Origin of the sequence: Kitasatospora sp. NPDC090308 (assembly GCF_044769485.1) — a bacterium.
GTDB lineage: Bacteria > Actinomycetota > Actinomycetes > Streptomycetales > Streptomycetaceae > Kitasatospora > Kitasatospora fiedleri.
Genome location: NZ_JBIVXY010000013.1, coordinates 1 through 57,671, shown reverse-complemented (window position 1 = coordinate 57,671; position 57,671 = coordinate 1). Strand labels below are relative to the sequence as shown.

At 74.4% G+C, this 57,671-nt stretch carries 42 protein-coding genes, 1 pseudogene and 1 riboswitch (1 of these 44 running past the window's edge); of the genes and pseudogenes, 20 read left to right on the top strand and 23 right to left on the bottom strand.

Features of this window, described 5'->3' with window-relative positions; translation table 11 throughout:
• The 4 genes from ACIQVD_RS25755 to ACIQVD_RS25740 form a co-directional block, all read left to right on the top strand.
• Nucleotides 1–2,360 carry the 3' portion of an FHA domain-containing protein gene (locus ACIQVD_RS25755; RefSeq protein ID WP_402291847.1) on the top strand. Its footprint begins 25 nt before the window's first position, so only the last 2,360 of its 2,385 coding nucleotides appear in the window; the start codon falls outside the window, past its left edge; its stop codon occupies nucleotides 2,358–2,360.
• Nucleotides 2,361–2,363: 3 nt separating this feature from the next.
• A complete protein-coding gene (locus ACIQVD_RS25750) occupies nucleotides 2,364–2,864 on the top strand; it encodes a hypothetical protein (RefSeq protein ID WP_402291846.1) in 501 nt (166 codons plus the stop codon).
• Nucleotides 2,865–2,868: 4 nt separating this feature from the next.
• The gene (locus tag ACIQVD_RS25745; protein WP_402291845.1) at nucleotides 2,869–3,951 is read left to right on the top strand and encodes a serine/threonine-protein kinase; all 1,083 of its coding nucleotides are present in this window, start codon (nucleotides 2,869–2,871) and stop codon (nucleotides 3,949–3,951) included.
• Nucleotides 3,952–4,073: 122 nt separating this feature from the next.
• On the top strand, nucleotides 4,074–5,927 hold the full coding sequence (locus ACIQVD_RS25740) for a M1 family aminopeptidase (protein ID WP_402291844.1): 1,854 nt from the start codon (nucleotides 4,074–4,076) through the stop codon (nucleotides 5,925–5,927).
• 53 nt (nucleotides 5,928–5,980) lie between these two features.
• Here the strand turns inward: ACIQVD_RS25740 and ACIQVD_RS25735 are convergent, their stop codons facing one another.
• Nucleotides 5,981–7,225: a streptophobe family protein gene (locus ACIQVD_RS25735; RefSeq protein WP_402291843.1), complete on the bottom strand. Its 1,245-nt coding sequence runs from the start codon at nucleotides 7,223–7,225 to the stop codon at nucleotides 5,981–5,983.
• A 964-nt stretch (nucleotides 7,226–8,189) separates the two neighbouring features.
• On the opposite strand from ACIQVD_RS25735, the gene ACIQVD_RS25730 reads away from it, so the two are divergent.
• Nucleotides 8,190–9,239, top strand: a complete 1,050-nt coding sequence (locus ACIQVD_RS25730; RefSeq protein WP_402291842.1) for a DUF6777 domain-containing protein — start codon at nucleotides 8,190–8,192, stop codon at nucleotides 9,237–9,239.
• Nucleotides 9,240–9,328: 89 nt separating this feature from the next.
• Here ACIQVD_RS25730 and ACIQVD_RS25725 read toward each other — a convergent pair whose 3' ends face one another.
• Nucleotides 9,329–9,889 carry a dihydrofolate reductase family protein gene (locus tag ACIQVD_RS25725; RefSeq protein WP_402291841.1) on the bottom strand — a complete coding sequence of 187 codons (561 nt, stop codon included), beginning with the start codon at nucleotides 9,887–9,889 and terminating at the stop codon, nucleotides 9,329–9,331.
• A gap of 292 nt (nucleotides 9,890–10,181) precedes the next feature.
• Between ACIQVD_RS25725 and ACIQVD_RS25720 the strand changes: the two genes are divergently transcribed.
• Nucleotides 10,182–11,354 (top strand): serine hydrolase domain-containing protein, encoded by a 1,173-nt coding sequence (locus ACIQVD_RS25720; protein WP_402291840.1) that lies wholly within the window; start codon nucleotides 10,182–10,184, stop codon nucleotides 11,352–11,354.
• On the opposite strand, the gene ACIQVD_RS25715 is transcribed toward ACIQVD_RS25720, so the two are convergent.
• Both ACIQVD_RS25715 and ACIQVD_RS25710 read right to left on the bottom strand, forming a co-directional pair.
• Nucleotides 11,336–11,668, bottom strand: a complete 333-nt coding sequence (locus ACIQVD_RS25715) for a DUF2087 domain-containing protein (RefSeq protein ID WP_402291839.1) — start codon at nucleotides 11,666–11,668, stop codon at nucleotides 11,336–11,338. The genes ACIQVD_RS25720 and ACIQVD_RS25715 overlap by 19 nt on opposite strands.
• A gap of 370 nt (nucleotides 11,669–12,038) precedes the next feature.
• Complete coding sequence (locus ACIQVD_RS25710) at nucleotides 12,039–12,965, bottom strand: GNAT family N-acetyltransferase (RefSeq protein ID WP_402291838.1); 927 nt, start codon at nucleotides 12,963–12,965, stop codon at nucleotides 12,039–12,041.
• A 290-nt stretch (nucleotides 12,966–13,255) separates the two neighbouring features.
• On the opposite strand from ACIQVD_RS25710, the gene ACIQVD_RS25705 reads away from it, so the two are divergent.
• From ACIQVD_RS25705 to ACIQVD_RS25695, 3 genes are all read left to right on the top strand, one after another.
• Nucleotides 13,256–14,614 carry a glutamine synthetase family protein gene (locus ACIQVD_RS25705; RefSeq protein WP_402291837.1) on the top strand — a complete coding sequence of 453 codons (1,359 nt, stop codon included), beginning with the start codon at nucleotides 13,256–13,258 and terminating at the stop codon, nucleotides 14,612–14,614.
• Nucleotides 14,615–14,675: 61 nt separating this feature from the next.
• On the top strand, nucleotides 14,676–16,052 hold the full coding sequence (locus ACIQVD_RS25700) for an aldehyde dehydrogenase family protein (protein WP_402291836.1): 1,377 nt from the start codon (nucleotides 14,676–14,678) through the stop codon (nucleotides 16,050–16,052).
• Nucleotides 16,049–16,828: a 3-oxoacyl-ACP reductase gene (locus tag ACIQVD_RS25695; RefSeq protein ID WP_402291835.1), complete on the top strand. Its 780-nt coding sequence runs from the start codon at nucleotides 16,049–16,051 to the stop codon at nucleotides 16,826–16,828. Before ACIQVD_RS25700 ends, ACIQVD_RS25695 begins: the two co-directional genes overlap by 4 nt.
• A 77-nt stretch (nucleotides 16,829–16,905) precedes the next feature.
• On the opposite strand, the gene ACIQVD_RS25690 is transcribed toward ACIQVD_RS25695, so the two are convergent.
• Together ACIQVD_RS25690 and ACIQVD_RS25685 are read right to left on the bottom strand one after the other, a co-directional pair.
• Nucleotides 16,906–17,322: a hypothetical protein gene (locus tag ACIQVD_RS25690; protein WP_400680829.1), complete on the bottom strand. Its 417-nt coding sequence runs from the start codon at nucleotides 17,320–17,322 to the stop codon at nucleotides 16,906–16,908.
• Nucleotides 17,323–17,547: 225 nt separating this feature from the next.
• Nucleotides 17,548–20,664, bottom strand: a complete 3,117-nt coding sequence (locus ACIQVD_RS25685) for a SpoIIE family protein phosphatase (RefSeq protein ID WP_402291834.1) — start codon at nucleotides 20,662–20,664, stop codon at nucleotides 17,548–17,550.
• A 136-nt stretch (nucleotides 20,665–20,800) separates the two neighbouring features.
• On the opposite strand from ACIQVD_RS25685, the gene ACIQVD_RS25680 reads away from it, so the two are divergent.
• The 3 genes from ACIQVD_RS25680 to ACIQVD_RS25670 all read left to right on the top strand — a co-directional run bounded on the left by ACIQVD_RS25680 (nucleotide 20,801) and on the right by ACIQVD_RS25670 (nucleotide 24,266).
• Nucleotides 20,801–21,748 (top strand): pseudouridine synthase, encoded by a 948-nt coding sequence (locus ACIQVD_RS25680; protein ID WP_402291833.1) that lies wholly within the window; start codon nucleotides 20,801–20,803, stop codon nucleotides 21,746–21,748.
• 229 nt (nucleotides 21,749–21,977) lie between these two features.
• Nucleotides 21,978–22,892, top strand: a complete 915-nt coding sequence (locus ACIQVD_RS25675; protein ID WP_402291832.1) for a diiron oxygenase — start codon at nucleotides 21,978–21,980, stop codon at nucleotides 22,890–22,892.
• Nucleotides 22,893–23,060: 168 nt separating this feature from the next.
• Nucleotides 23,061–24,266 (top strand): CapA family protein, encoded by a 1,206-nt coding sequence (locus ACIQVD_RS25670; protein ID WP_402291831.1) that lies wholly within the window; start codon nucleotides 23,061–23,063, stop codon nucleotides 24,264–24,266.
• Between the two features lie 22 nt (nucleotides 24,267–24,288).
• Here ACIQVD_RS25670 and ACIQVD_RS25665 read toward each other — a convergent pair whose 3' ends face one another.
• Entirely contained in the window at nucleotides 24,289–25,515 is a 1,227-nt protein-coding gene (locus ACIQVD_RS25665; protein ID WP_402291830.1) for a transglycosylase family protein, read from the bottom strand.
• Nucleotides 25,516–25,518: 3 nt separating this feature from the next.
• Nucleotides 25,519–25,686, bottom strand: a riboswitch (cyclic di-AMP (ydaO/yuaA leader).
• Nucleotides 25,687–26,190: 504 nt separating this feature from the next.
• Between ACIQVD_RS25665 and ACIQVD_RS25660 the strand changes: the two genes are divergently transcribed.
• On the top strand, nucleotides 26,191–27,585 hold the full coding sequence (locus ACIQVD_RS25660) for an MFS transporter (protein ID WP_402291829.1): 1,395 nt from the start codon (nucleotides 26,191–26,193) through the stop codon (nucleotides 27,583–27,585).
• A gap of 120 nt (nucleotides 27,586–27,705) precedes the next feature.
• Here the strand turns inward: ACIQVD_RS25660 and ACIQVD_RS25655 are convergent, their stop codons facing one another.
• Nucleotides 27,706–27,987, bottom strand: a complete 282-nt coding sequence (locus tag ACIQVD_RS25655; RefSeq protein WP_402291828.1) for a pyrimidine/purine nucleoside phosphorylase — start codon at nucleotides 27,985–27,987, stop codon at nucleotides 27,706–27,708.
• 271 nt (nucleotides 27,988–28,258) lie between these two features.
• Complete coding sequence (locus ACIQVD_RS25650) at nucleotides 28,259–29,707, bottom strand: glycine hydroxymethyltransferase (RefSeq protein WP_402291827.1); 1,449 nt, start codon at nucleotides 29,705–29,707, stop codon at nucleotides 28,259–28,261.
• Between the two features lie 367 nt (nucleotides 29,708–30,074).
• Here ACIQVD_RS25650 and ACIQVD_RS25645 point away from each other — a divergent pair, with 367 nt between their 5' ends.
• Together ACIQVD_RS25645 and ACIQVD_RS25640 are read left to right on the top strand one after the other, a co-directional pair.
• Nucleotides 30,075–30,590 (top strand): DinB family protein, encoded by a 516-nt coding sequence (locus tag ACIQVD_RS25645; RefSeq protein WP_402291826.1) that lies wholly within the window; start codon nucleotides 30,075–30,077, stop codon nucleotides 30,588–30,590.
• A 142-nt stretch (nucleotides 30,591–30,732) separates the two neighbouring features.
• The gene (locus ACIQVD_RS25640; protein ID WP_402291825.1) at nucleotides 30,733–31,203 is read left to right on the top strand and encodes a hypothetical protein; all 471 of its coding nucleotides are present in this window, start codon (nucleotides 30,733–30,735) and stop codon (nucleotides 31,201–31,203) included.
• A 119-nt stretch (nucleotides 31,204–31,322) separates the two neighbouring features.
• On the opposite strand, the gene ACIQVD_RS25635 is transcribed toward ACIQVD_RS25640, so the two are convergent.
• Both ACIQVD_RS25635 and ACIQVD_RS25630 read right to left on the bottom strand, forming a co-directional pair.
• The gene (locus ACIQVD_RS25635) at nucleotides 31,323–32,627 is read right to left on the bottom strand and encodes a carbohydrate-binding protein (protein ID WP_111555572.1); all 1,305 of its coding nucleotides are present in this window, start codon (nucleotides 32,625–32,627) and stop codon (nucleotides 31,323–31,325) included.
• 280 nt (nucleotides 32,628–32,907) lie between these two features.
• Nucleotides 32,908–33,741: a TetR family transcriptional regulator gene (locus ACIQVD_RS25630; protein WP_402291824.1), complete on the bottom strand. Its 834-nt coding sequence runs from the start codon at nucleotides 33,739–33,741 to the stop codon at nucleotides 32,908–32,910.
• A gap of 307 nt (nucleotides 33,742–34,048) precedes the next feature.
• Between ACIQVD_RS25630 and ACIQVD_RS25625 the strand changes: the two genes are divergently transcribed.
• Nucleotides 34,049–35,557, top strand: a complete 1,509-nt coding sequence (locus ACIQVD_RS25625; protein WP_400680858.1) for an MFS transporter — start codon at nucleotides 34,049–34,051, stop codon at nucleotides 35,555–35,557.
• A 104-nt stretch (nucleotides 35,558–35,661) separates the two neighbouring features.
• On the opposite strand, the gene ACIQVD_RS25620 is transcribed toward ACIQVD_RS25625, so the two are convergent.
• Both ACIQVD_RS25620 and ACIQVD_RS25615 read right to left on the bottom strand, forming a co-directional pair.
• Nucleotides 35,662–37,281 carry a cellulose binding domain-containing protein gene (locus tag ACIQVD_RS25620; RefSeq protein WP_402291823.1) on the bottom strand — a complete coding sequence of 540 codons (1,620 nt, stop codon included), beginning with the start codon at nucleotides 37,279–37,281 and terminating at the stop codon, nucleotides 35,662–35,664.
• Between the two features lie 252 nt (nucleotides 37,282–37,533).
• Nucleotides 37,534–38,457, bottom strand: a complete 924-nt coding sequence (locus ACIQVD_RS25615) for a lytic polysaccharide monooxygenase (RefSeq protein WP_402291822.1) — start codon at nucleotides 38,455–38,457, stop codon at nucleotides 37,534–37,536.
• Nucleotides 38,458–39,467: 1,010 nt separating this feature from the next.
• Here ACIQVD_RS25615 and ACIQVD_RS25610 point away from each other — a divergent pair.
• Both ACIQVD_RS25610 and ACIQVD_RS25605 read left to right on the top strand, forming a co-directional pair.
• A pseudogene (locus ACIQVD_RS25610) lies at nucleotides 39,468–40,385 on the top strand (hypothetical protein); the annotation flags it as partial.
• A 64-nt stretch (nucleotides 40,386–40,449) separates the two neighbouring features.
• Nucleotides 40,450–41,508: a hypothetical protein gene (locus ACIQVD_RS25605; RefSeq protein WP_402291821.1), complete on the top strand. Its 1,059-nt coding sequence runs from the start codon at nucleotides 40,450–40,452 to the stop codon at nucleotides 41,506–41,508.
• 152 nt (nucleotides 41,509–41,660) lie between these two features.
• Here ACIQVD_RS25605 and gdhA read toward each other — a convergent pair whose 3' ends face one another.
• Together gdhA and ACIQVD_RS25595 are read right to left on the bottom strand one after the other, a co-directional pair.
• The gene (gene gdhA, locus ACIQVD_RS25600) at nucleotides 41,661–43,040 is read right to left on the bottom strand and encodes an NADP-specific glutamate dehydrogenase (RefSeq protein WP_402291820.1); all 1,380 of its coding nucleotides are present in this window, start codon (nucleotides 43,038–43,040) and stop codon (nucleotides 41,661–41,663) included.
• A gap of 394 nt (nucleotides 43,041–43,434) precedes the next feature.
• Complete coding sequence (locus tag ACIQVD_RS25595; RefSeq protein WP_400680872.1) at nucleotides 43,435–45,141, bottom strand: glycoside hydrolase family 13 protein; 1,707 nt, start codon at nucleotides 45,139–45,141, stop codon at nucleotides 43,435–43,437.
• A 306-nt stretch (nucleotides 45,142–45,447) separates the two neighbouring features.
• On the opposite strand from ACIQVD_RS25595, the gene ACIQVD_RS25590 reads away from it, so the two are divergent.
• The gene (locus ACIQVD_RS25590) at nucleotides 45,448–45,951 is read left to right on the top strand and encodes a PadR family transcriptional regulator (protein WP_111555578.1); all 504 of its coding nucleotides are present in this window, start codon (nucleotides 45,448–45,450) and stop codon (nucleotides 45,949–45,951) included.
• 153 nt (nucleotides 45,952–46,104) lie between these two features.
• On the opposite strand, the gene ACIQVD_RS25585 is transcribed toward ACIQVD_RS25590, so the two are convergent.
• Complete coding sequence (locus tag ACIQVD_RS25585) at nucleotides 46,105–47,964, bottom strand: arabinofuranosidase catalytic domain-containing protein (RefSeq protein WP_402291819.1); 1,860 nt, start codon at nucleotides 47,962–47,964, stop codon at nucleotides 46,105–46,107.
• A 195-nt stretch (nucleotides 47,965–48,159) separates the two neighbouring features.
• Between ACIQVD_RS25585 and ACIQVD_RS25580 the strand changes: the two genes are divergently transcribed.
• Complete coding sequence (locus ACIQVD_RS25580) at nucleotides 48,160–49,203, top strand: LacI family DNA-binding transcriptional regulator (protein WP_100834584.1); 1,044 nt, start codon at nucleotides 48,160–48,162, stop codon at nucleotides 49,201–49,203.
• 38 nt (nucleotides 49,204–49,241) lie between these two features.
• Here the strand turns inward: ACIQVD_RS25580 and ACIQVD_RS25575 are convergent, their stop codons facing one another.
• From ACIQVD_RS25575 to ACIQVD_RS25545, 7 genes are all read right to left on the bottom strand, one after another.
• Nucleotides 49,242–50,339: an aldose epimerase family protein gene (locus tag ACIQVD_RS25575; protein ID WP_402291818.1), complete on the bottom strand. Its 1,098-nt coding sequence runs from the start codon at nucleotides 50,337–50,339 to the stop codon at nucleotides 49,242–49,244.
• Between the two features lie 38 nt (nucleotides 50,340–50,377).
• Entirely contained in the window at nucleotides 50,378–51,409 is a 1,032-nt protein-coding gene (locus ACIQVD_RS25570; protein WP_402291817.1) for a LacI family DNA-binding transcriptional regulator, read from the bottom strand.
• 69 nt (nucleotides 51,410–51,478) lie between these two features.
• Nucleotides 51,479–52,492 carry an ABC transporter permease gene (locus ACIQVD_RS25565; protein ID WP_400680885.1) on the bottom strand — a complete coding sequence of 338 codons (1,014 nt, stop codon included), beginning with the start codon at nucleotides 52,490–52,492 and terminating at the stop codon, nucleotides 51,479–51,481.
• Nucleotides 52,489–53,454 (bottom strand): ABC transporter permease, encoded by a 966-nt coding sequence (locus tag ACIQVD_RS25560; RefSeq protein WP_400680889.1) that lies wholly within the window; start codon nucleotides 53,452–53,454, stop codon nucleotides 52,489–52,491. Before ACIQVD_RS25560 ends, ACIQVD_RS25565 begins: the two co-directional genes overlap by 4 nt.
• Nucleotides 53,451–55,115, bottom strand: coding sequence for a sugar ABC transporter ATP-binding protein (locus tag ACIQVD_RS25555; protein WP_402291816.1), 1,665 nt, complete (start codon nucleotides 55,113–55,115; stop codon nucleotides 53,451–53,453). Before ACIQVD_RS25555 ends, ACIQVD_RS25560 begins: the two co-directional genes overlap by 4 nt.
• A gap of 93 nt (nucleotides 55,116–55,208) precedes the next feature.
• Entirely contained in the window at nucleotides 55,209–56,318 is a 1,110-nt protein-coding gene (locus ACIQVD_RS25550) for an ABC transporter substrate-binding protein (protein ID WP_400680894.1), read from the bottom strand.
• Between the two features lie 402 nt (nucleotides 56,319–56,720).
• Nucleotides 56,721–57,671, bottom strand: a 951-nt coding sequence (locus ACIQVD_RS25545; protein ID WP_402291815.1) for an MFS transporter, incomplete at its 5' end; no start/stop codon positions are given.

Sequence of the window (57,671 nt, the reverse complement as noted above, 5' to 3'; positions counted from 1 at the left end):
CCGCGCCGAGACTGATCCTCGAAACCGACGGCGACTCCACGGTCATCACGCCGAGCCGCAGGTACGCACTCGGACGCGACCCCACCGGCGACATCGTGCTGACCGACCCGCGGGTCTCCTGGCACCACGCGCAACTGCACGCCGGTGACGGCCACTGGTTCGTCGACGACACCGGCTCCACCAACGGCACCTACGCCGCCGACGGCCACCGGGTCGTCCACCTGGAGATCGGGCCGGGTACCGTGTTGTGCCTGGGCAGCCCGGGTGACGGGCCGCGCTGCACGTTCAGCGCGCTGCCCGAACCGACCGCCGTGCACCCGCTGCCCGGCAGCCGCCCGTCCGCGCTGACCGCGATCACCGGCTCCCGCCGGCCGCCGTCCAGCGTCATGCCGCTGCCGACCAGGGTGGTGCGGATCGGCCGCGCCCCCGACAACGACCTGGTGGTCGGCGACCTGTCGGTCTCCCGGCACCACGCCGAGCTGCGCGCCGCGCCCGGCGGCGGCTACCGGATCGCCGACCTGGACAGCCACAACGGGACCTACCTGAACGGCCGGCCCGTGCGAGAGGCCCCCGTCGGCCCCGGAGACCTGGTCGGAATCGGCCATTCGGTGTTCTGCCTGGTCGGGGACGAACTGCAGGAGTTCGTCGACACCGGCGACATCGACCTCGACGTGGAGGACCTCACCGTCCAGGTCGCCGACGGCCGCACCCTGCTCGACGGGGTCACCTTCCCGGTCGGCCAGAAGTGCCTGCTCGCGGTGGCCGGGCCCAGCGGCGCCGGCAAGTCCACCCTGCTCAACGCGCTCACCGGTCTGCGCCCCGCCGACCGCGGCACCGTCCGCTACGACGGCCGCGACCTCTACCGCGACTACGCCGAACTGCGCCGCCGGATCGGCCTCGTCCCGCAGGACGACATCCTGCACACCCAGCTCCCGGTCCGGAAGGCCCTGGCGTACGCCGCCGAACTGCGCTTCCCCGACGACACCGCGCCCGAGGAGCGGGCCGCCCGGGTCGAGGAGGTGATCGACGAACTCGGCCTCGGCAGACGCGCCGACCAGGTCATCTCCAGCCTCTCCGGCGGCCAGCGCAAGCGGGTCAGCGTGGCCCTCGAACTGCTCACCAAACCGTCCCTGCTCTTCCTCGACGAGCCCACCAGCGGGCTCGACCCCGGCATGGACCGGTCCGTGATGCAGATGCTGCGCGGCCTCGCCGACGACGGGCGGACCGTCATCGTGGTCACCCACAGCGTGCTCAGCCTCGACCTGTGCGACCGGCTGCTGCTGCTCGCCCCCGGCGGGCGCACCGCCTGGTACGGGCCGCCCGGCGAGACGCTGGAGCACTTCGGGTTCGCGCACTGGCCGGACGCCTTCGAGGCGTTCGAGAACCAGACCGACCGCGACTGGGCCGGCGAGTTCCGCGCCTCCACCCCCTACCGCAGCTACGTCAGCGGCCCGGCCGGCGGCCCCGGCGACTGGCCCGGCGCGCTCGCCCCCGCCGAGCGGGAGCGGCCGGAGGCCGGGATCGTCCCCGCGCCCGCGCCCCGGCCGCGGCGCTGGCGCAAACAGGTCGGCACGCTCTGCCGCCGCTACGCCAGCGCGCTCTCCGCCGACCGGACCTTCCTCGCCGTGATGATCGCGCTGCCGTTCGTCATGGGCGCGATGGCGCGCGCCCTGGCCGGCAGCCGGCTCGACCAGGACACCGCGCTGAACGCGCTGCTGATCCTGTGCGTCGGCGGGGTGCTCACCGGCGCCGCCAACGCGGTGCGCGAACTGGTCAAGGAGCGGACGATCTACCAGCGCGAACGTGCCGTCGGCCTGTCCAGATCCGCGTACCTGTGCTCGAAGACCGTCGTGCTGGGCACCGTCACGGTCGTCCAGTCGGTGGTGCTGACCATGGTCGCGCTGATCGGCGTGAAGCTCAGACCGCAGGGCGGCAGCGGGGTGCTCCTCCCGCCGCTGCTGGAGATCACCCTCGCCGTGGCGCTGCTCTCGCTCACCGCGATGATGCTCGGCCTGCTGATCTCCGCGCTGGTCAAGAAGGAGGAGGTGACCATGCCGCTGCTGGTGCTGGTCGCCATCGTCCAGGTGGTGTTCTGCGGGGCGCTGCTGCAACTCGACCACATCCCGGTGCTCAACCAGCTGTCCTGGCTCGTCCCGTCCCGCTGGGCGCTCGGCGCGATGGCCGCCACCATCGACCTGCACGCCACCGTGCCCGGCGAGCTCACCGACGACCCGCTGTTCGCGCACCGGCCGGGCATCTGGCTGCTCGACCTGGGGATGCTGATCGTGCTGGCCGTCGCGTACGGACTGGTCGTCGCCCGACTGCTGCGCCGGCACGAACCCGCCGTGATGCGGCGGTAGCGCATGGGCCCGCCCGACGGATTCCGGCCCACCCACGTCGTCCCGGCCGACGGCCTGCCGACCTGGACCGCGCCCGACCCGGCCGCCGCCGGAGTGCCGCTCGACCCGCTGCTCCCGGTCGCGCTCGCCGAGGCCCACGGCAACTGGGCCCGGATCGTCTGCTCCAACGGCTGGTCCGCGTGGGTCGACGGACGGCTGCTGGTCGCCCTCCCGCAACGCCCCCCGTCGGCCGGCGGCCCGCTCGCCACCACCGAGGACCCGCGTCCGCTGCTCGCCGCGCTGGAACGCTCACTAGCCACCTACCGGCGGCTGGTCGACGACTGGGCGGCCGGCCGGATCGACCTGGAGACCTTCCGCGACGGCACCCGCGAGCTGCGGCTCGGCGCGGTGCTGGACGGCTCGGACGCCTGGCTGCTCGACCTCGACCGGGGTCGCTGGTACTACTGCGACGCCGCCCAGCTCCAGGGCTACGCGGCGGCCGACCGCGCGTCCGACCGGGGCTGACCCGATGTCAGGGGAACGGTCCTCCGAACCCTCCGGGCGGCCCGCCGCGCAGGCCGATCCGCCGGCCGCCGCCGCGGAGCCCGGCGAGTTGGACGGGCGCACGCTGGCCGGCTACCGGCTGGAGCACGTGCTGGGGCGGGGCGGCATGGCGGTGGTCTACCGCGCCGAGGACCTGCGGCTGGGCCGCACCGTCGCGGTCAAGCTGCTGGCCCCCGAGCTGGCCCGCAACGAGAACTTCCGGCAGCGCTTCGTCCGGGAGTCGCACGTCGCCGCCTCGCTCGACCATCCGAACATCGTCCCGGTGTACGACGCGGGCGAGGCCGAGGGGGTGCTGTACCTGGCCATGCGGTACGTGCGCGGCCGCGACCTGCGCGCGCTGCTCGACCGGCAGGGGCCGCTGACGGCCGCCCAGACCGTGCGGATCGCCGTCCAGGTGGCCAGCGCGCTGGACGCCGCGCACGCCCACGACCTGGTCCACCGGGACGTCAAACCGGGCAACGTGCTGATCGCCGAGGGCACCGATCCCGACCGCCCCGAGCACGCCTACCTGACCGACTTCGGCCTGACCAAGAAGTCGCTCTCGCTGACCGGCCTGACCAGCGTCGGCCAGTTCGTCGGCACCCTCGACTACGTGGCCCCCGAGCAGATCTCCGGCAAGCCCGTGGACGGGCGGTGCGACGTGTACAGCCTGGGCTGCGTGGTGTTCGAGATGCTCACCGGCGGCCCGCCCTACCGGCGCGACGACGACCTGGCACTGCTCTGGGCGCACCTCAACGACCCGCCGCCGGACGTCCGGGAGCGGCGCGCGGACCTGCCCGCCGGGGTGGGCGCGGTGCTGGAGCGGGCGATGGCGAAGCGGCCCGGCGCGCGGTACGGGAGCTGCCTGGAGTTCGTCGCGGCGCTGCGGGCGGCGACGGACCCGCGCAGCGCCCCGCGCCCCGCGTCCCGCGAGGCCCCCCGGGGTGCGCGCCCGGCTGCTCCGCGGGTCGTCCCGGAGGCTGTTCCGCCGGCCGTTCCACCGGTCGTCCCGGGGGCGGACCCGCCGCCGCGGCCGCCGGCCTGGGCGCGGCCGGTGTTCGAACCCTGAAGGTTTCCGCTCGTTTCCGGGGCGTAACGATCAGTGGCATGCACCTTTCAAAGTCGGGTGTTTGCTGGCAGTCTGCCCCTCGGCCAGGGCCCCCACAGACCCTGGCGACCGAGAGGAGCACCATGAGCAACAGACTCCGCGCCCTCGCCACCCGCGCCGTCGCCGTCCTGGGCACCACCGTGCTCGTCGCCGCCGGCACCGTGACCGCCACCGCCACCGTCGCGCAGGCCGCCGCCTGCACGCCGGCCCAGGTGGTCGTGAACGGCGGGTTCGAGTCCGGAAGTTCGCCCTGGACCTCGTCCAGCGGCGTGATCACCAGCGACAGCGGGCAGAGCGCCCACGGCGGGACGTCCTTCGCCTGGCTGAACGGCTACGGCTCGGCGCACACCGAGACGCTCGCGCAGACCGTGACCCTCCCCGCGGGCTGCACCAGCGCCACCCTGAGCTTCTGGCTGCACGTCGACACCGCCGAGACCACCAAGACCACGGCGTACGACAAACTGACCGCGAAGCTCGGCAGCACCACCCTCGCCACCTACTCCAACCTGGACGCCGCCGCCGGCTACGTGAAGAAGACGCTCGACGTCTCCGCGTACGCCGGACAGACCGTCAGCCTCGCCTTCAGCGGCGTCGAGGACGCCAGCCTGCAGACCAGCTTCGTGCTCGACGACTTCGCGCTCGATGTCTCCGGCGGCACCACCACCCCGCCCACCACCGACGCCACCCGCACCCCGGCCCCCACCGGGTACACCGTCAGCCTGAGCAGCGACGCGAGCGGCGCCACCTGGACCGGTCACCAGGGCATCGGCTTCACCAACCCCTCGGCGACCCCGCTGACCGAGGTGTACCTGCGGCTCTGGGACAACGCCCACGGCAGCTGCCCCAGCACGCCCGTCACCGTCAGCAACCTGACCGGCGGCACCGCCGGCGCGCTCAGCGTCAGCTGCACCGCGCTCAAGGTCACCCTGCCCGCGCCGCTCGCCCAGGGCCAGAGCGGCAGCCTCGGCTTCGACCTGTCCATCGCCGTCCCCTCCGGCGCCGACCGGTTCGGCCGCGACGGGGCCTTCGCCTTCATCGGCAACGCGCTGCCCGTCCTCGCGGTGCGCGACGCGGGCGGCTGGCACCTGGACCCCTACACCAACAACGGTGAGTCCTTCTACACCCTGGCCTCCGACTACACCGTCACCCTCGACCACCCCAGCAGCCTGCTCGTCCCCGCCACCGGCAGCTCCGTCGACACCCCCGGCAGCAGCGGACGGACCGTCACCACGGCCACCGCGAAGAACGTCCGCGAGTTCGCCTGGGCCGCCGGACCATTCAGCAAGACATCCGGCAGCTCGGCGGCCGGCACCGCGGTCAACGTCTACTCGGTCAGCGGCATCAGCTCCAGCGACGCGCAGTCCATGCTGAGCACCGCCAAGTCCGCCGTCGACGCGCACGCCGGACGGTTCGGCGCCTACCCCTACGGCGAACTCGACGCGGTGATCGACAACAACTTCTGGTTCGGCGGCATGGAGTACCCCGGCTTCGTCCTCGACCTGGTCTCCACCACCGCGCTCACCCACGAGATCGGCCACCAGTGGTGGTACGGCATCGTCGGCGACGACGAGTACAACAACCCCTGGCTGGACGAGGCGTTCACCGACTACGCCACCGACCTCGCCCAGGGCAAGACCGGCACCAACTGCTGGAACAGCACCTCCTGGGCCTCCTCCGCCGAGAAGATCAGCAACTCGATGGCCTACTGGGACGCCCACTCCTCCCGCTACTCGGCGGTCGTCTACGGCTACGGCAAGTGCGCCCTGCACGACCTGCGCCGCACCATCGGCGACACCGCGATGACCAAACTGCTGCACGACTACGCGGCGGCGCACTGGTACGGGATCTCCACCACCGCCGAGTTCAAGGCCGCCGCGCAGGCCGCGACCACGGTCGACCTGACGTCCTTCTGGACGCAGCACCGCATCGACGGCTGACGCGCCCGACCGGGCCCCGGGTTCCGGGCGCGGGCACAGGGGCGTCCAGGGCGTCAGGGTTCCGTCCGGCCCGCCGGAGCTTTCGCGGCGGTGCCGGGCGGGGCCCCGCCGCGAAAGCGCCGACGGACGACCAGCGCGCCCAGCAGGCCGGACAGGGCGCCCCAGCCGGCGGCGATCGGGACGGCGGTCAGCAGGTCCGGCTCCAGCACCGTCCGCCCCTCGCCGCCCAGGCCCAGCAGCGACAGCCCGTACACCGCCGACACCCGGGTCACCAGGCCCACCGCCAGCACCGCCAGCGCCAGCACCACGGCCGACTGCACCACCGACCGCCACACCGGCAGCGGCGGACGCGCCCGGGCCGCCGCCACCACGCCCGCCGCCAGCACCAGCAGCGCCGCCAGTGGCAGCAGCAGCCAGGCCCAGCCGTTCTGCTCGGCCAGCGCGCCCAGGTCCAGCGTCACGTCCCGCCCGGAGCGCAGCACCGCCGCCAGCGGATGCGGGAACGGCAGGCCCAGGCTGTTCGTGACGTGGCCGTGCCAGGACGCGCCGAGGCCCACCCCGAACCCCAGCCACGCCAGGTTCGGCAGCCCCAGGCAGACCACCGCCAGCGTCTGCCGCGGCTCACTGCCCGTCACCACCGCCACCAGGCCGCCCACCAGCCCCAGCAGCACGTACACCAGCAGCAGCACCAGCACCGCGTGCACCGTCGGCCGCAGCGTGCCGTGCCAGCGCACCCAGCCGGTCGGCAACGGCGCGCGCCGCGAGGCGGCCAGCGCCAGCAGCACCACCACCGCCAGCCACAGCAGGCCGAAGCTCACCGCCGGGCCCGGGTCCACCCGGAACCCCACCGTCGGCGCCGCACCGAACGCCCCGCCCAGCTCGTCGATCAGCGGATCGCCGGTCGACACCGTGAAGGAGTGCCGCGCCGCCGCGGACAGCAGCAGCACCGCCACCGTCCAGCCGGCCGCCAGCGCCAGCACCCGGGCCAGCAGCAGCCGCCCGCCCACCACCGCGTGGCGGCGCATCGGCCGCAGGAACAGGTACGCCGCCACCAGCGCGCCCACCAGCGTCACCGACAGCGGCATCGCGGTGATCCCGCCCTGCGCGGTCGCCACGAAGGCCGCGCCGCCGTCCAACTGCGCCGGTGCGCCCAGCGCCGTCAGCAGCGTCGCGGCCAGCACCGGACCGAAACCGCCGCCCGGCAGGTCGTCCGCGCCCGCCAGCCAGAGGCCGAGCGCGGCCACCGCCGCCATCGCCGCGAGCGCGCCGGCCACCGTGACCAGCGCGGAGAGCGGCACAGACCACCAGGGCGCGGCGAACCGGTCGGACGGCGAGGAAGGCGGTGGGGGTGGGGGAGGTGGGGACGAGGGGGTGCGGGGGTCCGCGGGAGTGGCGGCACCAGTCACACGTCTCACCGGCCCTTCGAGCGAGGTCCTCCGGGCACCGGCCCGGAGCGGCCGGTCCCTCCAGCTTCCGACAGGGCGCGGCGGGCGGCGAGTTGCCGCGTGCGGGGCGGGGCGTGGCGGGGCGCGGCCGGAGCCGGGGGAGCGGGGGCGGGGGAGCGGGCGGACAATGGTGGGTGCCGCAGCTGGACTCGGGGGAGTCCGACCGGGAGGAAGTCCCGTGAGTGAGCAGCCGACACCCCGGCAGCCCGGGGAATCCGGGGAACCCGCAGGGCCGGACCACGAGAACGAAGGTGCCCAGGCTCCGCCGCCGCACCGCCCCACCGAGGTGGCGGGCGGCGAGGTGGTGGGCGGGACGGCCGAGCCGGTCGTGCCTGTCGCGCCGCCAGGTGTCTCCGGAGCCTCCGGGCCGGCGGGGCCTCCCACGGAGGTGGTCCGGCCGGGGGCGGACGCCGGGGGCGCCGGGGGTGCGGAGGGGGTGCCGACCGAACTGGTGGAGCGGGCGGGCGGCGACGGCCCGGCAGTTGCGGAACCGCAGCCCACGGAGGTCGGGCGGCCGTCGGCCGGGGGTGACGGCGGGAGCGCTGCCGGGGACGCGGTGGGGGCTGCGTCGTCCTTCCCATCTGGGAGCGGGAGCGGGAGCGGGAGCAGGGGTGGTCCGGTGGGGCCGCCGTCCGGGCCGCTGTCGGCGGGCGGGGCGCGGCCCTCGGGCGCTGCGTCGGGTGCTTCGGCGGGCGGGGTGCCGCCGAGCGAGGGGAGCGGGGCGTCGGGGGGCGGGAGCGGGCCGCCGAGCGGGGGTCGGTCGACGGCCGGGGGCGGTGCGGGTGGCGGCGGGAAGCCGTGGTGGCGGAAGGGGCCGGTGCTCGCGGGCGCGGTCCTCGTCGTCGGGCTGGGCGTCGCGCTCGGCGTGGTCGCCACCGGCGGCTCGGGCGGGGGCGGCACGGCCCAGGCCGTCGAGATGCAACCGGTGGCCGCGGCCGGGCAGGAACCGTTCACCGACTCGGTCGCCAACGGCGGCACGCCCGACTCGGCCTCGCCCAGCGGCTCCGCCCCGTCTGCGTCCGGCAGCCCGACCGCGTCCGGCGGGTCGAGCGCGTCCGGCAGCCCGGCCGCGTCCGGCGGCGCCGTGGACGGCGGGCAGCCCGGCCTGTACGGCGGGACCAGGGAAGTGGCCAGCTGCGACGTGCCGAAACTCTCCGGGTACCTGGCCGCCAACACCGACAAGGCCCGGGCCTGGGCCGGGGTCGAGGGCATCGACACCTCGCAGATCGACGGCTACCTGAACGGCCTGACCCCCGTGGTGCTGCGCCAGGACACCCGGGTCACCAACCACGGTTACCAGAGCGGGCAAGCCACCCCGTACCAGGCCGTCCTGCAGTCCGGGACGGCCGTGCTGGTCGACAACCAGGGCGTGCCGAGGGTGCGTTGCGCCTGCGGCAACCCGCTGACGCCGCCGAGCGGCAGCGGCGGCACGTACACCGGGACGGCCTGGTCCTCGTTCCACCCGGGCGGGGTGGTGACGGTGCGGCCCGCCGCGGCGCCGGTGAACCGGATCGTGCTGGTGGACCAGGCGACGGGCCGTCAGTTCGACCGTCCCGTGGGCGGGACGGGCGGGACCGACGGGTCGGCCTCGCCTGGCGCCTCCGGTTCCGGGTCCTCCGGCGGGAGCTCCGGGACGGGGACGCCGTCCGGCGGCTCCTCGGCACCCTCGTCCGGCGCGTCGTCCGCACCGTCCGCGCCGTCCTCCGGCGGTTCGGGCTCGCCCGGGCAGCCCGGCTCCTCCGGGCCGTCCGGTGCACCGGGGTCACCGGGCTCGCCGGGTTCGCCGGGCGGTGGCGCGTCCTCCGGACCGGCTTCCGGCGGGGCGTCCGAAGGGGCGTCGAAGCCGGCCGGCTCGGGCACGCCGTAACGGTGGCCTGCTGGTGGGTCGGGGCTCCTCCTTCCGGCTCCCGGCAGGTGGGCGGTGGGCCGTGGCGCTGGGCGGTGGGTGGTCTGCGGTCAGCGGCGCAGGTAGCGGAGCAGCGTGACGCCGCTGCCGAAGGTGTGCGTCTCGGCGAGCACCAGGTCGGTGCGGGTGTCGGAGGGCGGGAACAGCGGGCGGCCCCGGCCCAGCACCACCGGGTGGACGTAGAGGCTGTACTCGTCGATCAGGTCCAACCGGCGGAGTTCGGCGGCGAGGACGGCGCCGCCGACGGCCAGGTCGGAGGCGGCGGAGGACTTCAGGGCGGTGACGGCCTCCGGATCGACGCTGCGGGCGATCGTGGTGTTCCAGCCGGCGTGGTCGAGGGTGCGGGAGAAGACCGTCTTCGGCATCTCCCGCCAGATCCGGGCGAACTCGACCACCGGCGGGGTGCTGGTCGGGTCCTGGTCGGCGGTGGGCCAGTACTCCGCCATCAGCTGGTACGTGACGCGGCCGTCGAGGAAGCCGCTCATCGCCGCCAGCCGGCGGTTGAAGTGCTCGTGCAGCTCGTCGTCGACGAGCTGCCAGCCGAGATCGCCGTCGGGCCCGGAGAAGTAGCCGTCGACGGACACGGACATCATCAGCACGAGGTCGGACACCGGCACCTCCGGCACCTGCGGCGGTCAGGGGTGCGGGCCACGTTACCCGCGTCCGGCACCCGGACGGCGGGTTCCGGCGGCCCGACGCGCCCGTGCGGCGGAAAACCAACCGGCGGTCGACGGCCGGGGCAACCGATCGGCTGATGGGGTGTCAACCGATCGGCGCGCCAAGGCCAGCCGATCGTTCGGTGGATCGGCTCGGGGACCGGGGCACACTTCCTCCAGCAGGAGACAGAAGGTGCGAACGGTACGGACGGTGCGGATCGGGCACCGGCGTCGAAAGGGGAACACGATGCGTGAGACGAACGGGACGAACGGGACGCGCACGACGGACGAGCCGCGCGGTGCGGGCGGCCTGCAGGCGCTGCTGGATCGCCGGGTCGCGGACGGGACGGTGCCGGGAGCGGTCGCCCTGATCGCCCGCGAGGGGCGGGTCGAGACGGCCGCCGCGGGCGAGTTGACCAGGGAGACGCCGGTGCGGATCGCCTCGGTCGGCAAGCCCGTCACGGCCGTGGCGCTGCTCCAGCTGGTCGACGACGGGGTGCTCGCCCTGGACGATCCGGTCGAGCGCTGGCTGCCGGAGCTGGCAGACCCGCGCGTGGTGCGGACGCCACACGCCCCGGTGACGGACACCGTCCCGGCGCACCGGCCCGTCACGGTGCGGGACGTCATGGAGTCGCGGGCCGGCTACGGCTTCGCGGCGGACTTCACCCTCCCCGCGCTGGCCCCGCTGTTCGCGGAGCTGGCGCAGGGTCCGCCACAGCCGCAGCAGGTGGCCCCACCCGAGGAGTGGACGGCCGCCCTGGCGGGCATCCCGATGCTCCACCAGCCGGGCGAGGCATGGTTGTACAACACCTGCTCCGACATCCAGGGCGTCCTGATCGCCCGGGCGGCCCGACAGCCGCTCGACCAGGTTCTGACGGAGCGGCTGTTCGAGCCGCTGGGCATGCCCGACACGGCCTTCCACGCGCCACCCGGCCGGCTGACCCCGCTGTACCGCCCGGGTCCGGACGGCACCCTGGAGGTGGCGGACCCACCGGACGGCCAGTGGAGCACCCCGCCCCCGTTCCCGTCCGGGGCCGGCGGCCTGGTGTCCACGCTCGACGACCTGTTCACGTTCCTGCGGATGCTGCGCGCCGGCGGCCGCGCCGAGGACGGGCGGCGGGTGCTCTCGCTGGGCGCGGTCCGGCTGATGACCACCAACCACCTGACGGAGCGCCAACGGGTCGACAGCGAGCTGTTCCTGGAAGGGCAGGGCTGGGGCTACGGCGGCTCGGTGGACGTGGTCCGCCGCGAGCCGTGGAACACCCCGGGCCGCTACGGCTGGGTCGGCGGCACCGGCACCGCCGCCCACCTGGTGCGGCGGACGGGCCTGGTGACGGTGCTGCTCACCCAGCGGGAGATGACGGGGCCCACCGCGCCGCCGCTGATGCGCGAGTTCTGGAGCTACGCGGCGGGCGGCTGAGCGTCCACCGGCCCGCTCGGTCCGGTCGGGGCGTCGTGGTCGGCGGTGACGGCCCGCCGGTAGCTCGACCCGTCCCGGGTACGGGTCAGCAGCCGGGCCTCGATCAGGTAGCGCCGCAGCATGGCGGTGTCGGGGTGGACGGTGAGCAGCGCCTCGTTGACCTCCTGCTCGCGGTACGGGCGCTCGGGGTCGAAGAGGGCGCGCACCAGGTGTTCGAGCAGGGCGGCGCGGCGGGCCGGTCGGCGCGGGACCGAGACCAGCCGGCCGTCGGTGAAGAACGCGGCGAGGTCGGCCGGTGGTTCATGAACGGACATGACAGGCAGCCTCGCAGCGCGGTTGCCGGGAGACAAACGGATTACCAGGGGGCACCGGCCCGAGGACCGGTACGGCACCCCCGGAAGAGGGAGAGGGAGGGAGCGCATGGGTGCGCGGAACACGGCGACGGGCCGGGCCCGGTGGGCGGCGGTGGTGCGGGCACTGCTGCTCCGCTGCCTCCGCTGGGGTACGCGGCCGGATCGGGCGAGACCGACCGAGGGCGGTCCGTGCCGGCAGGTGCGCCGGCACGGTCGGGTCGACCAGCCCGTGGAGCACCCGGACACCGATCGGCACTCGGATGACGCGGCGCGGCCGGGCGGTGGAGCACGGGTCTCGAGAGGAGGCGTCCAGACGGCGGCCGGTGCCGGATCACAGCGGGAGGCGGAACTCGATGGAGCGGTGGGTGCTGCGGTAGCCCAGGGCGCGGTTGACCGCCAGCATGCCGGTGTTGTGGTCGGCGGTGTCGGTGCGCAGGCCGGTGATCCCGGGGTGTTCGGCCCGCGTCCAGCGGATCGCCTCCGCCTTCATCGCCCGGGCCAGGCCGCGCCTGCGGTGGGCGGGCTGGACGGCGGTGCCGTAGTGCTGGCCGTCGCCGGACCGGTCGGCGGGCAGCACCAGCTCGCTGAACCCGACCAGGTCGCCGGTGGCGGTCTCCAGCACGGCGGCGGTGTGCAGCAGTTCGCCCCGGTCGGCGACGGCCCGCGCCGCGGCCAGCACCCGGGCCTCGTCCCACGCGACCACACCGAAGTCGGTGTCGCCCATCGGCATGTCGTCCATGGCGGTGCGGGCCCGGGTGAAAGCGGGCAGCCACTCCTCGGGGCAGCTGCCGAGCCAGGACACCAGCCGGTACCCGGGCGGGAGTTCGGGCCTCGCCACTCCACCGGCCTCGGTGGCGTCGGTTGCGGTGCCGGTGTCGGCTGCGGTGCCGGTGCCGGTGTCGGCCGGGGTCAGGTCCAGCCGGGCGTACTCGAGGACGAGCGCCCGTTCGAAGCCCCGGGCGGAGAGGAACGCGTCGCCCGGGGAGCCCTCGACGGCCTGGGCGAGCAGGGTGCGGCGGCCGTCCTCCCGGGCCGTGGTCGCCGCGGCTTCGAGCAGTGCCGAGCCGGCACCGCGCCGCCGCTCGGCGGGGTGGACGTCCAGGGCGAGTTCGCAGAGGTGGGCCTGTCCGGGGGAGTCGAACAGCCGTAGGAAGGCGCTGCCGAGCGGGGTGCCGTCCGGGGCGGAGGCCAGCCAGGCGAGGCGGCGCGAGGACGGGCCGGTGGCGGGATCGGCGAGGGCGGTCAGGCGGAAGGTCACGGGTCGTGGGCTCCAAGGAGGGCGGGACGGGCGGGCAGGCGTCACCGAAGCAGGTCCGGCCGTCGGGGGCAATCGCATTTCGGTCCGAGCGCGCCGGGCGGTGGAGCGGAGACAGGGGAGGGAAAGGCTGATGATCAATCAGTTCATGTGTGCAGATGATTTTCTGACGGTTCATCAGGCTTCGGTGGCACCCGCGCGGCCCCTGGTGCGCTCGGGTCCGGAGCGGGATCATCGTCGTCGTGGCGGACCGGTTCGCGTGCGGCGGGCCGGGTGGCGGAGGTGGTGGGCGGATGGTCGAGGGACGGCTCACGGTGGAGCGGCTGCGGGAGCTGGTGGCCGCGGGCGAGGTGGAGACGGTCGTGCTGGCCGTCACCGACATGCAGGGCCGGCTACAGGGAAAACGCCTGGACGCCGGGTACTTCCTCGCCGAGGTGCTGGCCGGTGGCGCCGAGGGCTGCGGCTACCTGCTGGCGGTGGACGTGGAGATGAACACCGTCGACGGCTACACCGTCTCCTCCTGGGAGAGCGGCTACGGAGACCTGGTCTTCGCCCCCGACCCGGCCACCCTGCGGATGGTGCCCTGGCACCCGGCCACCGCGATGGTCCAGTGCGACCTCGCCCACCACGACGGCACCCCGGTCACGGTCTCGCCCCGCCAGGTGCTGCGCCGCCAACTGGAGCGGCTGGCCGGCTACGGCTGGGGCGCGTACGTGGGCACCGAGCTGGAGTTCCTGGTGTTCCGGGACAGCTACGAGCGGGCCTGGGAGAAGCACTACCAGGACCTCACGCCCGTCAACCAGTACAACGTCGACTACTCGATCCTCGGCACCGCCCGGATCGAACCGCTGCTGCGCCGCCTGCGCACCGGCATGACCGGGGCCGGGCTGACGGTGGAGTCCGCGAAGGGCGAGTGCAACCTCGGGCAGCACGAGATCGCCTTCCACTACGCCGACGCGCTGACCACCTGCGACGACCACGCCGTCTACAAGACCGGCGCGAAGGAGATCGCCGCCCAGGAGTGCGTCAGCCTCACCTTCATGGCCAAGTACGACCAGCGCGAGGGCAACTCCTGCCACGTGCACCTGAGCCTGCGCGACGAGCGTGGTCACCCGGTGTTCCCCGGCGAGGGCGCGCACGGCTTCTCCCGGACGATGGAGCACTTCCTGGCCGGGCAGCTCGCCTGCCTCGACGGCTTCGCGCTGCTGCTCGCCCCGACCGTCAACTCCTACAAGCGCTACGTGCCGGGCAGCTTCGCTCCCACCGCGATCGCCTGGGGCCGCGACAACCGGACCTGCGCGCTGCGGGTGGTCGGGCACGGGTCCTCGCTGCGGTTCGAGAACCGGGTGCCCGGCGGCGACGTCAACCCCTACCTGGCGGTGGCCGCGCTGATCGCCGCCGGGCTGCACGGGGTGGAGCACCAGCTGCCGCTGGAGGCCGAGTTCACCGGCAACGCGTACGCCTCCGACGCGCCCAGGGTGCCCGGGACGCTGCGCGAGGCGATCGACCGGTTCGAGCGCAGCGAGGCCGCCACCGAGGCGTTCGGCAAGGACGTGGTCCGGCACTACGCCCACGCCGGGCGGGTCGAGCTCGCCGCGTACGACGCCGCGGTGACCGACTGGGAGCGCCGCCGCGGCTTCGAGCGGCTGTGAAGCGGCGGCGGCACGAGCGCGGGCGCGAGCACGAGAGCGAGAGCGGAGCGAGGAGGAGCAGGTGACCGAGGAGTCCGAGCCGTACCAGGTGGTCAACCCCGCCACCGAGGAGGTGATCGCCACCGTCGAACTGGCCGGCCCGGCCGCCGTCGACGCCGCGGTCGCCCGCGCCCGGGCGGCGTTCGAGAGCTGGCGGAACGTGGCGCCGGGCGACCGGGCCCGGCTGCTGCGCCGCTTCGCCGCCGAGGTGGACGCCGACCGCGAGCAACTGGCCGCCCTGGAGGTCGCCAACGCCGGCCACACCATCGGCAACGCCCGCTGGGAGGCGGGCAACGCGCGCGACGTCATCGAGTACTACGCGGGCGCCCCCGAGCGGCTGTTCGGCCGGCAGATCCCGGTCGCCGGCGGCCTCGACGTCACCTTCCACGAGCCGCTCGGCGTGGTCGGCGTGATCGTCCCGTGGAACTTCCCGCTGCCGATCGCCGCCTGGGCGCTGGCCCCCGCGCTGGCCGCGGGCAACACCGTCATCGTCAAACCCGCCGAACCCACCCCGCTCACCGCGCTGCGCCTGGCCGAACTCGCCCTGCGCGCGGGCCTGCCCGAGGGCGTGCTCCAGGTGCTGCCCGGCCGCGGCCCGGTGGTCGGGCAGCGCTTCGTCACCCACCCGGACGTCCGCAAGGTGGTGTTCACCGGCTCCACCGCCGTCGGGAGGTCCGTGCTGGCGGGCTGCGCCGCCCAGGTCAAGCCCGTCACGCTCGAACTCGGCGGCAAGAGCGCCAACATCGTCTTCGCCGACGCCGACCTGGACAGGGCCGCCGCCACCGCCCCCTACGCCGTCTTCGACAACGCCGGGCAGGACTGCTGCGCGCGCTCCCGGATCCTGGTCGAGGCGAGCGTGTACGAGGAGTTCATGGAGCGCCTGGAGCGCGCCGTCCGGGGCGTCCGGGTCGGCGACCCGGCGGACGAGAAGACCGAGATGGGGCCGCTGATCTCGGCCGCGCACCGGCGGCGGGTCGCCTCCTACGTGGACGGCGACACCGAGGTGGCGTTCCGCGGCAGCGCGCCCGAGGGGCCCGGCTTCTGGTACCCGCCGACGGTGCTGGCGCCGATCGCGCCCGACCACCGGGCGTTCACCGAGGAGGTGTTCGGCCCGGTCGCCGCCGTGGTCCCGTTCCGCGGCGAGAGCGACGCGGTGCGGATCGCCAACGCCACCGAGTACGGCCTGTCCGGGTCGATCTGGACGCGCGACGTGGGCCGGGCACTGCGCGTCGCCCGGGCCGTGGAGGCGGGCAACCTGTCCGTCAACTCGCACTCCTCGGTGCGCTACTGGACGCCGTTCGGCGGCTACAAGCAGTCCGGCCTGGGCCGTGAGCTCGGACCGGACGCCCTGCACGCCTTCACCGAGACCAAGAACGTCTTCATCGCCACGGAGGAATGAGCGACATGAGCAAGCGACTTGACGGCCGGGTGGCGGTCGTCACCGGCGCGGGCAGCGGCATCGGCCTGGCCACGGTGCGCCGCTTCGCCGCCGAGGGGGCGAAGGTGGTGTGCGCCGACATCGACGAGGAGAGCGGCGCCAAGGCCGCCAACGAGGCCGGCGGCCTGTTCGTGCGCACCGACGTGACCGACGAGGAGCAGGTGCGCGCCCTGTTCGACACCGCCGTCGAGCACTACGGCAGCCTGGACGTGGCGTTCAACAACGCGGGCATCTCCCCGCCGGACGACGACTCCATCCTGGTCACCGGCCTCGACGCGTGGAAGCGCGTCCAGGACGTCAACCTGACCTCGGTGTACCTGTGCTGCAAGTACGCGATCGGCCACATGCGGAGGCAGGGCAGGGGCTCGATCATCAACACCGCGTCCTTCGTGGCGGTGATGGGCGCCGCCACCTCGCAGATCTCCTACAGCGCCTCCAAGGGCGGCGTGCTGGCGATGAGCCGCGAGCTGGGCGTGGAGTTCGCCCGCGAGGGCATCCGGGTCAACGCGCTGTGCCCCGGCCCGGTCAACACCCCGCTGCTGCGGGAGCTGTTCGCCAAGGACCCGGAGCGCGCCGCCCGCCGGCTGGTGCACATCCCGCTCGGCCGGTTCGCCGAACCCGAGGAGATCGCCGCCGCGGTGGCCTTCCTGGCCAGCGACGACTCCTCCTTCATGACCGCCAGCACCTTCCTGGTGGACGGCGGCATCTCCGGCGCGTACGTCACCCCGCTCCCGTAGCGGCCCGGCGGCGGCAGCACGGCGGCCGGGCGGGTCCGCGAGGACACCGCCCGGCCGCGAGGGGCACTGCCGGGGCGTCAGTTCGAGGAGAACGCGTCCCCGCCCACCGCGAGGGCGTCGCCGCCCTGCGCCAGCGCGTCGCCGCCGACGGCCAGCGCGGAGCCGCACAGCGCCTCGGCGTCCCCGCCGACCGCGCCCGCGTCGCCGCCCTCGGCCCAGGCGTCCCCGCCGACGGCACCGGCGCTGCCGCCCAGCGCGCCCGCGTCGCCGCCGACGGCCAGCGCGTCACCGTCCTCGGCCCAGGCGTCGCCGCCGACCGCGCCCGCGTCGCCGCCCCGGGCCGCCGCGTCGCCGCCGACGGCCAGCGCCCCGTGCGGGTGGGCGTCCTGGTGGTGATGGTGGTGCGCGTGCGCGGAGGCGGTGCCCGCTCCGCCGAGCAGGGCGAGCCCGGTGAGGAAGGCGGCGGTGGTGACCTTGGCGAGGCTGGAACGCATCGGGTTTCTCCAGGTTCGGCGCTGAACGCCGGGGCGTCGCGCGGTTTCGGGGGCCGGACGCGACGATCATCGGCATCCGCGGGCCCGCGCCGTACACCGCGGGCCGAGCGGTCACCCGGCCGGGGCAAGCGCACCGCCGTGACGGGTGAGACCCGTACCGCCGGATGCCGTACCGGCCGGTGCGCGGGGTTGACACGCATGCGCACCAGGGAAGTTGACGCCGAATCAGTATGACGATCGGACCGGCAGCTCCATCTCGAACCAGACCACCTTGCCGTCCCGGGTGGCCCGGCTGCCCCAGCGGTGCGCCAACTCGTTGATCAGCAGCATGCCCCGCCCGCCCTCGTCGTGCTCGCCCACCGGCCGCAGCCGCGGCTCCCGGCTGTCCGCGTCCGCGACCTCCACCGTCAGCAGCGCGCCCCGGAACACCCGCAGCTGCAGCGGCGAACCCGCGTGCAGCAGCGCGTTGGCCAGCAGCTCCCCGGTCAGCAGCACCACCGGCTCCACCAGCGAGGCCAGCCCCCAGCCGGTCAGCGTCCGCCGGGTGAACTCCCGGGCGTGCCGCAGCAGCGCCGGATCGCCGGACAGCGGCAGGGTCGCCAGCCGGTCCGCGCCGACCGGCCCGGCGTGCGCCATGATCACCGCCACGTCGTCCTGCCCCATCGTCGCCCCGAGCGCCCCCAGCACCGCGTCGCAGCCGCGCTCCAGGGTCGGCTGCCGGTGCGTCACCGTCTCGCGCAGCAGCTCCAGGCCCTCGTCCAGGTCCTGCCCGCGCCGCTCCACCAGCCCGTCCGTGTACAGCACCAGCAGCCCGTCCTCGCGCAGCGGGAAGCGCACCGACTCGAACGGCACCCCGCCCACGCCCAGCGGCGCGCCTGGCGGCGGCGTCACCAGCCGGGCCTCGCCGTCGTGCTCCGAGACCACCGGCGGCAGGTGACCCGCCGAGGCCAGGACGCACTCCTCGTCCACCGGGTCGAACACCGCGCACACGCAGGTGGCGAACTGGCCCTCGCCGAGCTGCGCGGTCGCCTCGTCCAGCCGCCGCAGCACCCGCGCCGGATCGAGGTCCAGCGTCACCAGCGTCCGCGCCACCGTCCGCAGCTGCCCCATCGTGGCGGCCGCCCGGATGCCGTGCCCCATCACGTCGCCGACGATCAGCGCCACCCGGCCGCCGGTCAGCGGCACCACGTCGAACCAGTCGCCGCCGATCTCGTCGCCCACCGTCGAGGGCAGGTAGCGGTGCGCTATCTCCAGCCCCGGCGTGCGGTGCACGTCCTGCGGCAGCAGGCTGCGCTGCAGGGTCAGCGCGGTGTCCCGCTCGCGCCGGTACAGCCGGGCGTTGTCGATGCACACCGCCGCCCGCGCCGCCAGTTCCTCGCCCAGCGCCCGGTCCGCCGGGGTGAACGGCTCCGGATTGGCCAGCCGGACGAACTCCACCCCGCCCAGCACCTGGCCGCGGGCCAGCAGCGGCACCATCAGGTACGAGTGGATCCCGGCGTCCAGACCCGGCTGGACCCGGTCCGGGTGCGTGACGATCCGGCGCAGCTCCGGCTCGTCCACGTGCGGCACCAGGACCGACCGGCCGGTGCGCATCGCCTGCGCGTACAGCTTGGCCGAGTGCGTGGTCTCCCCGATCTGGTCGGCCGCCCCCGTCAGCGGCGAGCCGTCCTCCCGCTCACCCACCGCGACCGCCCGCAGCGGCACCGAACCGGACTCCGGCACCGGCTCCGGGTCCTCGCCGGTCAGCACCGCCTCGCGGATGTCCACCGTCACGAAGTCCGCGAACCGCGGGATCACCACGTCCACCAGCTCCTGCGCGGTGATCGTCAGGTCCAGCGTGGTGCCGATCCGGGTGGACGCCTCGTTCAGCAGCGCCAGCCGCTGCTGGGCGCTCTCCGCGACCTCCAGCGCCCGCTGCCGCTGCTCGGCCGCGTTCCGCTCCCGGGTGTACAGCAGCGCGTTGTCGATCGACACCGCCGCCCGGGCCGCCAGCTCGCTGGCCAGCGCCAGGTCCGCCTGCCCGTACGGGGTCGCCGTCCGGGACCGGAAGAACGTCGCGGTGCCGATCGCCGCCCCCCGGGCGATCAGCGGCACCACCATCAGCGAGCGCACCCCCTGCGCCCGGATCGCCCCGCCGCGCACCGGGTCGTCCGTGAACCAACTCATCGCGGCCCCGTCCGTCCGCGGCACCAGCACCGGTCGGCCGTGCGCCAGCGCCCACGCGTACGGCGTGCTCGGGTGCAGCCGCTGCACGGTGCCGACCGGGGCGATCGGCGACATCCCGCTGCCCGCGACGGTGTGGAACGCCAGCCGGCGCAGCACCGCGGACCGGTCCACCCGGTCCGGCAGCGCGGCCGGCTCGCCCCGCACCAGGCCGTCCAGCACCTCCACCACCACGGTGTCCGCCAGGCTCGGCGCGGCCGTCTCGGCCAGCTCCCGGGCCGTGGTGGCCAGGTCCAGCGTGGTGCCGATCCGGGTGGACGCCTCGTTCAGCAGCGCCAGCCGCTGCTGGGCGGCCTCGGCGGCGCTCTCCGCCTGGAAGCGGTCGGTGATGTCCACGACCGTGGTGCTCACCCCCAGCACCGTGCCGTCCGGCTGCTCCAGCCGGAAGCTCGACACCGACCAGGCGTGCTCGCGGCCCGGATCGGCCGCCGTCCAGCCGTGCGTGCGGGCGTCCACCACCGGCCGGCCGTCGGCCAGCACCCGGCGCATCGTGGCCTCCGCCGCCCGGCCGTCGATCCCCGGCAGCAGCTCGCTCAGCCGCCGCCCCAGGTGCCGGTCCACCGGCAGCCCGTTGATCCGGGCCAGCGCCTCGTTCAGGCGGACGAAGCGCAGCTCGGTGTCGTACACCGCCATGCCGACCGGCGACTGGGTGAAGAACCCGTCCAGCACCGCCAGGTCCGCCGCCAGCCGGCGCACCTCGCTGACGTCCGAGGCCACCGCCAGCACCATCGGCGAGCCCTCCCGGTCGAGCACCGGGTAGGTCCGGAAGTCCAGCCCCACCAGGTGCCCGTCCCGGTGCCGCACCGGGAACACCCCCGACCAGGGGCGGCCCTCCAGGATCCGGGCGAACAGCCCCAGCACCTCCGTACGCCGCTCCGGGGCCACCAGGATATCCGCCGCGAACCGCCCCACCGCCTGGTCCGCCGGGTACCCGAGCAGCGCCTCCGCGTCCGGGCTCCAGTGCAGGATCCGGCCGTTCGCCGCGATCAGCGCCGTGGCCACCGGGATCGCCAGCAGGCCGTCCGGTACCGGCGCACCGCCCGCCGTGAGCGGGGAGGCGGGGCGGGTCCGGGAAATCGTGCCCTGCTGCCCGGTGTCCATGTGGTTCTCGGCGTCCATCCGGCCACCTACCGTTCGGGGGCGGGGGTACCGCCCTGCCATCGTCGCACGGCGGGCCGCCCGCGCCCAGACGGGTGACCTGCCGCTAGGGTGGGCCGGATGGAGACCCGCCGGACGGACCCCGGGGCGGCGCACGGTGGTGCGTAGGAAGCCCGCCCCCCTCAGCCCGCTGCCGCAGCGCGACGGCATCGACCCGGTCCACGTCAGACTGCCGGTCGAGGGCGCCTGGCCGACCGTCCGGGCCTACCTGGAGGAGCGCTACGGCGGCGCCGCCGGGGACGGGCGGATCGCCGCCATGCTCGCGGCCGGCGAGTTCGCCGGCCAGGACGGGCCGGTCACCGCCGACACGCCCTACCGGCCCGGCGGCCACGTCTGGTTCCACCGCGAACCCGGACCGCCCGAACCCGTGGTGCCCTTCCCGGTCGAGGTCCTGTACCGCGACGAACGGATCGTGGTCGCCGACAAGCCGCACTTCCTCGCCACCACCCCGCGCGGCAGCCACGCCACCGAGACCGCCCTCGCCCGGCTGCGCCGCGACCTCGACCTGCCCCGGCTCAGCCCCGCCCACCGCCTGGACCGGCTCACCGCCGGCGTGGTGCTGTTCGTCGTCGACCCCGCGCTGCGCGGCGCCTACCAGGGCCTGTTCGAACGGCGCGAGGCGGTCAAGGAGTACGAGGCCGTCGCCCGCCACGAGGAGGGCGCGGCGGCCCTGCCGCCGACCGTGGTGCGCAACCGGCTCCGCAAGGACCGCGGGCGGCTCGACGCCTACGAGGAGCCCGGCGAGCCCAACGCGGAGAGCCGGATCGAGCTGGCCGAGGCGCGCGGCGGCCTGGGCCGCTACCGGCTCGCCCCGCGCACCGGGCGCACCCACCAGCTGCGGGTGCACATGAACGGGCTCGGGCTGCCGATCCTGGGCGACCCGCTCTACCCGGAGGTGCTGGACGGGGGCGCGCCGGAGGACTACCGGCGCCCGCTCCAGCTGCTCGCGCGCTCGCTGGAGTTCACCGACCCGGTCGGTGGGGAGCGGCGGCGCTTCGTCAGCGGGCGGGTGCTGGCGGCCTGGCAGGACCCGACGGGCTGGTAGGACCCGACGGGCTGGTAGGACCCGGCGCGGGTCGGGGCGGTCGGGTCGGCGCACGGCTCTCCGGGTTGTCAGGTCGTCAGGTCGTGGGGTCATCGGGTGGTGGGGTCGTCAGGTCGATGGCTCTTCGGGGCTCTTCGCGCGCAGTGTATTGACGGGAAGTCTAATAACTTCTACCTTCGCGGCAGTGCCACCACTCCACCCTCCACGCCCTCACCGAGAAGGAGCCGGCATGCCGCCCCAGCCCGCCTCCACCCAGTCCACCCGCACCGCACCCGACCGGGAGCGCACCGCCGAACGCCTGCTCGCCTCCTCCGCGAAGCTCTCGTTCAACCCGCTCAAGGACGTCGACTGGGACGCCGACCCCGTCCCCGGTGCCTACTACTGCCCGCCCCGCCACCTCTCCCTCTACGGCACCGACCTCTGGGAGCGGATGACCGACGAGGAGCGGATCGAGCTCTCCAAGCACGAGGTCGCCTCCATCGCCAGCGTCGGCATCTGGTTCGAGGAGATCCTCATGCAGATGCTGCTGCGCCACGCCTTCGACCGGGACCCCACCAGCAACCACGTCCAGTACGCGCTCACCGAGATCGCCGACGAGTGCCGGCACTCGATCATGTTCGCCCGCATGATCGCCAAGATGGGCGTCCCCGCGTACGGCGCCGGATTCGTCGCGCACAACCTGGGCCGGCTGTTCAAGGCGATCTCCACCCACAGCCAGACCTTCGGCGGCACCATGTACGTCGAGGAGATCCTGGACGCCTTCCAGCGCGAGGTGATGAACGACGACACCCTCCAGCCGCTCACCCGCCAGGTCTCCCGGATCCACGTCATCGAGGAGGCCCGGCACATCAGCTACGCCCGCGAGGAACTGGTCCGCAAGCGCCTCGGCCCGGTCCGCCGCCGGTACGAGCAGCTGTTCATCGGACTGATCGTCTACTACGCCACCACCGCGCTGATCCACCCCCGGCTGTACGCCGCGGTCGGCGTCGACCCGAAGACCGGCCGGGCCGTCGCCCGCGCCAATCCGCACTGGCGGGCCACCAAGGTCGAGATGGCGCAGAAGGTGCTCTCCGTGCTGGACCGGGCCGGACTGGTCGGCCGGACCAACCGCTGGCTGCTGCGTGCCGCCGGCGTGCTGGCCTGAGCCGACGGCCGGACCGACCGCCCGCCGATCCGCTCGTCCGACCATCCGACTCGACCGGAGCGGGGGGCGGCCGACGGAAGCGGTGACCGTGCGGTGCCGTTGCGGTCTTCCGGTGTTCGAGTGGCGCGGATACAGTGCGTCGTCACCGAACTGCCGGGGGGTCCGTTCATGCGTCGCACCACGGGTGGCACAGCCGCCGCCACCGCCACCGCCGTCCTGCTGCTGGGCGCCCTCGCCGGATGCGGCGGGCCGTCGCCCGCCGGGGACCGGGCCGCCCCCACCGCCGGGGGCGGTTCGGCGTCCGCCGCAGCCACCGGACCGGCCGCGCCGACCAGTTCGGCGCCCGCCGGGTCGGGGAGCGGGGCTCCGCAGGACCCCGCCGCGACGGCCTCCGGCGCGAGCCCGGGCCCCGGTCAGGGGGCCGGGGCGGGGAGCGGCATCACGGTGGCGTTCGCCGGGGACGTCCACTTCGAAGGGCGGACCGCCGCCCGGCTCGGCGCCGCCAAGGCCGACACCGCGCTCGGCCCGATCTCCGGCACGCTCTCCGCCGCCGACCTGGCGGTGCTCAACCTGGAGACCGCGATCACCGGCCGCGGCAAGGCCGAACCCAAGACCTACACCTTCCGCACCACGCCCAAGGCGCTCGGCGCGCTCAAGGACGCGGGCGTCGACGTGGTCTCCCAGGCCAACAACCACGCCGTCGACTTCGGCCCCGACGGCCTCGCCGACACCCTCGCCGCCAAGGCCGCCTCCCCAGTGCCCGTGATCGGCATCGGCAAGGACGCCGAGGAGGCGTACGCCCCGTACCTGACCACCGTGCGCGGCGTGCGGGTCGCCGTCCTGGCGGCCAGTCAGGTCGACGAGATCACCAACCAGAAGTGGCGGGCCGGCGCGCACAAGCCCGGCATCGCGTCCGCCCTCGACGAGACCGCGCTGCTGCGGGCCGTGGCCGGGGCGAAGGCGCAGGCGCCCGTGGTCCTGGTCTACCTGCACTGGGGCGACGAGGGCGTGGCCTGCCCGACCCGTGCGCAGACCTCGCTGGCCAAGAAGCTCGCCGACGCCGGAGCGACCGCCGTGGTCGGCACCCACGCCCACACCATGCTCGGCGCGGGCATGCTCGGGAACACCTACGTGGCGTACGGCTTCGGCAACTTCCTCTGGTACGGCACCTCGAACTACACCGCCTCCGACGAGACCGGCGTCACCACGATCACCGTCACCGCCGACGGCCGCGTCACCGGCGAGACCTTCACCCCCGCCCACATCGACGGCCGCGGCGTGCCCGTCCCGCAGAACGGCAGCGCCGCGAAGGCCGCCCAGCAGCGCCGCGACGGCCTGCGCGGCTGCACCGGACTGGCCGCCGTCCCGAAGTGACGGCGGCCGGTCCGGGCGTCCGTCAGCCCAGGTCCAGCACCTGGCCGGGCCGGATCAGGTCCGGGTTCTCGCCGATCAGCTGCTGGTTCGACTTGTAGAGCTCGGACCAGCCGCCGCCCACGGCGTTGCTGCGGGCGATCGAGGCCAGCGTGTCGCCGGGGCCGACGGTGTACGGCTGCGCGGACGGGGCCGGGGACGCTGCCGGAGCCGGGGCCGCCGGGGTGGTCGGGGCCGCCGGGGTGGTGGACGCGTCCGTGGGCGCGGTCGTGCCGCTGCCCGCGCCCGGGGCGGTGGTGGTGCCGCCGCCGGGCGACGCGTCCGGGGTGCTGCCGGTGCCGGTGCCGGTGGACGGGCCGGGCGACGGGGTGACCGGGAGGGTGGGCAGCAGGCCGCCCCCGTTCCCGTCGTTGGTGCCGGTGCTGCCGTCGGTGGGCGTGTTCGGGCTGGGCGAGGCGGTCGGGTCGGTGGGGTCGCCGGGAGCGGCCGGGTCGGTGGGGGGGACCGGCGGGACGGTCGGGGTGGCCGAGGCGTCCGGGGCGTTCGGGGTGTTCGGGGTGGGGACGGTCGGGTCCGGGGTGGTCGTGGTCGGCGCGCTCGGGTGCGGCTGGGGGTGCGTCAGCTGCATGTAGCGCTCGTACAGGCTCTGGTGGCTGGTCCAGAACCAGGCGCCGTTCTTCTCGTACCAGTACACGTGCGAGACCGGGTCGTAGCCGGGCAGGCCGGAGAACACCGGCGTGCTCTTCCCGTCCGGGACGGTGCTGCCGTCCGGGGCGGAGTTGACCGCCGCGACGCCGCGCGCGCCGCGCAGCGAACCCGTCTCGTCCGCCGAGTCGTTGTCGTCGACCACGCCCGGCGCGCTGGCGGTGTTCAGGCCCGCGTCGTCCGCGCACGCCGACCAGGGCGAGGGGCCCTCGGTGGCCAGGATGCGTTCGGCGACGGCGATCTGCTGGCTGCGGGTGGCCCCGTTCGGCAGCGCCGAGTACTGGGTGCCGCCGTAGTCGTTCCAGCGCTGGGCGGTGATCCCCAGGCCGCCGTAGATGCCGTTGCCCGCGTCGGAACTCCAGTTCCCTCCGCTCTCGCAGTCGGCGACCCGGTCCCAGACCGCGCTGGGGGCGGCGTGTGCGCCGGTGACGGCGAGCAGCGGCAGGGCGATGCCGACACCGGCCACGCCGGCCGCCGCGATCGCCCGCTCGGCCGCCTTCTCCGCCGGACCCTGCCGGCGGTGGCGTCCCGAACCCGTGAAGAGCATGCGAGATCCTCTCCGCACGCCTACGGGGTGAGCTGTCGGGTTCGGGCCGGGAGGGAGGCCCGGCCGTCGCGCCCCGGTCACCCGGTGCGGACGGCTTCACCCCTAGCCGTGGGGGACGGCAACAATCGTGGTTCCCCCGTCCCTGCCCAAGGGTCTTGGTGGTCGACCCGCAGCGCGGTGGACAGGGCTCGGCGTTGTCGCGTGCGGGGGCCCGGCGGTGCGAGCCGGGGCGAGCCTATTCACTCGAACGTGGCAATCACAAGCGCGTCGCGCCCGGATCACGCCCTCGTCACGTCGGGTCCTGCGTGGTGTGTGGACGACCTGTTGACGGGAGATCGGGCGGGAGGACGAGGGGAGGGCCGGCGGATCGGTGGGAGAAGTCTGGCCGATCGGTGGGATTGGGGTGGGAGGGAGCGGGGAAGGCCGGTGCTCCGACGGGGTGGTGTCGGCGGCTCTCGCCCGCCAACTGCCTTTGAGGGTAGTCGAGTTGGGTGCAAACGGTGCATTCGGCGCGTTGCGGATAAATGATGCGACAGGGGGTCGGCGGGCTTCCTACGATCGCCCTGCTCGCTGTTCCGGTGGGCGCGTGGCCGGGTCCGTCGAGTTCGTCGGGTCCGACAGGTCCGACAGGTCCGTCAGGTCCGTCAGGTCCGTCGAGTCCGTTGGGGAGGTTCCGTGGGTGCCCTGATTCCTGAAGTGCTCCGCACCGAGCGCCAGTTCGCCAGGCTGTTCGTCGGCCAGTCGCTGTCGACCCTGGGAGACCGGGTGTCGTTCGTGGCGCTGCCCTTCGCCGTGCTGTCGATCGGCGGCTCGGCCGTCGACGTGGGGCTGGTGACGGCCGCCGGGCTGCTCCCGCTGCTGGTGTTCACCCTGGTCGGGGGCGTCTGGGCGGATCGGATACCGAGACGGCGGATCATGCTGGCCTCCGACCTGCTGCGGTGCGCCGTCCAGGCGGCCGTCGCGGTGCTGCTGCTCACCGGCACCGCCCGGGTCGGGCTGCTGGCGCTGCTGATGGCGCTGTTCGGGGTCGCGGACGCCTTCTTCCTCCCCGCCTCCACCGGGTTGCTGCCCCTGCTGGTCCCCGCCGATCGGCTGCGCGAGGCGAACGCGCTGAGCGGGTTCGTCCAGTCGACGGGCCTGGTGGTCGGCCCGGCGCTGGCCGGTCTGCTGATCGCGGCGGTCGGCCCGGGGGGTGCGCTGGCGATGGACGCCGCGAGTTTCGCGGTCAGTGCCGCGGTGCTGGCCCGGCTGGGCGCGGTCGACGGCGCGGTCGCGGCGGGCGGCGTCGACGGCGCCGGCGGCGGGGCCGAGCGGGGCGAGCGGCCCGGGTTCCTGGCCGAGCTGCGGATCGGCTGGCAGCAGGTGCGCAGCCGGACGTGGGTGTGGTCGAGCATGCTCGCCATGGCGGTCTACCACGTCGTGGTGCTGCCCTCGGTGTTCGTGCTCGGGCCGGTGCTGGCGCAGCGCGAGTGGGGCGGCGCCAACGCCTGGACGGTGGTGGTGATCGCCTTCGGCCTCGGTTCGATCGTGGGGGACGTGTGCTCCTACCGGTGGAAACCGGTCCGCCCGATGGCCGTCGCGGCGGTGGCGATGGCGGTCGCCTCCTGCCAGGCCGCGATCATCGGCTCCGGTGCGCCGGTCTGGGTGATCGCCGCCCTGGAGGCGGTCACGGGCGTGGGCGTGTCCCTGCTCTTCGTGCTCTGGGAGACCTCGCTCCAGGTGCACATACCGGAGCGGGTGCTCTCCCGGGTCAGCTCCTACGACCACCTGATCGCCGTCGCCCTGATGCCGCTCGGGCTGGTGCTGGCCGGTCCGCTCTCCGAGAGCCTCGGCGTGCGTCCCACGCTGTTCGGGATGACCGCCCTCGCCGTCCCGGTCGCGTTCGTCCTGCTCGCGCTCCCCGCGGTCCGTCACCTGCCGGCGAGCCGGCCTCCCGAGCCGGAGCCCGAGCCGGCGGCCGGACTTGGACCTGAGCCGGAGCCCGCGCCCGGGGTCCGGACGGCGGCGGGGACGGTGGCGGGAGCCGCCGGGCGCCGGGAGCCCGTTCCGGAAGCGGAGGCGGCGCTGTGAGCGTGACCCACGGCTGACCACCGGCCCACCACAGCGCGCCGCGCCCAGCCCGGTCGCGGCCGGGGCGACCGGACCGGCGGCTGCGGCGGTGGCTGTGTGGCGGTGGTCAGCGGGAGGGGATCAGCGGTATTCGCAGAGGTAGGCCGTGTCGATCGAGACCTGGAGGTGGAACTTGCTGTCACCCGGAACGGAGAAGTGCTCACCGGCGGAGAAGGTCCGCCAGTCGTCGGTGCCGGGGAGCTTCACGGTCAGGGCGCCGCTGACCACGTGCATGACCTCCGGGGCGGCGGTGCCGAACTCGTACTCGCCGGGGGCCATCACGCCGACGGTCGCCGGGCCGTCGGCCGAGGTGAAGGCGACCGACTTGACCGTGCCGTCGAAGTATTCGTTGACCTTGAGCATGCGCGTTCTCCTGCGGAAGGGGTGCGGAACGGCGGCCGGCGCGTCGCGCGCCCGGCCGCGGCGGGGGCGAGCCTATCGGCGCGAGCAGCTCGGTTGCCGGGAGCGTCCGCTGGTTGGTCACCGGCCGACGGTGGCCCCCGCCGCCGTCGGGCCCGTCTCCGCCGCAGGTCGGAACGCGGCGCGCGGCGCGGCGAGTTCGGCGGCCCGGCCCGCCGGGGTGGCGGCGGGCCGGGCCGGGAGGCGTCCGGACGGGGACGCCGGGAGGGGAGGATCAGCCGAGCGTGATGCCCGGGTAGAGCGGGTGGTCGGCGAGCAGGTCGACCGCGCGCTTGGCGACGGAGTCGCGGACGGCCTCGTCCAGCGCGTACTGCGCCTTCGAGGAGCCGACCGGCGCGGCGGCCGTCAGCACGGTGTGGATCAGCTCGGCGACCTCGTCCAGCTCCGCCGCGTCCAGCCCGCGGGTGGTCAGCGCGGGCGTGCCGAGCCGGATGCCGGAGGTGTACCAGGCGCCGTTCGGGTCCTGCGGGACGGCGTTGCGGTTGGTGACGATGCCGGAGTCCAGCAGCGCCGCCTCCGCCTGGCGTCCCGTCAGCCCGTAGGAGGAGACGTCCGCCAGCACCAGGTGGTTGTCGGTGCCGCCGGTCACCAGCCGGGCGCCGCGCTTGAGCAGGCCCTCGGCGAGCGCCCGGGCGTTGTCCACCACCTGCCGGGCGTACACCTGGAACTCGGGGCGGCGCGCCTCCGCGAACGCCACCGCCTTCGCCGCCATCACGTGCGACAGCGGGCCGCCGAGCACCAGCGGGCAGCCCCGGTCGACGTGCTCCGCCAGCTCCGAGGTGCACAGCACCATGCCGCCGCGCGGGCCGCGCAGCGACTTGTGCGTGGTGGTGGTGACGATCTGCGCGTGCGCGACCGGATCGAAGTCCCCCGTCAGCACCTTGCCCGCGACCAGGCCGGCGAAGTGCGCCATGTCGACCATCAGGGTCGCGCCCACCTCGTCCGCGATCTCCCGCATCCGGCGGAAGTCCACCAGCCGCGGGTACGCCGAGTACCCGGCCACCAGGATCAGCGGCCTGAACTCCAGGGCGATCCGCCGGACTTCGTCGTAGTCGACCAGTCCGGTCGCCGGGTCCGTCCCGTAACTGCGCTGCTCGAACATCTTGCCCGAGATATTCGGCCGGAAGCCGTGCGTGAGGTGCCCGCCCGCGTCCAGCGACATGCCCAGCATCCGCTGGTTGCCCAGCTCGCGGCGGAGCTCGGCCCAGTCCTGCTCGCTCAGGTCGTTGACGTTGCGGACCTGGGCGCGCCGCAGCGCCGGGCTCTCCACCCGCTGCGACAGCACCGCCCAGAACGCCACCAGGTTGGCGTCGATCCCGGAGTGCGGCTGCACGTACGCGTGCTCCGCGCCGAACAGCTCGCGGGCGTGCTCGGCGGCCAGCTCCTCCACGGTGTCCACGTTGCGGCAGCCCGCGTAGAAGCGGCGGCCCGGCGTGCCCTCCGCGTACTTGTCGCTCAGCCAGTTGCCCATCGCCAGCAGCACCGCGGGCGAGGCGTAGTTCTCACTGGCGATCAGCTTCAGCGAAGCGCGCTGGTCCACCAGCTCCCCGGAGATCGCCGCGGCGATCCGGGGCTCGACGGCGCGCACCACGTCCAGGGCGCTGCGGAAGGCGGTGTCGGCGGCGGGGCTGCCGAAGGTGTGCGCGGGCAGGGGCTCGACCACGGGCGGTCTCCTCGTACGGAACGGCGACGATTCGGACGGCCCAGGCGCACGGCTACAGCACACGGCACCCGAGGGCACCGCACGGAGCCGCTCCCCGATGGTGAGTTCCATCCCAGCGCGCCAGTCACGGCTCACCGCGATCGTACCAACCACCGCGCCGGGCCCGGGCCGAATCCCGCAGACACGGTTCGAACACCCGCCCCGGTCCCGGCTCCGGCTCCGGTCCCGGCCCCGGCTCACGTTCCGGCCTCGGTTCACGTTCCGGCCCCGGCTTCGGCCCCGGCTAGGGAGCCGGCTCAGGTCCCGCTCCCTGCCCTGGGCGAAATTCCCTGGTGCGGCCCGGTCGGACCTGGGCATGATCGGGCGCATGACATGGACCGTCCCCACCACCGCCCGCACCGGCGGCTCGCTCACCGCCCCCGAGACCGAGCTGCTGCCCGGCTACCTCGCCTGGCACCGGGCCACCTTCCTGCACAAGTGCGCCGGCCTGACCGGCGAGCAGCTCGCGCTGCGCCCGTTGCCCGAGAGCTCGCTCTCGTTGCTCGGGCTGATGCGCCACCTGGCCAAGGTGGAGCGGACGTGGTTCCGGATCCGCTTCGCCGGGCAGGACGTCCCGCCGCTGCACGCCGTGGAGGGCCACAAGGACGCCGACTTCGACCTGCTGGAGCCGGAGCGGGCCGAGCAGGAGTACCTGGCGCTGCTGGAGGAACAGCGCCTCGCCGACCTCGCGGTGGCCGGTGCCCCGCTGGACGCGGTGCTGGCCGCGTACGGGGAGGAGCAGTCCCTGCGGACGACGTACCTGCACGTCATCACCGAGTACGCCCGCCACAACGGGCACGCCGACCTGCTGCGCGAGCACACCGACGGCGTCACCGGCGGCTGACGGGGTGTCGGCTCGGCATTCGGCCGGGTGACCGGTGCAAGGGTGAAGTTCCTTGCGCGGCAAGGGCGCTGAGGGGGACCCGGCCGGATGATTCGTCGGATGAGCGGATAGCATACTGAGTATGGGACCTCTCGAACCGAATGTGCCCGAGCTGATCCTCGGACTGATCGTTTTCTCCGCCCTCTTCTGGGCGCTCGGCAAGGTGCTGCTGCCCCGGATCGAACGCACCCTCGCCGAGCGCCACGACAGGACCGACGGCGGCATCGCCCGTGCGGAGGAGGCCAGGGCCGAGGCGGAACGCATCCGCCGGGAGTTCCAGGCCGAACTCGCCGCCGCCCGCCACGAGGCCGCCGCGATCCGGCAGGCCGCCGCCGAGGAGGGCGCGGCGCTGGTCGCGGCCCTGCGGGCGGAGGCCCAGCAGCAGCGCGAGCAGCTGGTGGCCGAGGCGCAGGTGCAGCTGGCCGCCGACAAGGTGCTGGCCGAGGCCGAACTGCGCGAGGACGTCATCACGTTGGCGTCCGAGCTGGCCTCCCGGGTGGTCGGCGAACCGCTCGCCGACCTGCCCTCGACCCGGGCCGTCGCGGACGAGTTCCGCGGTCGCGCCGAGGTCTGACCCACCGCCACCGCACCGCGGGTGCGGACGCGGTGAAGCGGACGGGCCGCCCGGTCCCGAGCCTGGGGCTCGTGGACCGGGCGGCCCGTCCGTCGTTCAGGGGGCGGGAGCGGGGTGGCTCAGGAGCACGGGCCGTCGTCGGCCCACGCGCCCCACTGGCCGCTGCTGCTCGGGTTCTCGTTCAGGGTCCACCACTTGGCGTGGTAGTTGTGGTGGTTGTAGCTGGCCTTGTCGTTGGCCACGTAGGTGGTGGTCGCCGACCAGGCGGGGCTGCAGGTGCCGGTGCCGGGCGAGGTGCCGGTACTCGGCGAGGCACTGACGCTGGTGCTCGGCGAGGGGGACGGCGTGCTGGTGGGCGGGGTCGCGCCGGCGAACTTCACCGTGTACTTGGTGAAGTCCCAGGCGTTCTGCGCCACGCTGGAGCAGGCGCCGGACAGCCCGGGGTCGACCGTGCCGGAGCACTGGCGGTCGCGGTTGACCGACCAGAAGGTGTACCGGGCCAGCTTGTGCGCGGTGGCGAAGTCCAGCACGGTCTGGAAGTCCGCCTGCTTGAAGTACTCGGCGGCGTCGGTGCGGCCGTTCATCAGCGACGCGCCCTCGTGGGCGTAGGCGGTGGCCTCGTTCCAGCCGAAGGTGCTCTGCAGGATCTGGTTGAACTTCACCAGCGCGTCGGTCTGCGCCGCCGCCCCGTTGAAGCCGCCGTCGAACGGCATGATCGAGTAGTTGTTCGGGGTGAAGCCCTGGGACTTCGCCTCCAGCAGCATCTGGGTGCCGAACCAGCCGGTGCCGGCGTTGGTGCCCGCGGTGGTGATGGAGATGTAGATCCCCGGGTTGTTCTGCTGCAGGATGCGGGCCGCGCCGATCTCGTTGTGGATGGCGGCGGTGTTCTCGTACTCGGGCTCCTCGAGGTCGAAGTCGATCGCCTTGAGGTTGTACTTGGTGACGACCTTCTGGTACGCGGCGGCGGTCGCCTCCGGGGTGCCGCAGGTCTGGCCGAGCTTGGTGCCGCCGTAGCCGCCCACCGAGACCGAGACGTCGCCGCCCTTGTTGCGGATGGTCTGGATGACGGCCGGCATCGTGGTGTCGGTGTCGATCGAGGACGTCCCGCCCCAGGACGGGCTACAGGTGTTGCCGCCCTGGGCCAGGATGAACGCGAGCTGGAACGCCTTCTGGCCGGTGGCGTCCATCACGGCGGCGGCGTCCGGCGGGCTGTTGTCCTCCGGCATCAGGTACGGCGCGGAGGCGTACCAGTTGGAGCCGAGCGCGGCCGTGGTCGCGGCGTTCGCCGAACCGGAGGCGGCGACGGCGGAGACGCCGCCGGCCAGCAGGCCGAACACGGACAGGGCGACCGCGACGGCGCGGCGCGGGCGGCGGCGCGGCGGGGCGGTGTCGGCGAGGGGGTGTGGGGGAAGTGCGCGTTCCATCGAGGACCTCTCCAGGAGGCGGCGAGGACAGCGGCCCGGGCGCGCGGAAGTGGGGGTGCGCGGCCGGGTCAACGGTCGGTTGCCTAGCCGAGGTTGACGTGACTGCCACTGGTATAGACCTGTGCCGGGTTGCCGTCAACCCCCCCCGGCGCCGCGCCGGGTGCGGCGCGGTCGAGTCGCGGTCGGATCGTGGTCAGGTCTCGGTCAAACAGCGGTAAAGCACAGGTCAAAGCAGATGTGGTCGGCCGGTTGACGAACCGTCGGCCCGGGCCGCGCGGCCTCAGTCCGATGCCGGGCGACCGCGCTCGCGCCCCCGCGCCCGCCCCGGTTCCCGGCCCCGCGCCCGCCCCGGTTCGCGCCCGCGCTCCCAGCCGCGCTCGCGACCCGGTCGGCGCCCGGCGGCGGGCGGCTCCGGCGGCAGGTAGGACTCCAGGCCGCGCAGGAACACCTCGACCTTGAAGGCGTAGCGCTCGTCCCCGTCGCCCGACACCATGGTGTCCGCCATCCCCTGGAGGTTGGGGAAGCGGTCGGGCGGCAGCGCCTGCAGGAAGGCGTGCAACTGCCCGAAGTACTCGTCGATGTCCGTCCCCCGGGCGATCCGCTCCGCGTACACCGACGCCTCGTACGCGTCCGTGTCGATCAGCTGGCCGAGGCCGTCCAGCGCCCAGGCCGCCACCTGGGGCGGCATGCCGACCTGGAGCAGCAGGTCGAGCAGGAACTCGGTGATGCCCAACTGGCTCTCGCCCAGCGGGATGCTGCCCAGCGACACCAGCGACACGTCCCGGTGGGAGGTCAGCACCCGCTGCGCCTCGAAGCAGATCTCGGTGATCTGCTCCTTCCAGCGGGCGGGCTCGGGGCGGCGCGGCAGCCGGATCTCGGAGACCACCCGCTCCAGCACCAGTTCGAGCAGCTCCTCCTTGTTGGAGACGTGCGCGTAGAGTGAGGCCGGGCCGGTGCCCAGCTGCTGCGCGACCCGGCGCATCGTCACCCCGGCCAGGCCCTCGGTGTCCAGCACCCGCACCGCGGTCTCCACGATCAGCGCGCGGCTGAGCGGCTGCCGGGGCTCGGCCTTGCGGGGCTTGTGCCACGGGTTCTCGGGCATCTGCGCGGGCATCGGGCCACCTGCTTTCGCTGAACGTTCCGCCGGCGATCATCGTACTCCGGACGAACGCCGTTCGACGGGTGGGCGGAGCGACCGCCGCCGGTCCGGCCTCCGGTGCAGCTCGGAGCCGGTGGTGGGGGGTGTGAAGGGTCGGCGGGCGGCGGATCTCGGGGTCGGGTCAGGGGTGCGGGTAGGGGAGAAGTCAGGGTTAATCCGTTTGACGGGAACGCCGCTCGACTCGTAGAACAGTGTTCGTCCCACAAACACCGTTCAATCGCGCGGCCCCGTCCACCGCGCCTGGTAGTAGACAGGAGCTGTCATGACCGACGCGGTCGGCACGACCTCGGCACCGCCCTCCGGCGCCGCCGAGCCCTACCGGTGGCGCTGGGTCGCGCTGTTCGTCATCCTCGCCGCCGAGGTGATGGACCTGCTCGACTCCCTGGTCACCAACATCGCCGCCCCCGCGATCCGGGCGGACATCGGCGGCGGCGAGTCCACCATCCAGTGGCTCGGCGCGGCGTACACGCTGGCGATGGCCATCGGCCTGATCACCGGCGGGCGGCTCGGCGACATCTTCGGGCGCCGCCGGATGTTCATGATCGGCGCGGCCGGGTTCACCGTCGGGTCGCTCGCCTGCGGTCTGGCCCAGGAGCCCTGGCAGCTGGTCGCCGCCCGGGTGCTCCAGGGCCTGCTCGGCGCGGTGATGCTGCCGCAGGGCCTGGGCATCATGAAGGAGGTCTTCTCGCCGAAGGAGCAGGGCGCGGCCTTCGGCATGTTCGGCCCGGTGATGGGCCTGTCGACGGTCGGCGGCCCGATCCTGGCCGGCTGGCTGATCGACGCGGACTTCGCGGGCACCGGCTGGCGGATGATCTTCCTGATCAACATCCCGCTTGGCCTGTTCGCCTTCGTCGGCGGCCGGGTCTTCCTGCCCGCCCAGGGCCAGGGCCCGACCGTCCGGCTCGACCTGGTCGGCGCGCTGCTGGCCGCCCTCGGCGCGGCCACGGTCATCTACCCGCTGGTCCAGGGCCGCGAGCACGACTGGCCGCTGTGGGCGTTCGCGCTGCTGGCGGTCGGCGTCGCGGTGTTCGGCCTGTTCGGCTGGTACGAGGCCCGGCGCAAGGCCGCCGGGGCCGACCCGCTGGTCGAGCCCAGCCTGTTCGCCAAGCGCGGCTTCAGCGGCGGCATGGTGCTCGGCCTGGTCTTCTTCACCGCGATGACCGGCTTCTGGCTGACGTTCAGCCTGTACACCCAGCTCGGCCTGCACTACAGCGCCTTCAAGTCCGGCCTGACGGGCATCCCGTCCTCGGTCGGCATGGTGATCGCGTTCGTCGCCTCCCAGGCGCTGCAGAAGTACGGCCGCAGGGTGATGCACGTGGGCCTGGTGGTGATGCTGGCCGGCGTGCTGGCCCTGATGTACACCCTGCACAGCCAGGGCATGGGCGTCACGCCCTGGCAGATGGTGCCCTCGCTGGCGGTCAGCGGCCTGGGCATGGGCCTGGTGATGGCCCCGTTCTTCGGCATGGTGCTCGCCTCGGTGGACGTGCACGAGACCGGATCGGCCTCCGGCACGCTGACGTCCGTGCAGCAGCTCGGCGGTGCCCTGGGCAGCGCCATCCTGGGCACGGTCTTCTTCGAGTGCCTGAAGACCTCGGACTTCGCCGGCGCCGAGCAGACCACGCTGTGGACCGAGGTCGGTCTGCTGGTGGCGGTCTTCGCGGCGATCTTCCTGCTCCCGATGCACGGCCGCCCCGAGCACGAGGGCGCGGAGGACGGCGGGGCCGAGGAGGAGGGCGCGCTCCGCAAGGAGGGCGAGCACCAGCCCGCCTGACGCCCCGTCGCACGACACCCCCGCGAGGGGGAGGGGCGGGGCCGGTGGCCCCGGAGCACATCGCTCCGGGGCCACCGGCCCCGCGTCGCAGGAGGAACGGAGGATCAGCCCTGGTAGGCCGCGAAGAGCTTCGAGAACTGGTACGGCGCCTGCGGGACGTTGGTGCACTTGGGCAGCGAACCGGTGCACGCGTTGGCGTCCCGGGTCATCTCCCAGAAGGCCAGCTCGCCGAGGTGGTGCTGCTGGGCGAAGGCGATCAGCTGCTGGGCGTCGGAGACGCCGAACACCTCGGAGGCGGTGTCGTTCTGGCCGAGCATCGGGGTGACGCCGACCATGGCGTACGCCTGGGCGTCCGTCAGGCCGGTCCACACCGAGCGGATCTGCGCCTGGGTGGACTGCGCGGACTGGATCGCGTAGGCGCCCATCTTCCCGGCCGGGCTCGGGGCGGCCCAGTCGCCGAAGTCCATCGCCATCACGTTGACCAGGTCGACGGACAGGCCCGCGTTCTTGGCGGACTGCAGGATGTAGACGCCGTCCGCGGTCAGGCCGCTGGGCAGCACCGGCAGGGTCAGGCTGACCTTCAGGTCGCGGCCCTTGGCCCGCTGCGCGGCCTGGACCTGGGCGAGGGCGGCGGAGCGGCGGTCGACCGAGGCGCGGTCGGTGACGGCGGTGCCCTCGATGTCGAAGTCCACCCGGTCGAGCGCGTAGACGTCGACGACCTTCTGGTACTGCGCGGCCAGCGCCGCCACCGTGGTGCAGGATTGGGCGAGTTCGGTGCCGTTGGCGCCGCCGAAGGACGGGCGGACGTCGCCGCCCGCGTCGCGGATCGCGTCCATGTCGGCCTTGTTCCAGCCGGTGGCCGGGTCGTAGGCGCCGAACCAGCTGGCGGTGCACGGCTGGCCGCCGTTGATGAGGAACGCCAGCGAGAACTCCTTGACGCCGCTGGCGGCGGAGAGCGCGGGCAGGCTCGGCGTCGGGTAGGCGCCGAGGTCCACGTAGGGGGCGGCGGTGCCGGCGGCGGTGCCGGTGCCCGCGGTGGCGGTGACGGCCGCGGAGGCCGCCGACTCGTTGCCCGCCGCGTCGAAGGCGGTGACGGTGAAGGTGTGGCTGCTGCCCTGGAGCAGGCCGCGGACGGTGGCGGAGGTGCCGGTCACGGTGGCGACCACGGCGGAGCCCTCGCGCACGCGGTAGCCGGCCACCGCCGTGTTGTCGGTGGCGGCCGTCCAGCCGAGGGTGATGCTGCCCGGCCCGGTGCCGGTCGAGTGCGGCCCGCCGGGGACGGACGGCGCGACGGTGTCGGCGGGCGCGCCCGCGCACGGCTGGTTGTTGATCGTGCAGTTGGCGGGGGCGCTCTGCACAGCGCCGGTGGTGACGCCGAAGCCGACCGCGGTGGCGGCGGCGCCGGGGGCCAGCGGGGCGGCCCAGGCCGGCGAGGTCACCGTGTAGTGGGTGCCGGTGGGGGTGGCGGCCGAGCTGAGGGTGCCGTTCCACAGGCTGGAGACGCTCTCGCCGGTCGGCAGGTCGAAGGAGAGCGACCAGCTGTTGACGGTGGCGTTGGTGTGGTTGGTCACGGTGTACGTGGCCTGGAAGCCGTTCGACCAGCTCTGGCTGACGGCGTAGTCGGCGGTCAGGCCGGAGACGCCGGCCGCACCGGCGGCGGTGGCGCCCAGCGGGGCGGCGACCAGGGCCGCGGCCGCGGCGAGGGAGAGGGTGACGCGCCTCATGGGCGAGTCCTCCTTGACGGTGTGGGGGGACGGGTGGGGGCCGTGGCGCGGAGTGCGCGGAGCGCACTCAAGATGGTCCAGACCAATCCGGGTCGTCAAGGCGAAGTCCTGCTGTTTTGCAAGGAGTTGACGGTTCGATCAGGTACGGCCAAGGCTCCTGGGCGGGCCTTGGACGACGGAGGGCGCGGCCCCCGAAACGTGGGGGAAGGGGCCGCGCCACCCGCCTGACACAGGTCAGGCGTCCATGGGCCGTCAGGCGGAGACGGCGGCGCCGCGGATCCGGCGGGCCAGGTACACGCCCGAGGCGGTGGCCGACAGCAGGGCCGCGCCGGCCAGCCCGAGCAGCAGGTCGCCCTGGCCGGGCCGGTTCACCGCGGCGGTGCCGGAGGCGGCCGCGACCGCCTCGGCGGCGGTGAGGTCACCGCCGTGGCCGTGGTGCGAGACGGTCGAGCGGGCGGCGCCCGCGTCGATCTGGGCCTGGGTCGGCGCGAGCGGGGCGTTCGCGGCCTGCGGGCCGACCGCGGCCGCGGCGGTGGCGGCGCCGAAGTCGAGGTCCGAGCAGCCGTAGAACGCCTCCGGGCTGTCCGAGCGCTGCCACACCATGTAGACCAGCTGGCGGCCGGTGCGCTGCGGCAGGTTCACGTTGACGTGGTAGTACCCGTTGTCCGAGGTGCGCGCGGTGTCGTAGACCGCGACCGGCGCGGCCAGGTCCAGGTCGGACCACTTCAGCGGCTTGGTCGGGTCGTAGCCGGCCTTGGTGATGTACAGCTTCATGCTGCCCTGGTGCGGTGCGGTGACCCGGAAGTCGAAGGTCTTCGCACCGGCCGTCGTGGAGGTGGCCGGCCAGTCGGTGCGGGCCCAGTCCAGGGCGCGGTACTTGTCGCGGTTGGCCGAGCAGAGGTGGCCGTCCGGGATGATCTGCTGGCTCTGGCCGTTGGCGCTGGCGATGTTGACCTCGTTCCAGTCGTACAGCGGCTGGGTGCCGCTGTCCGCGACGAGGTCCTTGCAGACCTGCGACTTCGGGGTCTCGGGGCCTTCCGCGTAGCAGGCCGCGATGCGGCTGGGCGGACCGAACATGGCGCCGTGCGCGGCGGCACTGCCCGCGGCTGCGGTGGTGGCGACCAGGGCGCCCGCGCCCACCGCGGAAGCGGCGAGCAGACGGCGGGACCAGGACATGGTTCTCCTCGGGAAGGTCGGGTCGGTCGTGGGGGAGGAGCGGGCACGTCTGCCTGCGGACCGCGGGGAGCGACCCCGGGCCGGCGCGGTGTGGACCCTGCACACCGCGAGCCGTCCGAAGGCTACGATTGGCCTATACCAATTGACAAGAGTCGGCCATCGGAACGCAGTTGGCCGGTGGCGGCATTCGGCCACCGTCACCGTCCGTCCCGCACACCCGACCTGGCGTGACGTCAGATTCCGGTCAGCGGGCGAACTTCGGCGAACAGCAGGGAAAACACCCCCGGACCGCCCCCGCACCCGACCGTCCGAAGGCCCGCCGGAGGGCGCCCCGGGGTGGGCGAGGGGCGTGCGGGGCCGCTGCGGCCCGGGTGGCGGGCGGGAAGGTTAGGCGGAATCCAAGCCGCGGATAATGCTCCGCTAAGCCGATCCGGCCCCGGAAGACGGCCGGTCGGGCGCGGCGCGGGGGCGGAACGGACCCGTGCGGACGCTTGCCGGCCGAGTCGGCCGAGTCGGCCGAGCCGGGCGGGACAGGTGGGACAGGCGGTCGGGTCGACCGCCACCTCCCGCACGGCGACCTGTCCAGCGGTCCGTCCGGTACCGGGACGAGCCGGTGCGCCGCCTCCCTGACGGGTCTTCACCCGCCACCCCCGGCTCGTCGACGCCATCGGGCGCGCAGTGGCTTCCCGAGGTGGTCAACGTCGGGAGGGGTGGTGACGGCGCGACGGGTTCTGTGCAGGGGGGCGGCGGGAGCGGGGGTTCGTCGGGCGTTCATGAGGGGGCCGGATCGCGGTGGTGTCCCGTTGGGGCGGGGTCGGGAGGTTGGGCGACGCTGTTTCCGCGGACGCTCCCGCAGCCGTGTCCACCCACCGAACCGAGGGACGGAACCCGTGACCCCACCGCGCACCCCCGAGCGCCGCCGCCGACTCGCCCGGCCGTCGGCCGCCCTCGCCCTGGCGGCCCTCGTCGCCGGGGCACTGACCGTCGCCCCGGCCTCCGCCGCCCCCAGCGCGGTGGCCTGGCCCGGCAGTTCCAGCGTCACCACCGCCGACGCCTCGGGCGTGTTCGGCTCCGACCTGTCCGGCCTCCAGCAGGAGGGTGGCGTGATGTGGGGCGCGCAGAACTCCGGCAAGCTATGGCGGCTGATCCCCAACGGCTCCGGCGGCTGGAAGCCCGACACCGCCAACGGCTGGGGCTCCGGCAAGTCGCTGCGCTTCCCCGGCGGCATCGGCACCCCCGACGACGAGGGCGTCACCGTGACCGGCGCGGGCTCGGCCGGCGGCGTGTACGTCTCCAGCGAGCGCAACGCCGACTCCTCCTCCACCAGCCGGCTCTCCGTGCTGCGCTACGACGTCTCCGGCACCGGCGGCACGCTGACCGCCACCCGCGAGTGGAACCTCACCCCCGACCTGCCCTCCACCGGCTCCAACGCCGGGCTGGAGGGCGTCACCTGGGTGCCCGACGGCTACCTGACCGGCGCGGGCTTCAAGGACGCCTCCACCGGCGCCGCCTACGACCCGGGCCGCTACGCGGCGCACACCGGCGGCGTGTTCTTCGTCGGCGTCGAGGGCACCGGCACGGTCTACGGCTACGTCCTGCTGGAGGCCGGCGGCTTCACCAGGGTCGCCACCGTCGGCAGCGGCATGGCCGGCGTGATGGAGCTGTCCTGGGAGCCGCAGGCCAACCGGATGTGGGTGGTCTGCGACGACACCTGCTCCGGCCAGCTGCGCACCTTCCGGGTCGACGGCAGCGGCGCGTTCGCCCCCACCGCGGTCTACAAGCGCCCCTCCGGCATGTCGAACCTCAACAACGAGGGCTTCACGCTGGCCGGCGCCGACGAGTGCGTGGGCGGCAGCAAGCCCGTCTACTGGTCGGACGACAGCAACACCGGCAAGCACGCCCTGCGCAAGGGCGCGGTCACCTGCTGACCGGCCGGTCGCGGTCGGCGGGTCGCGCCGACCGGAACCGCCGCCCCCGGCCGACACTGGCCGGGTGAGCACCCACCCGTCCCGCCCGTTCCCGCCGCCGTCCCCCCTGCACCTGCCCGGCCGCCGCACCGTGCTGCTGGCCGGGCTGGGCGGTGCCCTGACGGCCTGTTCGTCCACCGGCCGGAGCGGCCCGGACAACCCGAGCAGCCCCGACAGCCAGAGCAGTCCGGGCGGCCAGAGCAGCTCCGGCAGCCCGACCGGCAGCCCGACCGCCGGTGTGAGCGCCGCCTTCCCCGCGCCCGCCGCCTGGCAGCCGGGCCCGGGCGAGCTCCAGCCGGACGTGAAGCTGCGCGCCGTGCAGGTGGTGGAGGCGATCGGCGGGTGGCCGCCGGGCGGGCAGGGGGTGGCGGCGGCCCGGCAGCGGGTGGCGGCGCTCGGGGTGGACCCGGGGCTGGCCGACCAGGGCGGCCCGCTGCTCGCGGACGCCCCGCGGGCGGCGCTGGAGGTGGTGTACGCCCAGTACGGCGGGCTGCTGGCGGACTCGGCGAGCGTGCTGGTGGTGTGCCGGCAGTGGCTGGCCGGGCCGGACGGCGCGCCGGTGTCCACCGGCAGCACGGTCGACGTCCGGCTGAGCAGCGGCTCGCCCCGGTGGAGCGTCACCGCACTGCACCCGGCCGACCCCGGGGCGGTGGCGGCGACGCTGGGCGATCCGGCGACCAGGGTGCTGGCGCAGCCGCGGATCGCGCTGCCCCCGGCGGCGGTGGCGGACGTGCGCAGCGGGCAGGTGCACGACGCGCCGCTCACCGCGATGCTGGCGCTGGCGGGCACGTACGACTTCGAGGTGAGCGTGGTGCGTTCGGGCCACCCGCTGCTGGTGTTCGGCACCGACCGCCGGAGCGACCACCCGCAGGGGCGGGCGTTCGACACCTGGCGGATCGACGGGCGGGCGGTGGTGGACCCGGCCACCCCGGCCGAACTGGTGGACTCCTTCATGCGGGCGGCCGCGGCGGCGGGCTCCTACAACGTGGGCGGCCCGCGGCAGCTGTCCGGCGGGGCGACGGCGAACCAGTTCTTCAGCGACACCACCCACCACGACCACGTGCACGCCGGGTTCCGCGCCTGACCTGCCGCCGGGCCCGGACGGCAGAGCGCCCCGACCGCGAAGCGCCCGGACGGCAGAGCGCCCGGACGGCGAAGCGCCCCGGAAGGCGAAGCCCCCGACCGCGAAGGGCCCGGACCGCGACGGCGGTCCGGGCCCGGGGGATCGGCGGGGCGTCAGATCAGGCCCTGGGCGAGCATCGCGTCGGCGACCAGCTCGAAACCGGCGATGTTCGCGCCCACCACGTAGTTGCCGGGGCTGCCGTACTTCTCCGCGGTGGTGTGGCAGGAGTCGTGGATGTGCTTCATGATCTCGCCGAGGCGGGCCTCGGTGTGCTCGAAGGTCCACGAGTCGCGGGAGGCGTTCTGCTGCATCTCCAGCGCGGAGGTGGCGACGCCGCCGGCGTTGGCGGCCTTGCCGGGGGCGAAGGCCACGCCGGCCTCCTGGAGGACCCGGACGGCCTCGGGGGTGGTGGGCATGTTGGCGCCCTCGGCGACGGCCTTGACGCCGCCCCGGACCAGGGCGAGGGCGTCCGCCTCGTGCAGCTCGTTCTGGGTGGCGCAGGGCAGCGCCACGTCGCAAGGGACGTTCCACACGCCGGTGCCGGCCACGTACTTCACGTGCGCGCCGCGGGCCTCGGCGTAGTCGGAGACGCGGCCGCGGCGGGTCTCCTTGACCTCCTTGAGCAGGTCCAGGTCGATGCCCTTCTCGTCGACCACGTAGCCGGTCGAGTCGGAGCAGGTGAGCACGGTCGCGCCGAGCTGCCGGGCCTTCTCGATCGCGTAGATCGCCACGTTGCCGGAGCCGGAGACCACCACGCGCTGCCCGTCCAGGCTCTCGCCGCGGGTGCGCAGCATCTCCTCGGTGAACATCACGCAGCCGTAGCCGGTGGCCTCGGTGCGGGCCTGGGCGCCGCCCCAGCCCAGGCCCTTGCCGGTGAGCACGCCCGACTCGTAGCGGTTGGTGATCCGCTTGTACTGGCCGAACAGGTAGCCGATCTCGCGCCCGCCGACGCCGATGTCACCGGCCGGGACGTCGGTGTACTCGCCGAGGTGGCGGTGCAGCTCGGTCATGAAGGACTGGCAGAAGCGCATGATCTCGGCGTCCGAGCGGCCCTTGGGGTCGAAGTCGGAGCCGCCCTTGCCGCCGCCGATCGGCATGCCGGTCAGGGCGTTCTTGAAGATCTGCTCGAAGCCGAGGAACTTGACGATCCCGAGGTTGACCGAGGGGTGGAAGCGCAGCCCGCCCTTGTACGGGCCGAGGGCGCTGGAGAACTCCACCCGGAAGCCGCGGTTGACGTGGACGCCGCCCCGGTCGTCGGACCACGGCACCCGGAAGATCAGCTGGCGCTCGGGCTCGCAGACCCGCTCGACGATCCGGGCGTCGACCAGCTCGGGGCGCCGGAGCAGCACCGGGCCGAGGGTGTCGAGGACCTCGCGGACCGCCTGGTGGAACTCGTTCTCGCCCTGGTTGCGGCGCAGGACTTCCTGGTACAGCGGCTCGATCAGACGGGCGCCGGTGTCGGTGGACGCGGCGGGGGTGGGGGTGGCCGGCATTCGGGCACAACCTTCCGTGGAGCGGATGGCGCACGAGGGCGCTCCCGTCCCGGGGGCGCCCCTGGTCCTCCTCGCCGTTGAGGACCGTCGGCGGCGCGCCTGACACGCGTCGGCCGACGGGGTGGGGACCGGTGGTCCGCACCAGTGTCCCAGGGCTGACCTGCGTCCATCGACGGCGCGTCCACGATGTGAACGCCCGAACGGGTCATTTCGGTCGCCCGAAAGGTAAAGCCCCGGCCATCGGCGGCCCATTTCCGGCCCAAGCGTCCCAACCTCGACGCCCGGTGTGAATTCGCTGTGGATTTCGGGCGTGTCCGGGGAGCCCTTCCCCCGGAAGCCGACCGGTCGGCTTCCGGGGGAAGGGGGGAGGGGGGGGAGGGGGGAGGGCCGGGCGTCAGCGGCGCGGCAGGATCCACCAGGCGGTGGTGGCCGGCGGCAGCACCCCGGCCGGGCACGGGCCGGAGGACAGCAGCGGCTGCCCGGTGACCGGCGCCGGGGCCGGGACGGTGCCGAAGTTGGTCGCCACCAGCAGGCCGTCGCCCCGGGTGAAGGCCAGCACGTTCGGCGGCGTCTCGATCCAGCGCAGCGTCCCCTCGCCCAGCTGCGGCAGCAGCCGGCGCAGGTGCAGCGCCTCCCGGTACAGGTGGTAGGGCGAGGTGTGGTCGGCCACCGCCCGCTCGGCGGTGTGCCGGGCGAACGAGGCGGGCTGCGGCAGCCAGCTCGGTGCCGAACCCTCCGGGCTGAACCCGTACGGCGCCTTCGCCCCGGCCCACGGCAGCGGGACGCGGCAGCCGTCCCGGACGCCCTTGCGGTTGCCGGTGCGGTGGAAGATCGGGTCGGTGATCACCTCGTCCGGCAGGTCGTCGACCTCCGGCAGGCCCAGCTCCTCGCCCTGGTACAGGTAGGCCGCGCCGGGCAGCGACAGCATCAGCAGCGCGGCGGCCCGGGCCCGTTCGGGGCTGCCGAAGCGGGTCGTGGTGCGGACCTGGTCGTGGTTGTTGAGCACCCAGGTGACGGTCGAGCCGGTCGCGGTGATGTCCCGCACCGCCGCGTCGATCACCTGGTGGAAGTGCTCGGAGTCCCACGGCGCGTGCAGCAGGTGGAAGAAGAACGCCTGGTGCAGCTCGTCCCCGCGCACGTACATGGCCTGCTCGGCCGGGGTCGGCACGGACGCCTCGCCGACCAGCAGCCGTTGCCGCCCGTCCAGCGCCGTGTACTCCTCGCAGATCGCCCGCCAGGAGCGCCACACCTCGTGCACCTCCGGCTGGTTCCAGGCCAGCGGGTTGACCGAGTCGCGGGTGCGCTCGTCCGCCTCCGGGTCCGGGGAGTCCGGCAGCTCCGGGTGCTTGAACAGGCCCGCCGCCACGTCGATCCGGAAGCCGTCCACGCCCCGGTCCAGCCAGAACCGCAGCACCTTCTCGAACTCGACGGGCACCTCCGGGTTGCGCCAGTTCAGGTCCGGCTGCTCCGGGGTGAACATGTGCAGGTACCACTGGCCGGGGGTGCCGTCCGGCTCGGTGATCCGGGACCAGGCGGGGCCGCCGAACATCGCCCGCCAGTTGTTCGGCGGCAGCCCGCCGTCCGGGCCGCGGCCGTCCGCGAAGTGGAACCGGGCCCGGGACGCGGAGCCCGGGGCGGCGGCCAGCGCCTCCAGGAACCACGGGTGCTCGGCCGAGCAGTGGTTGGGCACGGTGTCCAGCACCAGGCGCAGGCCCAGCTTCCGGCAGTCCTCGACCAGCAGGTCGAAGTCCTCCAGGGTGCCGAACACCGGGTCGACGCCCTTGTAGTCGGCCACGTCGTAGCCGTGGTCGTGCTGCGGCGACGGGTAGAACGGGTTCAGCCACACCCCGTCCACGCCCAGCCGCTTCAGGTACGGCAGCCGGGCCCGCACGCCCTGCAGGTCGCCGATGCCGTCGCCGTCGGAGTCCTGGAAGCTGCGCACGTACACCTGGTAGATCACCGCGTCGCGCCACCACAGCGCGTCGGGGGCGGCGGCCGCCGCCCGTTCCTCCGGGAGCACTCCGTCCGCGGTGCGGACGGCGGGGGCCTCGACGGCCTGCGCGGGGCGCGGCGGGTCGGCGGGGACGACGGACGTGATCATGCGTCACCTTCACGGGAGCGCGCGAGGGGGGTCGCGCTGACAGGCACGGGCCCGCGGCGGCTGACAACGCGTCAGTTCGTCGGGGATACCTAGATGTTAGGTAGAGGTTAAAGAGCATGTCCAGGAGCCTGGAGAGGAAGATGTCACCTCTTGAGACGGCGAGTGCCACCAGTCGGGGCGAATCAGGGCGAATAAGGGGGCGCACAACGGGGTAGGCCAGAGCCCAGGAGAGCCGCCCGGCGTACGACCGACGAAGTTCGGCCGCACGGCGCACTCCCCCCACTCACCTCGAAGGGAGGCACCCGAGTGCGGCTTCCGCTCCTCGCGCTGCTTGCCACCGGCCCGGCGCACGGCTACCAGCTCCGGCGTGCCCTGGAGTCCACGTTCGGCCCGGCCTACCCGCGCACCAACGACGGGCAGGTCTACGTCACGCTCGGCCGGCTGGAGAAGGCCGGCCTGATCGAGGGGCAGGACGTCGCCCAGGACGGCCGCCCGGCCAAGCGGGTCTTCGCGCTCACCGAGGACGGCCGCCGGGTGCTCGCCGACTGGTTCGCCCGCCCGTCGGACGGCGGCAAGGTCCGCGAGGAGTTCTTCCTCAAGCTGGTCCTCGCCCCCCGCACCCGCCTCGCCGACCCGCGCGCCCTGATCGACCTCCAGCGCTCCCACTGCCTGGCCGCCATCCGCGGCCTGCACGCCACCGCCGACCGGTCGCCCGACCACGAGGTCTCCCGGCTGCTGATCGAGGGCGAGGTCCTCCACCTCCAGGCCGAACTCGACTGGCTGGAGCGCTGCCAGCAGGAGTTCACCTGACCACCCGCCCCGCCCGCTCCGCCCGACCCGCCCGCCCCGCCCGCTCCGCCCGACCCGAACGGGCGCGGACGGCCGGGCGGGCCCCACGGGGTGCGGCGCCCCCGGGGAACCCGCCGGTGCGGCGGTCAGCAGTCAGCAATCAGCGGTCAGCAATCAGCGCAGCGCGAACTTCTGCGCCGCGCTCCCGTTGCAGTCCCACAGTTGGAGGCGGGTGCCGTTGGCCGTGTTGCCGCTCGGGACGTCCAGGCAGCGGCCGGACTGCGGGTTCAGCAGCGAGCCGTCGGCCTGCTGGACCCACTTCTGGCCGCCCACCCCGTTGCAGTCCCACAGCTCGACCTGGCTGCCCGCCGCCGTGCCGTTGCCGTTGACGTCCAGGCAGCGGCCCAGGGTGCGCAGCGAGGTGTCCGCGGCGTGGAACCAGTGCTGGTCGACCGCGTAGGACTGGCAGTTCCACAGCTGCACGGCGGTGCCGTTGACGCCGTTGTCGTCGTTGGCGACGTCCACGCACTGCCCGCCCGGGGCGGCGACCGGACCGCCCCCGTCCACCGCGAACTTCTGCGCCGCGGCGCCGTTGCAGTCCCACAGCTGCAACCGGGTGCCGTTGGCGCTGTTCCCGTTGGGCGCGTCCAGGCAGCGGCCGGACTGCGGGTTCAGCAGCGAACCGTCGGCCTGCTGGAACCACTTCTGCGCGCCGCCGCCGTTGCAGTCCCACAGTTGCAGGAGCGTGCCGTTGGCGGTGCCGTTGCCGGTGGCGTCCAGGCAGCGCCCGAGGGTGCCGAGCGAGCCGTCCACGCCGTGCACCCAGTGCTGGTCCTCGGCGTACGTCTGGCAGTTCCACAGCTGCACGCCGCTGCCGTTGGCGCCGGTGTCGTCGGCCGCGACGTCCACGCACTGCCCGCCCGGGCCGGTGACGGTGCCCTGCGGGCCGTTGGGCAGGTCGGTGCGGCCGTTGTAGCCGACCGAGACGACGTTGGCCTGGACGGCGTTCTCGGTGGCGTCGCCCGGGTAGCCGGAGACCATGACGCCCTCGAAGAAGGTGCCGCGGTTCCAGTTCGAGTTGTCGCCGCCGATGCCCAGGATGATGCCGCCCTCCTGCTTCATCGGCCGGTAGCCGGCCCGGCTCGGCAGCGCCCCGTTCCACCAGGTGGTCAGCGCGCCGGACTGCGCGTTGCCGCCCTTGAGCGCGTACGTGGTCTGGCCGTTGTTCTTCAGCACCGCCGTGACGAACGGGCTGCTGTTGCCGAGGTTGGCGGTGTTGGAGCCGTTGTCGCCCTGGAACATGCCGTTCTCCAGGTCGGCCTCGATCCACGGCCCGCTGCCGCTGCACGGCGGGAAGTAGCAGGTGGTGGCGATGGAGACGGCGTCCATGTGGCCGTTGCCGGTGTCGGCGGGCGTGGACTCGGCGTTGCCGTAGTCGAAGCAGCAGGCCGCGCCCACGTGAGTGCCGCTGGCGACCATGTAGACGCCCTCGGGCTGCCCGTTGACGGCCACGCCCGAGGCGACGCCGGTGTAGCGGTAGCCGACGCCCGGCGAGATCCACACGCCGTAGACCTTGTGGCCGCCCGCGCTGACCGCGATCTCCGAGGCGTCCGCCCCGCGGTCGTCGCCCATGCCGGCGGTCCCGGCCGGGCCCGGGGTGAGGTCGTTGTGCCGGGAGGTCTGGTCGTAGATCCGGGTGATCCGGCAGCTGCTGCCGTTGCAGAACCGGTCCTGCGCCTGGGCGTCGGCGTAGCCGCCGGCCGCGAGCAGGCCGATGTCGGCCGCCGCGCCGTCGGAGGCCCGGGTCACCCGGTACAGCGGGCCGTTGTAGGAGGAGAACAGGGCACGGGTGGTGCTGTGCGCGGCGACGCAGGGCGTGCCGCCGGACGCGTACAGGTCGCACGGCAGCGAGCCGGCCGCGTGGCCGACGCCGGGCAGGCCGATCAGCGCGGCGACCAGCAGCGCCAGGGCGGCCGCGGCCGCTCGCGCGCTGCGCCACAACTTCCCGGCGGGCAGCGGGAATCGACGGGACAAGGTGCGCTCCTTCGGGGTGGGGGTGCAAGGGGCGGTACCGGTGCGCGGAACGGGCCCGGGGGCGGCGACCGGCCGCGGGCGCGCGGAGGCTGGCGGTTCATCGGCGACCTTGTATTCTCACGTTGAAACAGCGGCGTCCTGGTGGTGCCGGCCTCGCTCCCTCGCGCACGGTCGGCGGGAGGAGGGGGTGCGGTCTTGTCCGTACCGAACAACGGAACCGGCGCCGCGGCGCCGCGGTTGAAGGACGTGGCCGAACTGGCCGGCGTCTCCGTCAAGACCGTCTCGAACGTGGTGAACGGGACCACCCCCGTCGCGGAGGCCACCCGGGAACGGGTGCAGCGGGCCATCGACCGGCTCGGCTACCAGCCCAACCTGACGGCCCGCCGGCTGCGCACCGGCCGCAGCGGGGTGATCGCGCTGGCCTTCCCCGAACTGCCCTCGCCGTACTTCGCCGAACTCGCCGTCGAGGTGATCGCGGCCGCCCGCCGGGTCGGCATCACCGTGCTGATGGACGACACCGGCGGCGACCCGGCGGCCGAGCTGCGGATCGCCTCGGGCCTGGGCGGGCCGATGATCGACGGCGTCATCCTCAGCCCGCTCGGCCTGGACCGGGCCGCGCTGCTGGCCCGCTCCCGGGAGATCCCGCTGGTCCTGCTCGGCGAGGCCGACTTCGGCCCGGTCGCCGACCGGGTGCACATCGACAACGTGGCCGGCGCCCGGGAGGCGACCCGGCACCTGATCGACGAGGGCTACCGGCGGATCGCCGCGATCGGCTGGCAGGACCCCGCGCCCCGGGCCACCGCCGAACAGCGCCTGGCCGGCTACCAGGAGGCGCTGGCCGGCGCCGGCCTGACCGCCGACCAGGAGCTGCGGCCCCCGGTCCGGGCCTACTTCCGCCCCGACGGCGCCTCGGCGATGCGCCGCCTGCTGCGCCTGCCGCGGCGGCCCGACGCGGTGTTCTGCTTCAACGACCTGCTCGCGCTCGGCGCGCTGCGGGCCGCCCACGAGGCCGGGCTGCGGGTGCCGCAGGACCTCGCGATCGTCGGCTTCGACGACGTCGAGGAGGCCGCGTACGCGATCCCCTCGCTGACCACCGTCGCCCCCGACAAGCGGCTGATCGCCGAACTCGCCGTCCGCTGCCTGGAGGAGCGCATCGAGCAGCGCTACACCGGCCCGGGCCGGCGGATCACGCCTGGCTTCCGGGTGGTGGTCCGGGAGAGCAGCACCCTGGCCCGCTGACCGGCCGCCCGCGACCGCCGGGCCGCGCCGCCGCCCGCTCACGCCGGGCCTCCCGGCGGGGCGGCCAGGTGCGGGAAGCGGAACTCGGTGGTGCTGCGCCGCACCGCGCCGGGGCGCAGCACGGTGTCCGGGTAGTCGGGCCGGTTGGGGGAGTCGGGGAAGTGCTGGGTCTCCAGGCAGACCCCGGCGTGCCGCGGGTGCGGGTCGTCCGCCAGCCCGTTGCCGGTGTAGACCTGCAGTCCGGGCTCGGTCGTCCAGACCTCCATCCGGCGCCCGGTGGCCGGGTCCGCCAGCCGGGCGGCCCGGCGCAGCGCGCCGGGGGCGGGCGGCGGGTCGAGCACCCAGCAGTGGTCGTAGCCGCCGGCGGCGTCCAGCTGCGGGTGCGGGAGGGCGAGCCGGGCGCCGATCGGGTGCGGCTCGCGCAGGTCGAAGGGCGTGCCGGCGGTCGGGGCGGGCGGCCCGGGCAGCGGCACGGCGGTCGGGTCGACCGGCAGGTAGGCGTCGGCGTCGACGGCGAGCCGGTGGTCGAGCACGCTGCCGCCGTCCCGGCCGGAGAGCCGGAAGTAGGCGTGGTGGGTGAGGTTGACGGGGGTGGGGCGGTCGGCGCGGGCGGTCCACTCCAGGCGCAGGGTGCCCGAGCGCTCCAGGGTGTAGACGGCCGTGACGTGCAGCCGGCCGGGGAAGCCCATGTCGCCGTCCGGGCTGTGCAGGTCGAGGCGGAGCGCGGCGGCGTCCGGGCCGGGCAGCGCGGCGGCCTGCCAGCGGCGGCGGTGGAAGCCGTCCGGCCCGCCGTGCAGGGCGTGGCCGCGGTCGGTGGCGGGCACCCGGTGCGCCCGGCCGTCGAGCCGGAAGCCGCCGTGCGCGATCCGGTTGGCGTAGCGGCCGATCAGCGCGCCCAGGTAGGCGGTGTCGGCGGCGTACCCGGCCGGGTCGGCGCGGCCGAGCACCACCGAGGCGCTCCGGCCCTCCGGGTCGGGGACCTCCAGCCGGTGCAGGATGCCGCCCAGGTCGAGCACCTCGGCGCGGACGCCGGTCCCGGCGTCGAGGGTCCAGCGGTCGACGGGGGTCCCGTCGGGCAGGGCGCCGAACGGGCTGCGGGTGACGGACGGGGCGCGGGTGGCGGACGGGATCGGCAACGGGAGTCCTCGGGGCCTCGGGGGAAGGGGACGGAGCGTCAGGGACGGGCGGTGCGGCCGACGGTGGACTCGCGCACCACCAGCGAGTGGCCGGGCAGGATGCGGCGGGGCCGGGCCGGGGGCCGGTCGGGGGCGGCCTCGATCCGGGCGATCAGGCAGTCCACGGCGAGCCGGGCGATCGCGGCCTTGTCGGGGGCGATCGTGGTCAGGGTGACGGCGCCGTAGCCGCCCTCCTCGATGTCGTCGAAGCCCACCACGGCGACCTCCTCGGGCACCCGCACGCCCCGCTCGGCGAGCACCCGCAGCGCCCCCAGGGCGACCAGGTCGTTGTAGGCGAAGACGGCGTCGGGCGGCTCCGGCAGGTCGAGCAGGCGGGTCATCGCGACCGCGCCGTCGAGGCGGTCGTAGCCGTCGGTGGCCACCACCAGGTCGTCCCGGGGGCTGCCGCCGGCCGCCAGGATCTCCTCCCGCCAGCCGCGCAGCCGCAGGTGGGCGGGCTGCCGGCGGCTGTCGCGGCGGGCCCCGACGAAGGCGATCCGGCGCCGCCCCAGGCTGAGCAGGTGGCGCACCGCGAGCCGGGCCGCGGCCACGTTGTCGATCGCGATGTGGTCGAACGGGGCGTCGTACTCGCGCTCGCCGAGCAGCACCAGCGGCGGCCGGGCCGGGCGGCGCAGCAGGTCCTCCGCCTCCAGCCGGATCGGGCTGAGGATCAGCCCGTCGATCAGGTGGCTGCGGAAGCCCTGCGACACCAGGGTCTCCTTGGCCCGCAGCCCGGCGGTGTGGTCCAGCAGGACGGTGTGGCCGTGGTGCGCGGCGGCGTCGATCACCGCCGCGGCGAGGTCCGCGAAGTACGGGTTGCCCAGCTCGGGCACGGCCAGCGCGATGATCCCGCTGCGACCGGTGCGCAGGTGGCGGGCCGTCGCGTTGGGCCGGTAGCCCAGCTCCTCGATCGCCTGCCGCACCCGGTCCCGGGTGCCCGGTCTGACGTGCGGGTAGTCGTTGACCACGTTGGAGACGGTCTTGACGGACACCCCGGCCCGCATCGCGACGTCCTTGAGGCTCACGCCCACGGCCCTGCCCCCTCGCTCTTCCGGCACTGCCCCGATCGGCCCGCTGCGTCCTCGCTCCCGGGGCGGCGCTCATTCGTCGCGGCGCCCGCGGTCGAGCAGCGCCTGGGCCAGCACCACCACGGCCAGGAAGGCGCCGTTGACGGTGTCGGTGACGGCCGAGCCGTACTGCGAGGCCGAGCGGTCGATCAGGTTGTGGATCACCGACAGCAGCAGCACGCCCGCGACGGTGCCGCCGACCGAGCCGCTGCCGCCGGTCAGCAGCGTCCCGCCGATCGCCACCGAGGCGATCGCGGTCAGCTCGTAGCCCACGCCCACGGTGGTGACGCCCGAGCCGAGCCGGGCGCTGCCCAGCGCCCCGGCCGCGCTGGCCAGGGTCGCCGACAGCACGTACACCAGCGCCTTGGTGCGGGCGACCGGCAGGCCCATCAGCCGGGCCGCGTGCTCGTTGCCGCCGATCGCGGTGGTCGCCGCCCCGAACTTCGTCCTGGTCAGCAGCAGCGCGCCCAGGCCGAACAGGACGGCGGAGATCAGCACCGGCGTCCAGGTGCCCTCGCCCAGCGCCCGGAACGCCGAACCGCGCGGCACCAGGTACGTGCTGGTGCCCTCGGAGGTGATCAGCTGCAGCAGGCCGCGCGCCCCGAGCAGGCCCGCCAGCGTCACGATGAACGGGGCCATGCCCGCCCGGGCGACCAGCAGGCCGTGCACGCAGCCCCAGGCCGCGCCCACCGCCAGCGGCAGCAGCACCGCCGCCCAGGTGCCGTGGTGCTGGGCCGCCCAGGCGGCCAGCACCCCGCCGAGCGCGTACATCGATCCCACCGACAGGTCGATGCCGCCGGTGAGGATCACGAAGGTCAGGCCGAGCGCCAGCAGCCAGCCGAAGGCGTTGTTGCCGAGGATCGCGCCCAGGTTGTCGGTGCTCGCGAAGCCGGGCGAGAACACCGCCGCACCCAGCACCACCAGGACCAGCACGGTCAGCGCGCCCTGTCGGCGGATCCGGCCGGCCAGCCGTTCGGCGGGGGTCTCCGCGGTCGGCCGGCGGCGGGCCGGCGGCTCCGTCCGGGCGGAAGCGGTCGTGGGGCTCATCGGGTACCACGCTCCTGGGAGGCGTACACGGCCAGGCAGATGACGGCCGCTTCGACGATCTTGGTGATCGAGCTGTGCACGTCGTGCTGGGTCAGCACCGCGGTGATCAGCTGCATGAACAGCGCCCCCGCGACGGTGCCGAGCACCCGCACGCTGCCGCCGGCCAGCGGCGTCCCGCCGACCACCACCGCGGTGATCGCGTCCAGTTCGATGTTGCGGCCCTGGTTGGCCGGGTCGGCCTCCGCGCCGTGGCCGATGATCAGCACCCCGGCCACCGCCGCCAGCACCCCCGACAGCAGGTACACCGTCAGCAGCACCCGCCGCACCGGCAGCCCGGCCAGCCGGGCCGCCCGCCGGTTGTCGCCGACCGCGACCAACTGCCGCCCGAACGTGGTCCGGTGCACCAGCACGGCGGTCAGCGCCACGCACCCCGCCGCCAGCCAGGCCGTCCACGGCACGCCCGCGAACGCCTCCGAGCCCAGCCGCAGCAGCGCCGGGTCCGTCACCGGCTTCGCCGACGCCCCGTTGACCAGCGAGGCCACGCCCCGCACCCCGATCATCAGGGCCAGCGTCGCGACGATCGGCTGCACCCGGGTGAACGCCACCATCGCGCCGCCCGCCAGCCCGCTCACCGCGCCCAGCGCCACCGCCGTCACCATCGCCACCGGCAGCCCCCAGCCGATGTACAGCGGCACCACCGCCGCGGCCAGCGCGATCACCGCGCCCACCGACAGGTCGATGCCCTCGGTGCCGATCACCAGCGCCATCCCCAGCGCCACCAGCAGCGTCGGGGCGACCTGGAACAGCTGGATGCGCACGTTCCCGGCCGACAGGAACCCGCCGTCCAGCACCACCGCCGCCAGGAACAGCACCGCCAGCGCCGCGTACACGCCGTAACGCCGCAGCAGCCTCAGCGCGGGACCGCGCCCGCGCGCCGCACCGGCCAGGGCCAGGGCGCTCATCGGGGACCTCCGTCCGTGTCGTCGATTTCCTTCGCGGGAGCCGTTCCCGACGGTCCGTCAGGCGCGTCCGGGTCGTGGGCCAGCGCGGCCAGCAGCCCGTCCGCGCTGATCGAGGCGCCGGTCAGCTCCTCCACCACCGCGCCGTCCTTCAGCACCAGCACCCGGTCCGCGCCCGCGATCAGCTCCTCGGCGTCCGAGGAGATCAGCAGCACCCCCAGGCCCTCCGCCGCCAGCTCGTCGATCAGCGCCTGGACCTCGGCCCGGGCGCCGACGTCGATGCCCCGGGTCGGCTCGTCCAGCAGCAGCACCTTCGGGCCCAGGCAGAGCCAGCGCGCCAGCAGCACCTTCTGCTGGTTGCCGCCCGACAGGTCCGACACCTTCTGCTCCGGGCTCGCGGCCTTGATCCGCAGCCGGGTCATGAAGGTCTCCACGATCCGGTCCTGCCGGGCCCGTGACACCAGGCCCGCCCGGGACAGCCGGGGCAGCGCCGCCAGCACGATGTTCTCCCGCACCGACAGGCCCGGCACGATGCCCTCCGCCTTCCGGTCCTCGGGCAGCAGCACCACCCCCGCCCGGATCGCCGCCGCCGGACTGCGCCGCGCCAGCACCCGGCCCGCCACCTCCACCCGCCCGGCGTCCGCGCCCAGCGCGCCCACCACCGCCTTCGCGGTCTCGCTGCGCCCCGAACCCAGCAGGCCGCCGAGCCCCAGCACCTCGCCCCGGTGCAGCGCGAAACCCACCCCGCGGACCTTGTGGCGCACCGTCAGGCCCTCGGCCCGCAGCACCGGCTGCTCCGGCCCGCCGTCCGCCCCGTGGGCCCGCCGGGCGTCGTGGGTGCGGGCGGTGCGGTCCCGGGCCGCGACCAGCTCCCGGCCCAGCATCAGCGCCACCAGCTCCCGCCGGCCCAGCCCGGCCAGGTCGCCCGCGTGCACCACCCGGCCGTCCCGCAGCACCGTCACCTCGTCGCAGAGCGCGTACAGCTCGTCCATCCGGTGGCTGACGTACACCACCGCGATGCCCTGCGCCGTCAGCTCCCGGACCACCCCGAACAGGGTGTCCACCTCGCGCGGCTCCAGCGAGGAGGTCGGCTCGTCCATCACCACCACCCGCGCCTCCACCTGCACCGCCCGGGCCAGCGCCACCATCTGCTGGGCGCCCAGGCCCAGTTCGCGCAGCGGCCGGGACACCTCGGCGCGCACCCCGTAGCGGGCCAGCAGCCCGGCGGCCTCCCGGTTCATCCGCCGGACGTCCAGCAGGCCCCGGCGGCGCGGCTCCCGGCCGAGGAACAGGTTGCGGGCCACCGACATCATCGGCACCAGGTTGACCTCCTGGTACACCGTCGAGACCCCGGCCCGCTGCGCCTCCAGCGGGGTGCGGAACGCGGCCGGGCGCCCAGCCAGTTCGATCCGGCCGGCGTCCGGGCGGTGGACGCCGGTCAGCACCTTGATCAGGGTCGACTTGCCGGCGCCGTTCTCGCCGACCAGGGCGTGCACCCGGCCGGCCCGCAGCACCAGGTCCACGCCCCGCAGGGCGTGCACGCCCGCGAAGCTCTTGTCGACGCCGGCCGCGGTCAGCACGGGGCCGGCCGCGGTCGCCGCGGTGCCGGTGCCGGCGGGTACGGGCTCGGCCGCGGTCGGCGCCGCGGGGTCCGCCTCGGTCATGGGTCCTCCTCCTCGGGGCGCGGTGGGTGGTCGCGGGCCGCCGCCGGGGCCGCCCCGGGCGGGGCGCGGCTCCGGCGGCGACGCGGGGCGGGGTCAGTACACGAGGCCCTGGGCGAGCGCCTGCTGGGCGCTGTCCTTGGTGAAGTGGCCGTCCTTGATGATCACCTTGGGCTGGACGCCGGCCGTCCCGTAGAAGTCCTTCAGGGACTGGAAGGCCAGCGGGCCGAACCGCGGGTTGGTCTCGATGTCCGCGACCAACTGCCCGTCCACCACGCCCTGCACGGCCTGCCGGATGCCGTCGATCGACACGATCCGGATGTCCTTGCCGGGGGTCTTCCCGGCCGAGCGCATCGCCTGGATCGCGCCCAGCGCCATGCCGTCGTTCTCCGCGTACACGGCGTTGATGTCCGGGTGCGCCTGGAGCAGCTGCTCCATCACCTTCTGGCCCTCGGTCTGGTCGAAGTTCGCCGTCTGCGAGGCCACCACCTGCATGTTCGGGTACTTGGCCGCGAGCTGGTCGGTGAAGCCCCTGGTCCGGTCCGCCGACACGTTGTTGCCGGGCGTGCCCTGCAGGACCGCCACGTGCGCCTGCCCGCCGGTCGCGCCCGCCAGGTCGTCCGCGGCGATCTGCGCCTGCCCGTAGAAGTCCGAGCCGATGAAGGCGACGAAGTCGCTGCACGCGCCGCCGGTCACCGTGCGGTCGATGGTCAGCACCGGGATCTTCTTCGCCTTGGCCGCCGCCAGCGCCGGGCCGAGGCCGTCGGAGTTCTCCGGCGCCACGATCAGCACCTGCGCGCCCTGCGCGATCATGTCCTGGATCTGCGCGTTCTGGGCGTTGACGTCGGCGTTCGCGTTGCGCTCGATCAGCTTCACGCCGAGCTTCTTCGCCTCCGCCTCGATGCTGGCGGTCTCCGCGGCCCGGAACGGGTTGCTGGTCGACTCCGACTGCGAGAACCCGACCACGGTCTTCCCGTCGGCCAGGTCCAGCTTCGGCGCGCCGTAGGTGTCGGCCGTGCAGCCGGGGCCGCTCGCGCTCGCCGACGGCGAGACCACCTGCTGGGCGGCGGCGCTGTTCGCGCCCGCCGCGGCACTCGTCCCGGAGCCCTGGCCGGAGCCCTGGTTGGTGCAGGCGGACGCCGACGCGCACAGCCCCGCGACGAGCAGTGCGGCGACGGCGGACTTGGCGCGCAGGGTGGGGTTCATACGCCCGATCACATCCTTGACTGCGTGGGGGAGTCACCGGCTACCCGCCGGTTTCCAACGATGTAGAGGGACGATGGGCCATCCTGTCGGACGGTGTCAAGAAGTCGCGCGCCAATTCGCCGACGCCTGATCTCCCGTCAACTCGGCCTGTCGGCGTCTGACCTGCGGGTGGACCGGGACGGCCGGAAGCGGTGCTGCGCGGAGGCTGGACAGCGCCGCGCCGGGCTGCTCTGATACCGCTGCCCAGGTATTTCCAACGTTGTGAAACGAGGAACCTGACATGAACACCGGTTGTCCCGGCCTCCGGAAACGTCCCCCGGAGACGGAACGGCCCCCGCCGCGGGAGTGCGACGGGGGCCGGGACGGCGTCGGGACAGGCCGGGGGACCGGCCGGCGGGCGGGCTAGCGCACGGGCTCGCCGGCCGGTGCGTCCGCCTGCCCGCCGGCGCCGACGCCGCCGCCAGCGGCCTCGGCGCCGGACCCGGCGGACTCGTCGGCGGGCTCGGCCCCGTGCTCGTCGGTGCTGTGCGAATCGGTCAGGGTCAGGGCGCCGACGGCGGTGACCAGGCCGACCACCACCGCGAGCACCGCGTAGGTGATCCGCTCGCCGTGGAAGAACGAGTGGACCAGGGGCTGGTCCCAGGTGCCGGCCGGCAGCTGGGTGGTGACCAGGGCGGCGATCAGGGTGCCGACCACGGCGGTGCCGACACTGCTGCCGACCTCCTGCGCGGTGTCGTTCAGGGCGGTGCCCATCGAGGTGCGGTTGCCCGGCATCGCCTCGACCAGGGCGATCGCGCAGATCGTCATGACGGTGCGCAGGCCGATCGTCATCACCACCATGCAGACCGCGATGGCGGCGTAGCCGTGGTCCACGCCCCAGGCCAGGCCCGCCAGCGAACCCGACAGGCAGAGCGCGCCGATCAGGCAGGCGATCCGGTGGCCGAACCGCTTGGCGAACCACTCCGACAGCGGGGTGGCGGCGAGCATGGTGAAGATGATCGGCAGGTTCGCCAGACCGGCCCGCACCGGGCTCCAGCCGTAGGCGTACTGGAAGTGCAGGATCAGCCCGAACATCACGGCGGCCATCGCGATGGCGGTGCCGATCTGGGCCACGGCCGCGCCCCGGACGGTCCCGTTCGAGAACAGCCGCAGGTCCAGCATCGGCGAGGCGGTGCGGCGCTCGTGCCAGACGAACACCGCGCCCGCCACCAGGGCGCCGAGCACCGTCCCGAGGGTGGCGGCGGAGGCCCAGCCGTGCTCGACGCCGCTGGTCAGCGCGTAGCAGGCGAGGCCGATGGCGGCGACGCTGAGGAGCGCGCCGGGCAGGTCGAGGCGGTCGCGGGTGAGGTCTTC

Bases quoted from the DNA above. Each gene is read 5' to 3' on its own strand.
- ACIQVD_RS25685 (WP_402291834.1), bottom strand. From the start codon at position 20,664: ATGGACGCCGAGAACCACATGGACACCGGGCAGCAGGGCACGATTTCC.
- ACIQVD_RS25615 (WP_402291822.1), bottom strand. From the start codon at position 38,457: ATGTCCTGGTCCCGCCGTCTGCTCGCCGCTTCCGCGGTGGGCGCGGGC.
- ACIQVD_RS25625 (WP_400680858.1), top strand. From the start codon at position 34,049: ATGACCGACGCGGTCGGCACGACCTCGGCACCGCCCTCCGGCGCCGCC.
- ACIQVD_RS25655 (WP_402291828.1), bottom strand. From the start codon at position 27,987: ATGCTCAAGGTCAACGAATACTTCGACGGCACGGTCAAGTCGGTCGCC.
- ACIQVD_RS25645 (WP_402291826.1), top strand. From the start codon at position 30,075: ATGACATGGACCGTCCCCACCACCGCCCGCACCGGCGGCTCGCTCACC.
- ACIQVD_RS25555 (WP_402291816.1), bottom strand. From the start codon at position 55,115: ATGACCGAGGCGGACCCCGCGGCGCCGACCGCGGCCGAGCCCGTACCC.
- ACIQVD_RS25745 (WP_402291845.1), top strand. From the start codon at position 2,869: ATGTCAGGGGAACGGTCCTCCGAACCCTCCGGGCGGCCCGCCGCGCAG.
- ACIQVD_RS25715 (WP_402291839.1), bottom strand. From the start codon at position 11,668: ATGTCCGTTCATGAACCACCGGCCGACCTCGCCGCGTTCTTCACCGAC.
- ACIQVD_RS25720 (WP_402291840.1), top strand. From the start codon at position 10,182: ATGCGTGAGACGAACGGGACGAACGGGACGCGCACGACGGACGAGCCG.
- ACIQVD_RS25690 (WP_400680829.1), bottom strand. From the start codon at position 17,322: ATGCGTTCCAGCCTCGCCAAGGTCACCACCGCCGCCTTCCTCACCGGG.
- ACIQVD_RS25550 (WP_400680894.1), bottom strand. From the start codon at position 56,318: ATGAACCCCACCCTGCGCGCCAAGTCCGCCGTCGCCGCACTGCTCGTC.
- ACIQVD_RS25665 (WP_402291830.1), bottom strand. From the start codon at position 25,515: ATGCTCTTCACGGGTTCGGGACGCCACCGCCGGCAGGGTCCGGCGGAG.
- ACIQVD_RS25740 (WP_402291844.1), top strand. From the start codon at position 4,074: ATGAGCAACAGACTCCGCGCCCTCGCCACCCGCGCCGTCGCCGTCCTG.
- ACIQVD_RS25695 (WP_402291835.1), top strand. From the start codon at position 16,049: ATGAGCGACATGAGCAAGCGACTTGACGGCCGGGTGGCGGTCGTCACC.
- ACIQVD_RS25560 (WP_400680889.1), bottom strand. From the start codon at position 53,454: ATGAGCGCCCTGGCCCTGGCCGGTGCGGCGCGCGGGCGCGGTCCCGCG.
- ACIQVD_RS25595 (WP_400680872.1), bottom strand. From the start codon at position 45,141: ATGATCACGTCCGTCGTCCCCGCCGACCCGCCGCGCCCCGCGCAGGCC.
- ACIQVD_RS25705 (WP_402291837.1), top strand. From the start codon at position 13,256: ATGGTCGAGGGACGGCTCACGGTGGAGCGGCTGCGGGAGCTGGTGGCC.
- ACIQVD_RS25620 (WP_402291823.1), bottom strand. From the start codon at position 37,281: ATGAGGCGCGTCACCCTCTCCCTCGCCGCGGCCGCGGCCCTGGTCGCC.
- ACIQVD_RS25565 (WP_400680885.1), bottom strand. From the start codon at position 52,492: ATGAGCCCCACGACCGCTTCCGCCCGGACGGAGCCGCCGGCCCGCCGC.
- gdhA (WP_402291820.1), bottom strand. From the start codon at position 43,040: ATGCCGGCCACCCCCACCCCCGCCGCGTCCACCGACACCGGCGCCCGT.
- ACIQVD_RS25750 (WP_402291846.1), top strand. From the start codon at position 2,364: ATGGGCCCGCCCGACGGATTCCGGCCCACCCACGTCGTCCCGGCCGAC.
- ACIQVD_RS25630 (WP_402291824.1), bottom strand. From the start codon at position 33,741: ATGCCCGCGCAGATGCCCGAGAACCCGTGGCACAAGCCCCGCAAGGCC.
- ACIQVD_RS25635 (WP_111555572.1), bottom strand. From the start codon at position 32,627: ATGGAACGCGCACTTCCCCCACACCCCCTCGCCGACACCGCCCCGCCG.
- ACIQVD_RS25670 (WP_402291831.1), top strand. From the start codon at position 23,061: ATGCGTCGCACCACGGGTGGCACAGCCGCCGCCACCGCCACCGCCGTC.
- ACIQVD_RS25675 (WP_402291832.1), top strand. From the start codon at position 21,978: ATGCCGCCCCAGCCCGCCTCCACCCAGTCCACCCGCACCGCACCCGAC.